Origin of the sequence: Vibrio sp. 10N.261.51.A4 (assembly GCF_041471945.1) — a bacterium.
Classification (GTDB): domain Bacteria; phylum Pseudomonadota; class Gammaproteobacteria; order Enterobacterales; family Vibrionaceae; genus Vibrio; species Vibrio crassostreae_C.
On record NZ_JBFRPJ010000082.1, the window covers coordinates 1 to 57,671 of the forward strand.

The window sequence follows — 57,671 nt, forward strand, 5'->3', positions numbered from 1 at the left end:
AATTACGCAACAAAGCCTAGCGAAGTAAGTGGGCGTACATTCGGTTAGCCATCCCTAACGTCCCCTATATTGAAATTGACTATAAAGAAGCAAGCATGTTTTGATGTACGCAAGAGTAGTTACAAATAATGAAACTCATAATTGGAAAATCGTTTCTATAACTCGAATCATGAACAACTTCAGGCCATGAAATGTGAGTTAAGTGTGTAATCGATTAATGAAAGTTAATTGATTAACTGTTTGATTTGTCTCAATTTAGTGTGATCGCGTTCAATTGCCGAAAATTGGTCAACGTCTACAATTTTACTCCCCTCAATCCACCTTTTATTTGCTCTAAGAAGCTATAAGAGAAAGTAATTCTGAAGGAGTCACAACTTTAACTGACATTTTATCTTTCCCTCTCTTATTTACGAGTTGAATTAGACTTAGATCCAGAGTCAGAAAGTAATCGCAATGTGAAGCGTCAGAACACCAAAGATGGAAAGCATCTAGAGCTTGGTTTTTACTTGGCAGTTTGTCTTTGCCTTGGTAAGCCCCTGCGATTTTTTGAAACTCAATAAATCTTGCGTTTTTGATTTGAGAGATAAAGTTAAACTGTAAATCTTTTACTGTGGAATTACCGCCTGCAATTTTACGAGAGTAATTAATAGGAGAGTCCACAGTACCGACATTAGCGCCATAAAACATTCCCCGCTTACTATTCAAATTGGGCATGTTCCAACTTTCAAATTGAACCTCATCATGAGTAACAAACCTAAGCGTGCCTGCCGCATCTTGTTTTGCAACATCCTCGAGAAGGTAAGTTTCACTTTTTAACAAATCATTATTTTTAATTGACTCATTTGGGTTAACCATCTGAGTTTCATGGACAGTCAATGTATGCTTTATTCCGCCCCAAGAAATCACCTTTTCGTGAGGAACAAGTTTTTCAAGTTCACTGGCCGAGAATTTGATTATGTTAGTGTCGAGAAATACTGTTGGAGTTTTCATTTTAATCCTTTGAGTCATTACTATTTCAACTAACAAGAACTAGTCTAGCGTTGGCCGAAAAGACGATGGGACAAATCATAGGTATTACGAACACGAAGAAATCTAGTTTTATAGAACATAGGATTCTGCCAAATCGGTTCGTAAGTTTCATATTCTGGTTCTGGCATCTCAACACTAAAAGAAGATGAAGAATGTTGATGTAAATAACCGACAAACTCTCCGAACAGGTTCTCAATACCTATTTTTGAAGCGTCTATATGCTCAAGTTTCGCCACAAAATTATAGTTTTTGTCTACGACAAGATTACCACTTAACCATCCAAGCTTTTGACCATTAGTATTTTCAAAATAAATAGTTTTTCTTGCTATGGCGTAAGCAATTTCTAATCTTTTAATAGTACCCAAAGGGAAGCTACGTGTTCTAGGGATGGAGCCAAATCCAAATGCTGCACCGCAGTTACTAACAGTCATGTTGCTCAAAGATATATTAGAATCGCCTGAGGTTAAGTGCATCGACTTATTTGGTAAGACCTGAAACCCAGTGCCAAAATAGTGCATATCTAATCTATCTATACTGATCGGCTCGTCTGCTTCAACATTTAATATCAAAGATATTTTGCCGGGCTTAGGTCTGAACTCAATAGAAGTACCTTCTGACTTAATATCGCAGTCACCAACAGCGGCTGTAAACTGGTTGCGATTTATGAAAGCTTGAGGGTTACCCTTAGAGTCGTAAAATATAGCGTTAACTAATATTGGTTCGTCAGGCTCGCTTGGTTTTTCAAACCAGAGAATCGGTTTGCCATGAATCTCTAGAACAATTTGTGTCGAGTCTACAAAGCTGTTTCCCAACCTTATTTGTTGTTCAATAGTAGGTTCAATAGATTCTCTAACATATCCGCGTTCGATAGCAAAAGGACTGCTCTTTGCCTTCCAAACATTTCGCTTAGATTTTCGTCTGCCCGTAACATGATGATGGCAACCACCGCAAAGTAAAGTCATGCATTCTGGGTCGTGTTCAGTCGCGTTGTGAAATTCTGGTTCGATATGTTCGTAATCACAGAACATTGAACCACAGATGACGCAACCATATCCGGAGTTCTTCCTAATAACCTGTCTAATGTCTTGAGGGATATAACGTTTTAAACCGTGACGATTTGGTTCGGTACTCGCCATTTATACTTCTCCATAAGCAACTATAGATATAGTTTACCATATAGCCTATTAGTGTTGATAAGCACTATTAATCGTTAAGGTTAAACATAACGGTCAGCTTCTCGGGACTAAAAACCATGATATTTGGCCGAATTAACCCTCGTGATACGTTACGAGGGTTTTCAGCTGACAGGATTAGAGGATGGATAACTCTATAGGGTAAAACTGTAATGAACAGAATACGAGTGGGTAGAAAGGCTGACGTATAAAGGAGCATAAACGTGTTAGCGAAGAACGCCTCACATTTGCGTACGTACGTCGCTTATCTAGAAGCTACATCCATAGTCATCGTCGATTTCAAACGCTTCATGGTCTGGTTTTCAGTTAACACCGAGTGAATCTCACCCGCAACATTCCACTGCAAACATCTTCGAGACTAAAAGAAGTAAACTACTTGAGGGCGGCCGAGTTCCCCCCGAACTCGACCTGTTCCAGACGCGCAAGCAAAGGCGTTTGGTTTCTGGCGTACTCATAAATTAACCAATTTCAGTTTGTTGTGTAAATAATCAATAGCTTGGCAATTGATAGGTAGGTCGTATTTCGTTGTGCAAAAGCATAGAAATGAATGATGGCGAGAGTGAGGGCTGAACTCATGCAAGGAGGCTGGCGTATTGAAGCGAAAGGGCTGACACAATATGAAACATGGCTTGCCAGTTAATAATATCGTTAAATTTAAATTTGTAGGGATTTATAACTAGCTAGTGGAGTGTGCTAGTTTTAAGAGTTGGTCATCTTTTATTCTGGTGTTATACACTGCTTTTGAATTTCAGGTTAGATTTAGTGTCTGAATTATTAAATCTGACGGGATAAATGATTGTTTAATGTTGATTTGACAAGATCTTCAAGTATCCTTTATGTAAACAAAACGTTAAATATCGAAAGTAAATTAACAATCATTAAGGAGTCGATGATGTTACATGCTCACGAAAATACCCTACATATTACCCACCTCAGTAACCACGCAGTTGAGGAGTTGTCACCGTCATTCTCTAAGCTTCCAAGCACAGAGCATGCGGATGGTCAGTTTCGATTGAGAAGGTACTCGGTGGTTCAATTCAGTAATGGACAAGTCGTAGAGCTAGACAAACATAACTTTGTTCAGTCTGAAGACATTAATCACTTTCAAGGTGACGTAGTTCGTCAGTTCGAGCCGATTGAAGCGAAGATTCTAAGCAGCGAAGGCATGCAAGAGATGTGTGAGTTGTTCATTGAAACCAATGGGCTTGAAGACGGGCAAGAAATCGAAATCCACCAAATCCGCATCGCTGCCATTTTTGAAGAGACACAGGTTGCGCCAGAAGGTGTTCACCAAGATGGCTTCGACCACATCGCTTTAATTGGTGTTAACCGTCATAACATTGTGGGTGGCGAGATCATGCTGTACCAAGATTCTCATGAAGCACCGTTCTTTAGAAAAGTGCTTGAAGACGGCGAAGTTGCAATGCTTGCAGACAGTAAGCTATGGCACAACGCACAGCCAATTCGCACCATAGACCACGACGAGATGGGTTACATGGATGTGTTTGTTCTAACGGCTAAGGATGCGCGCAATGTCCTTCACTCTTAATGATGTGCGCCAGCAGTTTAGCGCGCTAGGCCAATACCATAACGGTAAGCCGGTGACCTTTTTTGATGGGCCGGGTGGCTCTCAGGTTCCTGAGAATGTTTTAGCTTCAATGACCGAATACCTAGGGCATTTCAATTCAAACCTAGGTGGCCACTATTTTTCTAGCCAAAAGACCACAAGCTTAATGCAGCAAGCGCGAGAAGCGGCGCAAGCACTGCTTAATGCGGAGTCTTCTGGTAACGTTGTGTTCGGTGCGAACATGACATCTCTGACCTTCCAACTTAGCCGAGCGATCAGCCGCGATTGGAAAGAGGGCGATGAAGTTATCGTCACGGCGTTAGACCATTACTCAAATGTATCGAGCTGGCAGCAAGCGGCAGACGACAAAGGCGCGATAGTTCGCCAGGTTCGTGTCGACGAGTCAGATTGCAGTTTGGATATGGCGCATTTTGAGTCACTGTTGAACGAGAAAACCAAGCTTGTCGCGGTGACGTTTGCTTCGAACACGACTGGCTCTATTGTCGACATGGCAAAAGTTATTGAGCTTGCACATCAGCATGGTGCGCAGGTTTATGTCGATGCCGTTCATTACGCGCCACATCACTTGATCGATGTTCAGCAGCTGAATTGTGATTTCTTAGCGTGTTCAGCGTATAAATTCTTCGGCCCGCATGTGGGCATTGCGTATGTTGCACCTCAATGGCTACACACGTTAAAGCCTTACAAGGTTGAGCCTGCAACCAATATTGGCCCAGGCCGTTTTGAAACAGGTACGCAAAGCTTTGAAGGCCTTGCAGGTGTGATTTCGGCGGTAGATTACTTGGCGCAATTCGGTGAGCCAACCGACTCATTGCGTTCTCGTTTAGAGCAAAGCTACGCGCTTTATAATAAGCATGAAAGCCAGCTCAGTGAGTACTTCCTTAAACGCTTGTCTGATCTTGAAGGGGCAAAGCTTTACGGGAAAACAGAGTTTGATTCGAACCTAAGAACGCCAACCTTTGCGGTTACCTTTGAAAACCATTCTCCAGAGTTCATCGCCAAGAAGCTGGGTGAACATAATATCTGTGTTTGGAACGGACACTTCTACGCATTAGGGTTGGTGAAGCAGTTGGGTATTGAAGAGCAGGGCGTGGTGCGTATTGGTTGTATGCATTACAACTCGATTGAAGAGATCGACTTGCTGTTCAATGTGCTTGAAGGGATCTTGCGAAGTCACTAGCAAGAAGTAACTAACACCTAGATGGTTACAGAATTAGAAAAGAGCATGCTTCTCTCAATAATATTGACGTGGAAGTATGCTCTTTTTGTTTGACTGAGCTTGTTTGTTCAACGGCAGTTATTCTATTAAGCCATTGATTTAACTAAGCGATTAATTTAACTAAGAAAGTTGTTTAACCAGAGCAGCACCTACAGCGTGTGCGCTGGTTGGGTTCTGGCCTGTAATCACTCGCTCATCAACAATCACAAGTTCTTGCCAAGGTTGAACCTTGTTGAAACGCGCAGCGCTACGAGCAAGAGACTCTTCCAGTAGGAATGGAATGTCGTTGATGGTGCCAAAGTCGATCTCTTCTTCGCGAGTAAAGCCAGTCACTGATTTAGAGCTTAGTAATTTTTCACCGTTGCTCAGAACAATCGGAAGCAGCGCCGCAGGGCCGTGACATACTGATGCGATCACACCGCCATCTTCATAATGTTTAGCCGCAATAGCAGCAAACTGCTCGTTAGTTGATAGGTCTGAAAGCAAGCCGAACCCGCCTGGGTAGAAGATAGCATCGTAGCTTTCTGCATTAATTTGGTTTACAGGAATCGTATTGTTGATGCGGTTTTGGAAGTCATCATCAGCCAAGATCTCAGCGTTTACTGAATCCCCTTCAATATCGGTTCCGTACAATGGGCCTTTACCACCCTTGATAGAAGCGATGTCGTACTCAAAACCCGCAGCAATGATCTCTTTGAGAGCATGAGTCAGTTCAGGCGCATAAGTACCATTCGCTTGATCTGTATCGCCTAGTGTTGCGTGGTTAGTCACTGGAATTAGTATTTTTTTCATGGTTCGTCCCTTTGAGCTGCTGTTTTTTTATTTAGGTGCTGACGCTTTTCGTTAAGCACTGATGCTGTTCGTTAGGCGCTAGCGCTTAGAGCTTGGTATCGCGTTGTTACTTAGCTATCGCCGTCTTGTTGTTTCTAATACTAGTTCTAAACCAATTAGGTGATAATATGCTAAACAGGCAAAAAATTGTTGCTATATAGCAAAGATAAAATACGAGTAGATTAAGTATGGATAGCTTTGAAGGGATTAACGAATTTGTTGCAGTTGCTGAGTGCCACGGCTTTTCAGCGGCCGCCAAACAGTTAGGTTGCAGTACCAGCCATGTGAGTCGGCAGGTTTCAAGGTTGGAAGAGAGAGTGGGAGTGGCTCTGCTTGCGCGTTCAACACGGATGGTTAGCCTGACTGAATCTGGCCACACCTATTACCAACAGTGCAAAGACTTGGTGATTGGGCTGCAACAGGCCAATGAACAAGTCACGTCTCAACAAACTCAGTTGAGTGGTACTTTACGTGTTAGTGCGGCGGGCGCATTTGCAGAGAACCATGTTGCCGCGGCGCTGATGGAATTTGCTAAAGAGCATCCTGAGCTCACCATAGAAATGAATTTCAATACCAAGATGGTTAACTTCATCGAAGATGGCATCGATTTCGCGATTCGTTATGGCCGATTGGACGATTCAGGATTGGTGGCAAGAAAGCTCGTCGATCGCCCGATGGCGGCGGCAGCCAGTAAAGACTACATAGAGCAATTTGGTACGCCGACTCATCCAGAGCAGTTAAAAATGCACAGCTGTATTATCGCCAACAGTGATCAGTGGCTATTTGAGAAAGAGGGCAAACCGTTAAATGCAGTGCGAGTACATGGACGCTGGCGCAGTAACAATTCGAGCGCAGTACTGAAAGCATGTGAAGAGGGGCTTGGCATCGTTTATCTTCCTAAAAGCAGTTTCAATGGCAGTCTTAGCAATGGAAAACTCGTCCCTGTGTTAGAAGAGTATTGGGGAGCGGGCACAAGCAGTTGGATTGTTTATCAGAACCGTCGTTTTCTTCCACAGAGAGCACGGTTAGCTATCGACTTCTTAGTCTCATATTTCTCTGATTGGAATGAATAGTTCGTAGGTTTAAAGAATAGTGCGCAGGTTTAAAAGAATAGCGAACAGGATTTGAAGTGGTTGGGAGCTGATTCTTTCATCAGTTCAAGGCCAAAAGTAGAAAAAGATAATGGTTACATTGGTATAGGTTATCTATTTCTGTTTTTTGACGCGAATAATGGGATTGAGATGCTTGTCTACTTTTACTAACTCGTGTTGGCAATTGAGTTGTAGAGAAGGCCGCAACAGTACGATATACTAGATGGCATATTAATGTCCCTAGCGCGTGATAGATTGTGTGGAAGCGTTGGCAGGATGTGTTGTTATGCTCCAGTTTATGAAGTGTAGCTAGAGTGCGGAGTTGGCAATGTCTTCAATAAATTTCGAATCCACGTACGGTGTAATAACTATTCAAGATATGAATGTAGTGAGTGTTGACGCTAACTATGCTCGCATCTATGGATACCAATCGCCCGAAGAACTACTTTCTAATATCGATAGCTTTCTAGATTTAATCTCAGAAGATTACCATGTTTTAGCTTATCAAAATTACCTTGAAACGGTCAGTGGTCAACGCGACCCTCAGGTTCACACCTATACCAATATTGATCGTAATGGCAGAGAGTTCACTGTGTTTTCTATCGACCATGTGACGGAGTGGCAGGGAAGACCTGCACTGCAAGTCACGGTGATCGATCTTTCCCCAGCGATTCAGCTGCAAAATGCGGTGCTTGAGCAAGATAAGATGTATCACGACATGATCATGCAATCTGGGCAGGGCATCTTGGTTCACCGAGATTTCAAGCCGCTGATGGTTAATCAATCTTGGGTCAACATGCAAGGCGCGGCTTCCATCGAGCAAGTATTAGAGCTGGACTCTATCCTTGAACTGGTACCAAAACAGAATGCCGATGGCATCAGCAAGCACTATCACGCGATCGTATCAGGGGAGTTGTCAGGTACTAGTACCGTGGTTGAAAACATTGGCTTTGACGGCGTTCATCGGTTCTTCAATATTTACGACAATGCGATTACTTGGAAAGGTCAGCCAGCCGTTCAGGTTGTGCTCGAAGATGTGACTCAAAAGGTGATGCTGGAAAAGCAGTTGGTACACCAAGCGAATTACGATGAAATGACGGATTTGCTTAACCGTAGGGCGATTTATGAGTGGCTGAGAGAGCACCTTGTCTCTGAGACTCACTTAGTGTGTATGCTGCTTGATATCGATGACTTCAAATCGATCAATGATACCTACGGGCACATGGTGGGTGACGAGGTAATTTGCGCATTGGCTGATATTACTAAGCGTAATGTTGAGGCTGTGGGCGGTGTCGCAGGTCGATGGGGCGGTGAAGAGTTCATTGTATTTATCCCTAATGCGTCGCCTCAGATTTCGCGTCAAGTGTCTGATCAGATCCGAGAGCAGTTTAATCAAACCGAATTTAAGATTGATGAACAGTTACGATTTAATTCGAGTGTCAGTATCGGAATCAGTGATAGCCAAACCTGTGAAGACGGTGTCACGATTGATGCACTCGTGAATTTAACCGATCAATCTCTCTATCGCGCGAAAGCCAACGGCAAGAATTGTGTAGACGGAGATGTGGTTGCGCTCTAACGCCTAAAATCGTCATCGAAAGCGAATAGGATCGACAACGAAAAATGCCCTCAAGTCATCACTTGAGGGCATTTTATTTTTTGGCTATTCACTAAGCGCTTCTAACTATAAGAAACGTTTAAGTTCTACAAGTTATGCAGACACTTCCACTTCGTAAGAACCAAATTTACGGATGTTAATCACACCTGTATCTAGGATAAGGTATTGGCCTTTAATGCCTTGAAGTACGCCTGTCACTTCAGGATTCTTATCAAAGTTGTGCGATACAATCTTCACTGGGTGCTGCTCAACCGGGTAGCTCAGTGAAGTGATGTTTTCGCTCAGAATCTCGATTGCATCGTCACCAAACTTCGCTCTGATCTCTTGGATCTTATCTTCAACCAATGGCAATAGTTCTTTGGCTTTTTCTACCAACTCCATATCGTCGCCATCGCCTTTTAGCAGCGTGCGCCAGTTGGTTTTGTCAGCAATGTGCTTCGCTAACTCAACTTCGATCAGGCCAGAGATCTGACGTGTTTTTACCTTCAAGATAGGCAAACCTTGAGTCGCGCCTTGGTCAATCCAACGGGTAGGGATTTGAGTATGACGAGTGATACCCACCTTTAGGCTTGATGTGTTTGATAGGTAAACGAAGTGATCAACCATGCAGTTCTCTTCACCCCATTGAGGCTCACGACATGTGCCTTCATCGTAGTGACAAGTCTCTGGTTTCATGATGCACATGTCGCAGCTTGCTAGCTTTTTCATGCACACAAAGCAGTGGCCTTGAGAGTAGCTTTTCTTGGTTTTCTTACCACACGAACAACAAAAAATATTGCCGGTATGGGTAAGGTTGATGGTTTTACCAATCAGAGGGTTTAGCTCTACAAACTCTTCACCTACAGGTAAACGGTAAGTAACCGCACCATCAAGGGAAGCACTCATCTTCTTGAGTGTTCCTTTTGCTAATAAAGACATGACATTACTCGTTGTATTTTGATTATTATTTCGTCCACTCGCTCGCCTTGTGAACAGGCGATACGGTCAACGATGATTTGCGATGAGTATAACAAATAGAGTCTGCTTTTATACGCAATATTGCTCGATTATTGCGATGGGTAATTGATGGTAAACACTCAGTTTAAATTATGGTATGACATTTTGTTCAGGCGTGATATAACGCTTTTTAGTGGATTATTGGCATCAATATCATTAATCCACTCAGGTTATTTTTTATCATGAAATCCCATTTATAGGGACCTTAAGCCGGAAGCTTAGACGTGAAGTGGATCCATAAGATTGTTATCTTTTTAGTTATCGCAACACTTGCCATTGTGCAGTATTACCGTGTGAGCGGAAATCGTGTGATAACGGCAATTACCCCTGATAAATATGAATTTATCGCGACCAGTGATCAAGTTGATAGGGGAGTCAGTACGTCCCAGTTATCCTACGAAAATGGGCAGTATATTCTCGACTGTGAACTTAAAGAGTCGGAGTATCCGTGGCCTTACTGTGGGCTGTCGATTCGTATCAACCCTGACATCACCTCGGGCCTTGACCTTTCTCAGTACCACACCTTTAGAGTGAACATTGATTACCATGCGGAGGCTGACTCTAGTGGCCGTTTGAGAACCTATCTACGTAACTACAACCCTGCTTATTCAGTTCCTGATGACGAGTACACGCACAAGTACAACGGCATGGAGTTTTCTCCAGGAATCGATGGCGGTGTGATTGAAATCCCAATCGCCAATCTACAGGTGATGACATGGTGGTTAGCCGACAATGATGTGGCATTAGAGCACTCTGCACCTGAATATTCGAATGTGAATATGGTCGAGTTTGCTACCGCATCGGGTGCGAAGCTAGGCCATCATCGAATTGTTATTCGCAGCATCGAGTTTGAAGGCTCGTATATCTCTGCGGAAAGCTTGTTCTTGATCTTGCTGTTTATCTGGGTCGGAACAGGTACTGTGTTCTTACTTTCAGAATTGCATCGTTCAAGAAAACGCATGGTGATCGCAGAGAAAAGACATCACCACTTAAAGAACGTCAATCGCGCACTGAGAGAACAGAATTTTGAATTTTCAGAGATGGCCCATCGTGATGAGTTAACCGGAATACTAAACCGCCACGCGATTCGTGATTGGTTGAAAATGCAGTCACAACATGTGAAGCAAGGACATGGCAAGCTGGGTATGTTGTATCTCGATATCGACTACTTCAAGAGTGTAAATGACAAGTACGGACACCAAATGGGTGACCATATTCTACGTGAGTTCAGCATGGTGGTGGGCAGTTCGATCAGCGCTACCGACAAGTTGGTGAGATGGGGTGGTGAAGAGTTCATTGTTTTTTGCCCTGAGACTGATCTTGGCGAAGCACAAAGAAAGGCCGAGAAAATCCGATTTTTAGTCAGCCAGCACCTTTGGGTTCATGGCGATCCGCTGACATGCAGTATCGGTGTTGCCGAGATGAAACAAGAGCGAGTGACAGAGACTATTGCTCGCGCTGATGAAGCTTTATATCAAGCAAAGCATTCAGGTCGAAATCAGGTGATCTTGAGTCACTAATCTGAAAATTGTTTTGATGAGTTTATAAGCCACACGTGCATATGTGACGTGTGGCGTTTTTATGGTTCTTCTCCCAAAAGCCAAAACAAAAAAGGTGGCGCGGGGCCACCAAAAGGGAAAGCGTTTCTTGTTTTTATATGCCCGTTCAGTGCTTGCTTACGCTGAACGGGCATTTTTGTCTTGGTTGAACCGGGGGAAGTTCAACCAGTTTAGGGGAGCATTCCTGTAAGCATGCGCTTATAGAACGTTAGTGTTTACCAGAAGATCCAAGCGAACAGAGTCAGAACTAGGATACAAACTAGGTTCAACACCATACCGATTCGCATCATCTCTTTCTGCTTGATGTGACCCGAGCCAAACACGATTGCGTTTGGTGGTGTTGCAACAGGAAGCATGAAGGCACAAGACGCAGCAACAGCGATCAGTGCAGACAAAATAACTGGCGACATACCAAGTGCTTCAGCGATGGTTGCGAATACTGGCACCAGAAGTGCTGCACTCGCTGTGTTACTCGCAAATTCCGTTAGGAATACCACGAACGCTACCACGGCTAGAATCGTAAGCAGTACGCCAGCTGTTTCTAAAAATCCGCTTAGTGAGTGTGCTAAGAATACGCTGGTTCCTGTCGCTTTTAGAATGTTACTTAAGCAGATACCACCACCGAATAGGATAAGAACACCCCAGTCCGTTGTCTTCTCAACGTCTTTCCATTCCACCGCTCTAGAAGCGCCAAGCAGTACAATGGCACCAATCGCTACCAAGCTATCAAACTTAGAGAATCCGCCAATCATTGCGTTGATTGGTTTTCCGAATATCCAAAGCGTTACGGTTAAAAGGAAGATAGACAGTGTGATTTTTTTGCTGTTTGTCCACTCTACAGGAGCGTGGTCTAGCTCAAATTTATGGTCGAGCTTTGGCTTAGTCATCACGTACAGGACAACCATTGTGATTGGCAATAAGATCATTGAGATAGGTAGACCTAGCGCCATCCATTCTGTGAAACTTAAACCAACTTCTGCGGCAGCAATTGCGTTTGGTGGGCTACCCACTAAGGTTGCGATACCACCGATTGAAGCACAGTAAGCGATACCCAATAGTACGAACACGTAGGTGTTGCGGTCTTCACTTTGGTCAACCTTGTTCATGATGCCAAGAACAAGAGGAAGCATCATTGCTGTGGTGGCTGTGTTTGAGATCCACATGGATAAGCCAGCACTCACACCGAACAGCATGAACACAGCGACCGACATTCTGCCTTTTGCAATCAACAGTACTTTGTCAGCAATCGCTTTATCTAGCTCTTGCTTGTTCAGTGCGGCTGCCAATGCGAAGCCACCCATGAATAAGAAGATGATTGGGTTTGAAAAGTTAGCCAGCGCTGCGGGCGTGTTGAATACACCAAACAAGACAGCCAATAGGGGAACGAGCAAAGCGGTGATGCTGACGTGAATAGCTTCTGTTAACCATAGAATGGCAACGAACACGAGAATACTTAAACCTGTATTCACTTGCGCTTCGAATGGCAGGGTATTGAGCAAAACTGCAAATAGCGTGAAATTACCAATTAATATCATGCTGTTGCGGGTAAACAACCAGTGTTTCAGTGTAGTAACAAGTGCCGTCATAAGACGCTCCTTTTGTTTATCCTCGTTGTATTGGCGCGTGACTTCATTGAGTCATGCTTATTATTGTCGAGGTATATAGCTTGATGTAGGGTCAGACTTTGTTGGAAGAATGTTACTCAAGTTAATAAAGGAGTGTTGGTGTGTTTTTGCTTAACAATGGGGAAGTGTGAGGCAACAAATTCAAAATGTGTAGTTTTCTACACATCGGTCTCTGCTGGGTCTGCAATCGGGCTTTTTGTAGGGTCTACAACAGGGTTTACAGAGGGGTCAGTCATAGGGTTTGGAATCGGAAATGATTCCGGTTTTGGACTCGATTGAATGGGCTCTTTAGGTCCAAGGAACTTTGGCGTTGTCCCCATAATATACAAATCTAAGAAGGCTTTGGTACGCGCAAAAACTTCACGCAAACGGATAGAGGTGCCTGAATGATGAGTAGGGCCTGAAACCGCTAAACATTGTGCATGAATATCGTAAGAATTAGCGATAAATAGTGCTCTTTCACAGTGGAATTTCTGAGTAATGATCAGGAAGTTGTCGGTGTCGAAGATCTTTTTAGCGCGAACAATCGAGTCTAAGGTTCTAAAGCCTGCGTAATCGAGGTTAATGCGTTCATCGGGTACACCCGCTTTCAGCAAGTCGCGTTTCATCGTCCACGGCTCATTGTAAGAGCGATGAGCGTTATCACCACTTAACAGAAACTGGTCGACTTTTTCACGGTCGAACAGCTCAATCGCGGCTTCGATTCGGTGCTTATAATAGTCGTTGAGTGTTCGACCCAAATATTTGCTCGTGCCAAGCACAACGGCGACCTCAAGCTCGGGCACTTCATCTATATCGTAGATGATACGATCTTCCGCTTGCCATGAAACCCAATAATCGATCGCAATAACCGCAGCGCTGCCTACTAAGAACACGAGGAAAGCGCCAAACAGAAAACCTTGCAGTTTTTTGTAAGCTTTTTTTATGTAGCTACGGATAATGTGAGAATCAAATTTCACTCTCGGTATGGTCCTTTCACTGAGCATTAATTTTTGAGTGCTCGATAATACCAAATAAAAATGAGAAAAATCAGTTAAAAAGACAAGACAGTTTAAAGAAAAAAGCCCCTGCAATTGCAGAGGCTCATATAAGAGTCGTTAACGCTCTTTATTCCAAGCGCAGTACGCTTTATTAGAATGCCGTGCGCTTGTAGCGACGGTAAACTGGCTGCCAGAAGTGCTGGTCAATCGCTTGTTGCAGTGCTTCTTCAGTGATCTCTAGAGCAACGCCCTGTTCAATCGCCTTTTTACCTACCGCAAGAGCAATTTTCTTAGATACCGTGTGGATCTCTTCCAATGGTGGAAGTAGAGCACCTGTGCCATTGATTGCTAGTGGAGAACACGTAGCAAGTGCACGGCTTGATTCCATTAGCATTTCGTCAGTGATGCGTGAAGCATTCACAGCCAATACACCAAGGCCAATACCTGGGAAGATGTAGCTGTTGTTACACTGAGCGATTGGGTAAGTTGTGCCGTTGTGAACGACTGGCTCAAATGGGCTACCTGTCGCAACAAGTGCTTGGCCATCAGTCCAACGAATAATGTCGTTTGGCGTCGCTTCAACACGGCTTGTTGGGTTCGACAGTGGGAACACGATAGGGCGTTCACTGTGTAGGTTCATCTCTTTGATGACTTCTTTGCTGAATAGACCTGGAGCACCAGACACACCAACCAATACGGTTGGTTTCGCGTGGCGAACTACGTCTAGTAGAGAGAAACCAGTGCCATCGCTTTCCCAGTCTTTGGTGTTTTCGTTGGTTTGAACCAGACGCTGTTGGAAATCAAGCAGGTTTTGCATGCCTTCTTGTAGCAGACCCCAACGGTCAACCATGTAAACTTGAGAGCGAGCTTGTGCATCGCTGATACCTTCAGACACCATTTGAGCAATGATAGCTTCAGCAATACCACAACCCGCAGAACCCGCACCTAAGAAGGTGATACGCTGATCTGACAGTTTGCTGTTCGCTGCTTTACATGCTGCAAGTAGAGAACCTACGGTTACTGCTGCTGTACCTTGGATGTCATCGTTGAAACAACAGATGCGATCTTTATAGCGCTCAAGCAGTGGCATTGCGTTCTTTTGTGCGAAATCTTCGAACTGAACTAATGCATCAGGCCAACGGCGTTGAACCGCTTGGATGAACTCTTCAACGAATGCATCGTAGTCAGCACCCGTAATACGAGGATGACGCCAGCCCATGTACATTGGGTCAGCAAGACGTTGAGGGTTGTTAGTACCCACATCGAGTACGATTGGTAGCATGTAAGCTGGGCTGATACCGCCACACGCTGTGTAAAGTGCTAGCTTACCAATTGGAATACCCATACCACCGATGCCTTGGTCTCCCAAACCAAGAATACGCTCACCATCTGTAACCACGATAACTTTAACGTTGTGGTTTGTCGCATTATTCAGTAGGTCATCGATACGATCGCGGTTCGGGTATGAGATAAACAGACCACGGCCACGACGGTAAATATTTGAGAAGTTCTCACATGCTGCGCCAACCGTTGGCGTGTAAATGATAGGCATCATTTCAGAGATGTGGTTTTGAACTAAACGATAAAAAAGCGTTTCATTAGTGTCTTGGATGTTACGAAGGTAGATATGCTTATCCATATCACTTTCGAAGTTACAATATTGTTTGTATGCACGTCCTACTTGCTCTTGGATTGTTTCGGTTGTTTCCGGTAACAAACCTTCAAGGTTGAAAGAACTGCGCTCTTCAGCAGAGAATGCGCTGCCTTTGTTTAGAAGAGGTGTACTTAGTAGAGCAGGACCAGCATAAGGGATATATAGAGGGCGTTTATCGTTGTTCATTAGATGCCTAATATGGGAGAAAGGGTAACTGAAAAATGATAACGGTTTAGTTATTCAATTGTAAATAGTTTCTCCGCGATCTGAGCAAACAAAATGATATTCTTACCTCTGTCCCACACTTATCGAATTTCAACACGATAATTCGTTATACTTTGCTCACACTTTTTCGCTACTCGCCATTTTATGTCATTACTTCCCATCGATGCTTATCAAAACGTATTCCACGAACAAATCGCTAATTCTCACCTTGTCGTAGAGGCGGAAACCGGATCAGGTAAATCAACGCGCCTGCCACTTTGGGCCTCTCAACATGGACGAGTGTTAGTGGTGGAGCCAAGACGCATCGCGTGTACATCACTGGCTAAATATCTCACGCAGCGATCAGGCGAGAAGTTGGGTAGCAAAGTGGGCTATGCGATTAAGCTTGAGTCGGAATACAACGAGCAAACTAACGTTGTTTTTGTGACGCCCGGTATCGCGCTGCGTTGGTTATCAGAAGATGGATTAGCTAGTTTTGATGTGATCGTGGTGGATGAGTTTCACGAGAGGCGCTGGGACATTGATCTGCTGGTGGCGATTCTCAAACAAAAAGCGAGTCATCGTTTGGTGATCACTTCAGCAACCATTGAGGGTGAACGCCTTGCTCATTATTTGGATGCGAATCGCATAAGCTGTGAAGGGCGAACCTATCAAGTTGAGATTGAGCACAGAGCGAATGAATCCAGAACACTGCCTGATATCCGACATCTAGAGCAGCGTATCGCGGAAGAAGTGAATCATCAGCTGATCGCTTCTTCTGGCGATATGTTGGTTTTTCTGCCGGGTAAAAAAGAGATCGTGCAATGCGAACAAGCCTTGGCGAAAAATCCAGATATCCAAGTCGTTAAATTGCATGCGTCGGTCAGTGATAAAGAGCGAGATTCAGCGTTATCGGGTCGCAATATCCATACTGAAGGTAATGGTTTGAGAAAGGTCATCCTTGCGACCAACGTTGCAGAAACCTCATTAACCATTCCTGACATTGGCGTGGTGATAGATTCAGGATTAGAGAGACGCACCGTTCAGCGTAATGGCAGAACCACACTGATGCTTAAATCCATATCACGAGCGAGTGCCAAACAGCGAGCTGGCCGCGCGGGTAGGGTAATGGATGGCGTTTGCGTGCGTCTATATGGTGAACATGCGGCGTTAGAGTTAGTCACACCGCCTGAATTGCAGCGTGAAGAGCTGACTGAACCTATGTTGGCCGCAGTATGTTGTGGATCTCCGCTTGAGAGCTTGTCCTTCCTTGACCCTATTCCAGAGAAATCACTCAACAGTGCAACTCAAACCTTGCTGACGATGGAAGCGATTAACGCCGACCATCAAGTTACCGAGCATGGTAAAAAGCTGTATCCGTTGCCGATTGATGCTTTGTATGCCGATATCGTTACTCGAATCAAAACCAAAGCATTAAAAGAGGCGATGGTTGATCTCACTGCGGCGCTGTCCGTTCCTGCTCGCTTGTATCAGTTACCAAACAATGCAGAACATCTTGAAGCGCTCGCGCAACAAGAGAAGGAAGGGTGTGATTTAAGCCTGTTGATTCAGATTGTGCGCGGTCGAGAATATCCGCATTTAGACATCGACCAACAGGCTCTGAATGAAGCTCAAGGATTGGCGAAGCAAATGCGGGAGGTATTTGAACTTCCTCAGCTAGAAGTCGCGTCACGTTTCCAACGCATTGAATTGCTCAAGACCATTGTGAATCTGCATCCTGAACTGGTGTTTGTGCGCCGACTGAAAAGGAAAGAAGCCTTTGCCAATGGTGTTTTAGAAGTGGTGCTCGGTCGTCAGAACCGTTTCCCTGATAATGCACAAGCGATGTTGGTGTTGGATACTCACAGCTTGCCGGGAAGAGGCGTTAAGCAAACACTGACCTTAGCGACGGTCACGACACCCATTCCTCTTGAGCTTCTCATTGATGCTGAACTAGGAGAGTGGGAGCAAGGCGAAACCGTTGTGAATGATGATGGTGTTTTTACCGAGATGGCATTGGTGTACGCAGGCCGCACGATTACAACCAAACTCGTCGCCGCTGAAGGGCAACTATCGTTAAAACCTATCGTCGACCTTGTGTTAAATGGAGAGCAGCTTCCCGGTTTTGCAAAGGCTCGCACTCAAGAAATCAAACACTGGCAGTTGTATGTGAAACTTGGTCTCGATGAACAAACTAAATACACACCAGAAATTGAGAACATTAACTTTGAGCTATGGTTTATAGAGCAGCTTGAAGTACTAGGTGTTACTGATGTCAGCGAATTGGAAATGTTCGATCATGCAGACATACCGTTCGATGGCATTCCAACTTGGCTCTACTCAGAATTTTCGGAAAAATACCCGTTTGCATTGAGCCTTGCCGACTTGCAACTCGATGTTGAATACTTGCCCGCAAGAAAGCTGATTTACGTCCATTATCAGTCGGGTAGCCGAAAGTTATCGCCAAAACGTTGGGAGCTACCGACATGGTCTGGTTGGCGTATTCAGTTCAAAAAAGCGAGTCGAATAATTGATATCAAATAGATGGATAAGTTTTATCTCTAAAATATTAATCAAATAGATGCATATATGATTTTTCAGTGCTTATTTTGTTACAAGTTTGATTTTTATATTCCTTTTTAACCAATCAAAAGGTCATAAAAGACTATTCTTCTATATCCTATTGCTATAAAGAAAGAGTTGATAGATATTGAGTATATTGTGTTGCCAAAGTGTCGGGGGACATCATGGATAAACAGGAAGAGACGCGTGTAGAGTTCGATTACACAACATTTCTTGGCGCCTCATGCAGTAAAAAATGGACTTTTCTGGAAGCACTCACCACAATTGCGCCAGTGTTCAGTACCGTCTGGCGAGATAGCATTAAAGAGTTGGGCACCCCAGAGGATCGTTTATGGCAGATGGCATTGAAATCAATGTCGACGCGTAAAAGTGATGAGTCGAACATTGTTACCTTACTCAAGCTCGCTAAGCTGGAAGGGATCAATGAGCTCAAAGTGGTGATGCCATATTCACTTGAAGAAGAGCAGATCGAGTATATTGAATCGCGCAGTCATTTAGTGATTGCGGGTAATTCTGGAGAAGAGTTCACGATTAAGCTGTAACTTCAGCTCGCCTATAATCTCTCTCGAGGAATAGTAAAAACGTACACGTAAAAAGGGCCTCAAATATTGAGGCCCTTTTAGTATCTAAAACTTGAGTCTACGAGCTTATTAGCTTTCGAGCTTTTTATTTTGAGATTAAGCGATTAAGCGATTAAGCAATTAGCAATTAAGCGACTAGTCGATTAGACCATAGTCAGCGCGCAGTACATCGATGATCTCTTGCTTAGGATTTTCGCTCAGTACGATCTCCGCACCTGTGATTTTCGCTGCGATATCAAGGTAAGTGCGAGACAGAGACATTAGAGAATCCAGTGGAAGTTCATTGTCACGAGCCAATGCTTCACGTTCTGGCATACGCTCTTTATTCAAAAGAATGTCGGCATCAGGGAAGTAGTTAAGCAAGAACTGACGGAAGCCTTCTTTTGAATTCTCAACGATGTTGCCGTTGTTATATTCCTGAGTATCCCAAATGCGAGATGAATCTGGAGTACCGACTTCGTCCATGTAGATAAGCTTTTCTTTGCCTTGAGCATCGTTGACGTAGCCAAACTCAAATTTGGTATCAACAAAGGTTTGGTCTACTTTTGCTAGCGCTTGGCTGATTACGTTGAAGCCTTCTTTAAGAAGTTTTTCGTAATGCGCGATGTCGCTTGCTTGAGTAAAGTTGAATGCTGCGAAGTTATCTTCGATGTTGTTGCGTGTGATGTTCACATCGTCAGCTTCTGGAACGCCAGGAATACCTTTCAGAATCCCTTTTGTTGAAGGCGTGATCAGTAGCTCAGGCAACTTCTTGTCTTTCTCAAGGCCTTCAGGCATCTCGATACCACAGAATTCACGTTCGCCGTTTGCGTATGCACGCCACATTGAACCAGTGATGTATTGACGACAAATCGCTTCGATCATGACTGGGCGAGCTTTTTGTACAATCCATACGAACGGGTGAGGGATATCAAGAATATGACTGTCAGCAAGTCCGTTGTCTTTAAACAATTTGAACCAGTGGTTAGAGATAGCATTCAGAGCCGCTCCCTTACCTGGAACACCTTTAAGATTCCCTTCACCACGCCAGATACAATCAAATGCAGAGATACGGTCACTGATCACCATGATTGCTAAAGGCGCATCTGGTGCTACATCGTAGCCTTTCTCTTTAATTAGTCGTTGGCTATCTTCTTCAGTTAACCAGTAGACCGAACGAACCTTGCCACTGTGGACAGGTTTATCAGTACGGATTGGTAGGTCATCATTTACGGCAAGAACTTGATCAGCAAGGCTCATTTAGACATTCCTATCTTTTATCAAACGTCATACAGAGAAGTGCGGTGTGCACATGATTAGACGGGCATTATACCCAATCTACTATTTGCTTCCAGAGAAAAAGCAAACGATTGCTAAATCTGTTGTTTAAATAAAAACCCCCGCCTAACAATCCGCTAAAAAATGGGCGAATTGTAGGGCAGGGGAAGGCAGTATGTTTGGACTGTGTTTTGGCGAATTGTTTCTTAAGTTAAATTAAGTTTGTTAGCTAAAAGATTAAGCTATGTTTGTGGACCATGTTTTTGAGCCAAAATGTTATTAAGCAAGGTGGCTTAGTGAATACGCTCTGAATTTGCATCCATAAAGAAGACTTCACATTGAAAGCGTAACCCTAATGTTCTTAGGTACTGTTGGCTGAACTGATCAATCGATGCACTTGCAACAATCGCGCTCGCATTCTTAGAGCGGATTGCTTTCTCGACAGTCTCTACCTCAGTCATTTGATGAGAGGCTTTCATATGAATAACGCGGTCGCAGCAAACATTATGTTGCTTAAGCTGCTTAGCCGATGGTCTTGGTGTTTGAGCCGTAAACAGTAACCACTGATGTTGATTGGACAGCAACGCCATTCTTGCAAACAACGCTTCCTCGTTTGAATTTTTGCTTTTACGAGAAACTGATGTAAATGCGCAGTGAACTAGCGGGCTAGAGTGTTGTGCTTTAACGTGTGCTTGAATCATTTTGCTGTCCTTATATACATGCTGTATGTGCATACAGTAGTTTTAGTTACTTATAAGATCAAGCTTTTTTTGCGGGATTATTGGACGATTTCGTCTGAGGTTATGGATGGTAAATGATTAAATCATTGAAAGTATTCGATAAATTAAATTTGAATGAATCTGCTGTTTTGTATCATAAGTTGAATAAATGTGAGCTTTATACAGGTGTATACACTGGTTTTTGCAGAAAAGTACTGTATATACCTGTATAGAAGAGAGAAGAGAGAAGAGAGAAGAGAGAAGAGAGAAGAGAGAAGAAAGAAGAGAGAAGAAAGAAGAAAGAAGATCTAAAACCACAGGCACAAAAAAAGCGCCTTAGGCGCTTTCTTATATTTCACGGTGTTGCTTATCTCAATGTCGCTTGGGAGAGTTTTGCTCTCATTTCAATTTCACCAATATTGAACTGGCGAACATCAATGGTTGCAATATCATTGCACTCGTTACATGCATGATGACACTTACCATCTAGGTAGTCGTGCTTTTTAACTAGGCTTGGCTTTTTGCACCAATCACAAACGCCTTCTATTGTGAACATATTCTCTCCTCACCTGTTTAAGTCAGGTGTATTTTCGGCGCAAATTATGACACAAGTAAGACCCATTAGTTAATAGTTTGTTACCCGTTTTTGAGAGGGGGATCGATTGCAACACCAATAAAATCGATATCTTTGAGATCTAGGAAAATGAAGATGTGTGTTTGTTTACGGTTTTGTAACATTTTGTAAGATGGTTTTTAGCGCATTGTTCAAACGTTTCATTTCTTCGTCACATCCGTGACCATCTGGATGGTAGATCTTTGATAGCTGTTTGTATCGGATCTTGATGCTTTTCTGGTCGGGGATTGAGCTAGGTGTGTAGCCAAATAGCGCGCAGGCCACCTGCAAATTACTCAGACCTTTGCTGTTTTTCTGCTTCTTCAATTCGTGGAACATAGTGTTCAGCTGGCGTTTTTGCTGCTTAATCGTAAGGTCCTTCGAGCTAAGCTGCGCTTCAAGTGATTGTTGTTGCTGTCGCGAATCACCCGACTTTAGAGCTTGTCTTTTTCTTGAGATAACGAGCGTCGCAATAATGCTGATGATTGAAATCAACACGGCCAACGCAGCACCAATCATATAGTCAGAGCTAGTTAGGTTAGAACTGGAGAGGTTAGAGCGTGATGCTTGGTTAGGTTGAACGTGCTTAGATACCCCCTGACTGGTGTCTATTTCAGAGTCGATGCTGTCATCGAGCTGTTCTATTGAAGAGATCTGTTTTGCACGTTGCTGGTTGAATTGTGCTTCCAAAATGCGGTTGTAGCCCTCTTCTGCTTGTGGATTATCTTTTAAGGCTGCTTCATACCATAGCTGCGCTTTATCTAATGGTTGAAGGAGGTCTTGTTCTAGCGAGGATTCGTAGAGTTTTGCTACCTCGATAGGTGCGCGCTGGTTACCTTGCAACGCCGCTTTAATAAACCATTCCAAAGCAAGCTTGTTACTTTGTTCAACACCTGTACCTGCCAAGTACCATTCACCCAGTCTAAATTGCGCGTTTGGGTTGCCGTTTTCTGCTGACTGCGTGTACCAATACAATGCATCACTGGTGCTAACAGGAACGTCGACACCCGATTCATAAGCTTGAGCCAATTGGTATTGAGAAACTGGATCTTGAGGTTGTGATTCTAGTGAAAATTCATCACTGCTTGCTGCGTGCACGAAATGTGTGGTGGACAGTTGAATCGTGGAAAAGATGAGGGTTAGAAATAGTGTTCTAAGAAATGATGAGGGGGGAAAATTGGACACGATAAACAATGGGACCTCATAGTTAAGTCTAATACGATATGTGGTTGTCAATTAAGTCGTATCTTCTTCGGCGAGTGATACGACTAAAGTAATCACTATCAATACCCTAAGCCAATGTGCATCGGCTCTATGATTTAGTTATCTTTTTAGCTGCCTGGGTACCGCCAACTGGTCGATTAACAGACAATTTACGACCTTTCTTCAAGCCAACTTCATAGTCAGCGGTGAGGTTTTTCATCGCTTCTCTCAGTTGCTGCTTGAACGTTTCACGGTCGATATTTTTGAATTCTTTATCGATGTAGTTGTTGATCTTGTTGTTTGATTCGTCGTCTGGAGTAATGGTTGGGAGCTTTTCAAGTGCACCTTCAACCCAGCCTGAAACAAACGAGTTCACGCGGCGTGTCACTTCTAAGGACCCTGTGCCAGAGCCAGCAAAGCTATTTCTGAATTGGCCGGTGTGTTCATTCAGTTCACGATAAATGATATCGAAAGCGAACGCTGCGAAGATCGCGCGGTCGGCTTCACCAATGAACTCAACACGCTTGAGGCCTTTATGATTCAGCAATACGGCTTCTACGCCAAATTTGGTGTTGATACCGCGAATAACACGCAGCAGTGTAGAACTGATATTTGCAGGTAACAGGTGACTGGACTGAGTTTTCCCCATCTTGATAAATTCAATATCGTCTTTTTCGAGACCATATTTCAGCATCAAGTTATGCGCCATTTTTATCGCATTGGCAGCTTCATTGACGTTCGCAGAATTTCCAAGCTCAAGACACTTGGCAATTTTCTTTAGGGCTTTTTTCTTATCCATCGACAATTTAATCAGTACCGCAAATTTTTAAAAGTCCAACATTTTACATGTTTTCGCGGGTAACAGAAAGGCAAAACTGGTTTGATGAACAAGGAAGGCGGTGAACATTGAACTGCATGAGCCCAGTTGGCGGTAAAAACAAAAACGCCATCAAGCGTATTGATGGCGTTAGTGACACGTTTTTTCAATATGTCTAGAGCATTCGTAAACTAGATACCCAGTTCATCGAGTAGATCTGCCGCAGAATCATTGCCAGAGCTTTGAGCTGGCTTGTTCGCTTCTTGCATTTTTTTCTGAGTCGCCTCAAGAATGCTATCTGGACATTCGTCTTCTGCGATTTCAAATTCTTCTAATTGAATGAACTCAGTCTTATCCATCGCAAGCTCAAGGTAGAAGATGTTGTTATTAGCGGTAGAGAAGGTCACACGACGAGCTTGTGGACGGTCGAGATTGGTATCAACAGAAAGGTTAACTTGCTTGTTCAGAGCCAGCATTTTCGGTTGGTTTTGTGTGATGTTGGTTTGCAGCTCTTTGCGGATTTTATTGGTGAAATCGCCAACTAATTGGTTCATCAACTCACCCAATACATCACCCACTTCGTCTGAAGTATGAAGCACAGCAAGCTCGTTTTCAGGCATGCCCATATTGCGCATGTAATTGGTGTAGATCTCTAGCGCTGCTTTGGACGTAAAATTAATAACAACGAGACCAGAAAAGCCGCCGTCAAACAGAACGAAGCAACCAAAATCTGGCTTTAGGCTTGTCTTGTTGATCTTTTGAACCATGGCTGAATAGGACACCTGAGAAGCCGTCGCTGAAGTCAGTACGCTTGAGACTGATTGGCATAGTTTAAGAAGGATATCTTCAGTTGTGACTGTTTTGTTTTTTTTCATTGTGATGTGCTCGTGGAGATGTCTTAAACAAAATGTTATTCAGTATATTGTTACTGAATTAAGACGAAAGTGACTATTTCTCCATTCTTGCACTGAGATTCTGATTTGATCACCTTTTTATATGATCTTAATAGTAGTAAAGTGACGAAATTCAAAGAAAATTATTATAAATCTCAGATAACCCAATGCTGATAGGATCAGCGAAGTAGGGGCAGGAAGCAAATGTTACCAAGACTTCAACTCAATGCTGATGTCGATCCAGTTGTCGTACGCTTTTTAGATGAACTAAAAACAGCGGGCTTTACTGGCGACATTGAATCTCAATATTCTAGCCGTTTGGCTGTGGCGACTGATAATAGTGTCTATCAGCAATTGCCGCAGGCGGTCATCCTTCCTAAAACAACGCAAGACGTTGTGCTTATCGGTAAAGTGGTTTCTAAATCCGCTTACGAACGCGTGACTTTTTCCCCTCGTGGCGGCGGTACCGGAACCAACGGACAATCTTTAACAAAAGGTGTCGTGGTTGACCTGTCGCGATACATGAATAAGGTTCTTGAGATTAACGAGAAAGAGGGCTGGGTAAGAGTTCAGTCTGGTGTCGTTAAAGATCAATTGAACGACGCTGTTCGCCCTTATGGTTACTTTTTCTCTCCAGACCTTTCTACCAGTAACCGAGCAACCTTGGGTGGCATGATCAATACCGATGCTTCGGGCCAAGGGTCATTGAAGTACGGCAAAACGTCTGACCATGTATTGTCGCTGCAAGCGGTGTTCGCAGATGGTTCATGTCTAGAATCTGATTTATCACACGGCTTACCTGTAGAGGGTGAATTCGCTCACCATGCACTTGCGGTGACAGAGGCGGTTTGTCGAGACAAACGCGCTCAAATCTTAGATAAATTCCCTCCGCTGAATCGCTTCTTAACAGGCTATGACCTAAAGAATGCAATCAACGAACAAGATGACAGCTTTGACCTAACTCGCGTTCTATGTGGCGCTGAAGGTTCTTTAGCATTCATCACGGAAGCAAAGTTAAACCTAACCAAGATTCCAAAAGCGCGCACACTGGTTAACGTGAAATACAACACGTTTGATTCTGCGCTGCGTAATGCGCCGTTCATGGTGGAAGCGAAAGCACTGTCTGTTGAAACGGTAGATTCAAGAGTATTGAACCTAGCGAAGCAAGACATCGTTTGGCACACCGTGAGCGATTTGCTGACTGATGTTCCGAACAAAGAGATGCTTGGCATCAACATGGTTGAGTTTGCAGGCCAAGATGAAGCGGAAGTTGAACAGCAAGTTCAAGCGCTGACTGCACGCCTTGAAACCATGGTTGAAAGCGAAGAAGCCGGCGTGATTGGTTTTCAAGTTTGTAGCGATTTGGCGAGCATTGGCCGAATCTACAACATGCGTAAGAAAGCAGTGGGTCTGTTAGGTGCGGCGAAAGGCCGAGCTAAGCCAGTCGCTTTTGCTGAAGATACTTGTGTACCACCAGAAAACCTCGCGGATTTCATCTCTGAATTTAGAGTGTTACTCGATTCAAAAGAGTTGAATTACGGCATGTTTGGTCACGTTGACGCGGGCGTATTACACGTTCGTCCAGCATTGGATCTGTGTGACCCGATGCAAGAAGCATTGATGCATGAAGTCTCTGATGAAGTGGTTAAGCTGGTGGCGAAATACGGCGGTTTAATGTGGGGCGAGCACGGTAAAGGTTTCCGTTCTGAGTATGGCCCAGACTTCTTTGGTGAAGAGCTGTTTACCGAATTAAGACGTATTAAAGCAGCATTCGACCCGCACAACAAGATGAACCCAGGCAAGATCTGTACGCCTTTAGAAAGTGACGCTGAATTGGTGAAAGTCACCGATACCAAGCGTGGTTTCTACGACCGTCAGATCGACGTACAAGTTCGTGACAGCTTCAAGCAAGCAATGGAATGTAACGGTAACGGCTTGTGTTTCAACTACGATACTAGCTCGCCAATGTGTCCTTCAATGAAAGTTACGGCTGACCGACGTCACTCACCCAAAGGCCGCGCAGGCTTGGTAAGAGAGTGGTTGCGTCAACTGACTGAACAAGGCGTTGATATTCTCGACCTTGAGCAAGAAGCGTTGAAAGACAACACACCCGTTAAGACTATGATTGAGCGTGTTCGCAATACGATGAACAAACGCCATGAGTACGATTTCTCGCATGAAGTTCATGAGGCGATGAACGGTTGTTTGGCGTGTAAAGCGTGTGCGAGTCAATGTCCGATCAAAGTCGATGTACCAAGTTTCCGTTCTCGATTCTTGAACATCTACTACTCGCGTTACCAGCGCCCTGCAAAAGATTATCTAGTTGCCAACATTGAAACCATGCTGCCGCTGATGGCGAAAGCGCCAAAAGTAGTCAACGCTGCATTGGGTCAAAAGTGGATCCAAACGGCAACAGCTAAAACGGTCGGTTATGTTGATGCACCATTGATGTCGGTGCCTACGCTCAAAAATCGTCTAGCGAGTAAAGAGCTGCAACTCTTCGATTTACAGTATTTAGAAGGCTTGTCTTCTGAACAGAAGAAACAGCATGTGCTGATCGTTCAAGACCCGTTTACCAGCTTCTATGATGCCGAGGTGATTGAAGACTTCGTCACTCTGGCTCAAAAACTTGGCAAAACTCCGGTACTGCTGCCGTTCAAACCGAATGGTAAAGCGTTGCACATCAAGGGCTTCTTAAATCGTTTTGCACGTGAGGCGAAATCGACTTCGGATTTCTTGTCGATGGTGGCGGATATCGGAATTCCTTTGGTCGGTGTTGATCCTGCTCTTGTGCTTTGTTACCGCGATGAATACGTCGAGATCTTAGGTGACAAGCGCGGCGACTTTGATGTACTTACTGTGCATGAATGGTTAATGCCATCGCTAGGTGAGTTCGAAGCACGCTCAGCAAGTGAAGATATGTGGTACTTGTTTGCTCACTGTGCTGAGAAAACCAAAATGCCGAACGCTGAAAAAGAGTGGGGTACTATCTTCAAACACTTTGGGGCGGCGTTAACCAGCGTTCCTGTCGGCTGTTGTGGTATGGCGGGAACTTTCGGCCACGAAGTCGATAAGCTACAAATGTCGAAAGACATATATGGTTTAAGCTGGAAGCCTCAAATGCAGGACTTACCAAAAGATCGTTGCTTGGTGACGGGCTATTCTTGCCGCAGCCAAGTGAAGCGTTTTGAAGGTGAGAAGCTTGCTCACCCATTACAGGCGCTAGCAAAAATTCTCTAATACATTTAGCCCAGCAATTGCTGGGCTTTTTTCTAAACTAACAAAGGAATGTTAATAAGGAAAAGTATGAAATTTCTAGAATTAAAAGTACCACCAGTTGCACTGTTCATTATTGTATTCGTAGCATCATACTTCTGCGCTCAACAGTTGAGCCAAGGGACACTGGCATTGCCTTATGGAATGATTGTGTTAGGAATCGGAGTCACATTGAGTGGTGTGATCGGAATATCCGGCATATTGGAATTTCGAAAACAGAAAACCACCGTTAACCCGATCAAAGTAGAAACCGCTTCAGCCGTCGTGGACAGTGGAATTTTTGGCTACACGCGAAACCCAATGTACTTAGGGTTGTTCATCCTGCTATTTTGCTTTGGCTACTTCTTCCAGAATATCTTCAGTTTACTACTTAGCTTTGGCTTCGTAATCTACATGAATTACTTCCAAATCAAACCCGAAGAGCGAGCACTAGAACAATTATTCGGCGCAGAATATGTTGATTACAAACAAAAGGTTAGACGCTGGATTTAGTGATGATTTGAGTGCTGGCTTAGTAATCGAAATAAAAAAGCCCAGCTTGAGATTATCAAGCTGGGCTTTATTGATCTTGTTCTAGAGCTGATTAAGCAGCGGCTGTGAACTGAGCTAGAAACATCTCTTTGCGTTCGTTGAAGCGGTTTACTAGGTCGTCTACAGAAGCTTGGTCGTATGGCTTAAGGCCACTTGCTACCATACGCTTCACGCCTTTACCTACTACTTCGCCGTCTTCTTTGAAATCGAAGTTCAGGGTCACGATGCCACGTTTTCCTTCAACATCAAAAGTCGCGCCAGAGAATTCAACTTCTGGGTGAGACAGGTCTAGGCGAGTAAATTCAACTTCCATGCTCTCGTAAATCACTAGAGGACGTTGGCAGTTGATCATCATTTGTTGTTCTTCCATAAGAGGAACCATGATGTGTGGGAAGTTCATGCCAGAGAACTTAACGTAGTTTGTTACCACGTGCTCGATGAATGCTTGGTCGTGGCTCTTTTCACCTTCACAAGACATGTGTAGGTACTCTTTGCCTTTCTCGTCAACCAGTGAGCTTTCTTTCTCACATTTGTTGTCAACGCTAAGCGCAATACCGTTACCCACCATACCTGAAAAATCAAAACGCATTTTTTGGCTGATGCCTTCTTTCTGCAGAAGAACTGCAAACAAAAGATCGCCAGGCACGCAGAAGCGCTTGTTGTCTTCATCGTGAATTGGGTTGAAGTCAGCAGCTACTTTTTTAGCAAAGTGGCTAGCTTGTTCACGAGTGAATTGAAATTGATTGTCTTCAGTAGAAAAGTAAGGTGTCAGAAACATAGTATCGCTATTAGTCATCAAATCTGGGGTGGATTATAGCTAACTAACTTCGATCTAATGGTCTATCCAGTTAACTTTGCTTATATATCAGTCAATTAGATAAATACGTTGGATGGTATGTGGCAGTTTTACAGGGGATATGGTGACTGGCTCAATGCAACAAGGGCTAATCGATAGCCCTTGCTTATATGACGTGTTATTTCACGACTCAGAAGCTACACAAAATACCTTCAGGCATTAAGTGGTTGTGTACAGACAATTTGAGCAATAAGTTAGCTTGCTCGATATCTGGTGAGAAGTAGCGATCTTTGTCGTAGAAGCTGACTTTCTCGCGCAGTATCTGTTTTGCTTCTTCTACTCGAGGAGAAGAGAGATTTGGTGCTCTAAAATCCAAGCCTTGTGCTGCTGCTAAGTATTCAACAGCCAAGATGCCACGGGTGTTTTCTGCCATGTCACGCAGTCGACGACCCGCAAAGGTTGCCATAGATACATGATCTTCTTGGTTTGCCGATGTTGGAAGGCTGTCTACTGAAGCTGGGTGTGCCAGTGTTTTATTCTCGCTTGCCAGAGCAGCAGACGTTACTTGAGCAATCATAAAGCCTGAGTTAACGCCGCCGTTATCGACTAAGAAAGGTGGAAGTTTGCTTAGTGCGCTATCAATCAGCAGTGCCATTCTTCGTTCAGAAAGGCTACCAATTTCTGCAATCGCAAGTGCTAGGTTATCCGCTGCCATTGCCACAGGTTCTGCGTGGAAGTTACCACCTGAAATAATGTCGCCGTCTTCAGCAAATACCAGTGGGTTATCCGATACCGAGTTCGCTTCAACGTTTAACGTTTCTGCTGAATTACGAATTTGCTGTAAACAGGCACCCATCACTTGAGGCTGACAGCGCAACGAGTAAGGGTCTTGAACCTTTTCACAGCAAGTGTGTGATTCACCAATCTCACTCTTTTGATCAAGCATATGGCGATAAGCAAGCGCGGCATCCATTTGACCACGATGACCACGAACGCGATGAATTCGAGGGTCAAACGGACGACGACTACCCAGTGCAGCTTCAACAGACATTGCACCACATACGGTTGCAGACGCAAACAAGTCTTCCGCTGCGAACAGACCTTCTAATGCAAAGGCAGTCGATGCTTGTGTGCCGTTTAACAGCGCTAAGCCTTCTTTCGGCGCAAGTGTGATTGGTTCAAGACCTGCGATCTGCATTGCTTCTAAGCCAGTGATGATCTTGCCGTTGTGGCGTGCTTGGCCTTCACCTAGCAGAACGGTACTCATGTGGGCGAGGGGAGCAAGATCTCCAGATGCGCCTACTGATCCTTTTTGTGGAACACACGGGTAAACCTGCGCGTTCACAAGATCGATAAGAGCGTTAATCACTTTGAGGCGGATACCAGAGTAACCGCGAGACAAGCTGTTAATCTTCAATACCATCATCAAGCGTACGGTTTCATCAGACATGAACTTGCCAATGCCCGCAGCGTGAGAAAGTACGATACTTTTCTGTAGAACTTCGAGATCTTCAGGCGCAATCTTGGTGTTTGCTAATAAGCCAAAACCCGTGTTGATGCCATACACAGTGCGGTCTTCAGCAATCACTTGTTCGACAACTTGCATGCTCGCTTCGATATCCGGGATTGCTGCAGGATCGAGTGATAAGTTCACAGGGCTACGGCTGATTTTTCGAAGTTCAGATAGGCCAAGAAGTCCTGGCTTAAGTAATAAGTTCAACATGTTCTCTCCAGACATTAAAGGCGACGAAGTTCTTCGTTTAGCATAGGTAAATCAAGCTTCTGCTCTTTGGCACATTGCTTGGCAATATCGTAACCTGCATCAGCATGACGCATAACGCCGGTTGCTGGGTCATTGTGAAGTACGCGAGCAATACGCTGTGATGCATCTTCACTGCCGTCACAACAAATCACCATGCCTGAGTGTTGCGAGAAGCCCATACCAACGCCACCACCATGGTGCAAAGAAACCCAAGTTGCGCCGCCCGCTGTGTTCAGAAGGGCATTCAATAGAGGCCAATCTGATACGGCATCTGATCCATCCATCATGCCTTCTGTTTCGCGGTTCGGGCTTGCTACTGAACCTGAATCTAGGTGGTCACGACCGATAACAACTGGTGCTTTCAGTTCGCCATTTTTCACCATTTCATTGAATGCTTGGCCTAAGCGTTCACGATCTTTCAAGCCAACCCAACAAATACGCGCTGGCAGGCCTTGGAACTGAATGCGTTCACGCGCCATATCTAGCCAGTTATGTAGATGTGGGTTGTCTGGAATCAGTTCTTTTACTTTTTGGTCTGTTTTGTAGATGTCTTCTGGGTCACCAGATAGTGCCGCCCAACGGAAAGGACCAATACCTTCGCAGAATAAAGGTCGAATATAAGCCGGAACGAAACCTGGGAAATCAAACGCGTTTTCTACGCCTTCTTCCAGTGCCATTTGGCGAATGTTATTACCGTAATCCACGGTCGCTGCGCCGCGGTATTGCAGGTCTAACATCGCTTGTACTTGAATCGCCATAGATTGCTTAGCGGCTTTCACCACTTTTGCTTCATCAATGGAGCGCTCTTGTGCGGCTTTCTCCATCGTCCAACCTTGCGGCAAGTAGCCGTTAAGAGGATCGTGGGCAGAGGTTTGGTCAGTCACCACATCAGGTGTGATATTGCGTTCAACTAACTCTGGGAAGACGTCTGCGGCGTTACCTAATAAGCCAACAGAGATTGGCGTGTCTGACTCTTTAATCATTGCCATCGCTTCATCTAAGCTGGTGGCTTTTTTGTCTACATAGCCAGTACGCAAGCGGTAGTCGATTCGTGATTCATCACACTCCACTGCGATCATTGAGAAGCCAGCCATCGTTGCAGCAAGAGGTTGAGCGCCGCCCATTCCACCAAGACCGCCCGTTAGAACCCACTTGCCGTTTGCTTCACCTTGGAAGTGCTTCTTCGCGATAGCGACAAAGGTTTCGTAAGTACCTTGAACGATGCCTTGTGAACCAATGTAGATCCAGCTGCCCGCGGTCATTTGGCCGTACATCATCAAGCCTTCTTTATCGAGCTCGTTGAAGTGTTCCCAGTTCGCCCAGTGTGGAACAAGGTTCGAGTTAGCGATCAGTACGCGAGGTGCGTTTTTATGAGTCGGGAACACGCCCACAGGTTTACCTGATTGAACAAGTAAGGTTTGGTCGTCCTCTAAACGCTCTAATACTTCAACAATTTTGTCATAACATTTCCAATCACGTGCCGCGCGACCAATACCGCCATACACAACCAGTGCATGTGGGTGTTCTGCCACATCAGGGTCTAGGTTGTTCATCAGCATACGCAGTGGTGCTTCTGTTAACCAAGATTTAGCGCGCAAAGTGGTGCCGTGAGGTGCGCGAATTTCGCGAGTCGTGTCGAGACGAGGGTCACTGTTGTGGTGTTCCGTCATTTTGGAATTCCTTCTGTTTCACGTTATATCGTTGTAGTTGTAGTTGTAGTTGTAGTTGTAGTTGTAGTTGTAGTTATCGGTATAGCTGGATTAGTCGCTGGCCATTGCACTGGCAATATCCCAACATAAACGAGCCGCTAATCGAGCCGTTTGGCCATCGACGTCGTAGTCTGGGTTGTATTCCGCTATGTCCGCGATAATGAGTTTTTCACTGTGTTGGAAAATCTGTTCTAGAAAAGGAGCAAGCGCTTCATAGCTCACGCCTCTTGCCGCTGGTGCACTTACGCCCGGCGCAGTAGCTGCTGGGAAAACATCGAGATCAATGGTGAGATAGAGATAATCACACTCAACGATGAATTTTTGTAACTTGATCAGTTGAGCGACTTGATTCACTTGGGTCATGTTGCGGTCGTGTTCATACCACACGCCCAGTTGGTCAGCTTTGTTAAACAGCGCTTTGGTATTGCTGGCGGCACTCACACCAAGACAAGCGTAATGAAACGGCCATTGATGTGCGTGGCAGTAATCACTGATCTGGTTAAAAGGCGTGCCGGAGCTCGGTTTAACATCGGTGATGTCGCTTTCAAATTCACGAAGATCAAAGTGAGCATCAAAATTAACGATGCCGATCTTAGGATTGTGTTCTGATTGAATTTTATTTAGGTGCTCAGCGAGACCTTGGAACGTTGCCCAAGCCACCTCGTGACCACCGCCAAGGGTAATCACTTTGTTGGTTGCTAAGGCATTGGCAATCACAGAAGCACACTGTTTTTGGCTGACTTCTAATTGACCATCATTGCACTCGATATCACCAAGATCGGCGATGTGTGCGTCACTGTGCCAAGCCATATTCGCCAACGCTTGGCGTATCAAGTTAGGTGCTTGTTTCGCGCCCACGCGTCCTTTATTTCTTGCAACACCGGCATCGCTGGCAAAGCCTACCAAGGCGATATCACCGTCAGTCAGCTTGTCACTTAACTCACTACTTTGCACTTGCTTGGTAATGTGATGAACGCGAGTACCGAGTGCGCCATCTTCAAGATCATTACGTCCGGTCCACACAAAGTTATGCACGGTTGTTGCGTTCTCTTGGATACCGTTGGATTTAGATTGAGTCATGACACACCTCGCCATTAACAATGCGTTTATGCAGGTGAGGAACACCGACTTGATAGCTTAGATCTGCAGGGTGGTCGATGTTCCAGATAGCCAAATCTGCGGCATAACCGATTTCGACTTTGCCTTTGGTTTGTGACTCACCAATGGCAGCCGCCGCGTTACAAGTTACACCGCGTAGCGCTTCTTCAGGCGTCGTACCAAACAGGGTGCAGCTCATGTTCATCATCAGCGTTAAGTCTGCAAAGGGAGATGTGCCGGGGTTTAGGTCGGTCGCGATCGCCATTGGGATTTTGTGTTCACGAAGTAAAGCAATAGGTGGCTGTTGAGTCTCTTTCAAGAAGTAGAAAGCCCCGGGTAATAAGGTGGCGACTGTGCCTGATTCTGCCAGTGCTTTTACTCCGGTTTCATCAAGGTATTCAACATGGTCGACAGAGAGTGCACCGTATTTAGCTGCGAGCGCACTGCCGCCCATATTTGAAAGTTGTTCAGTGTGACCTTTAATCGCTAGCCCATGTGCTTTGGCAGCTGCAAATACACGTTCGGTTTGTTCTAAGTTGAAGCCGATAGATTCGCAGAACACGTCAACGGCATCGGCGAGCCCTTGCCCCGCAGCTTTAGGAATGATCTCTTGGCAAACCAGATCTATGTAACGATCTGGTTGTTCTTTGTATTCTGGCGGTACTGCGTGTGCTGCAAGGAGAGTGGTAGTGATCTTAATTCGGCGATGATTTTCTAACGCTTTAGCTGCACGTAACATCTTGAGTTCGTCTTCAAGTGTTAAACCATAGCCCGATTTTACTTCGATGCTGGTTACGCCACTTCTTAGCAGGCCATCGAGTCTAGGTAGTGCCATTTCAACCAGTTCAGACTCTTGCGCTGCGCGTGTTGCAGTGACTGTCGCAAGAATCCCGCCGCCTTGTTTGGCGATGTCGGTGTAAGAGATACCATTCAAACGCTGTTCAAATTCGTTGGCGCGATTGCCTGCAAATACGAGGTGAGTGTGGCAATCAATCAGACCTGGGGTAACGAGCTTGTTTTTGCAATCATAGGTGATGTAATCCGCAGAGTTATCAGTGCTCGGTTGTTCTACCTCATAAGCATGAGCCTCATGGTTTGAACAAGAGATAGACACGATCTTACCGTCTTCGATAACGATATCTTGAGGGGAAGAGGGCTGATAACCGTCGGCTCCCGAACTCATGGAGACCACTCGTGCGTTTTTGAGGATCAAATTCATAATCACCTAGATCTTTGCTAAATATTAAATGTATATACAAATAAATAGGCTAAACGCTGACCTGAATCAAGTTGATGTTGCAAAAATGTGATCGGCGATCAGGATGATGTTCTTTAATCTAGAAGTATCTTGGAGCTTAATTTGTACTTAGAGCCAGGATGGTAGAGCAATGCAAAGCTGATGAGGCGTTCTTTGCTCCATGTTCTTCTATTCAAAAGAAGGCAAGGTTCTGATTCAGATAGCTTTAGTGACGTTCTGATTTGAGAATCTGGAATAATGGCTTCAACCGTGTGCTCGATAGCACTTAACGGGCAGCTTTTTGAAAGGTATTCGTTGGGCGTAGAGGTTGAAAAGTCTTGCTCTAGGTATTTTGGTGCGGCTTGAGAGTTCACCCAGCGCGCTTCCAATTGAATCGGCGCGTTGTCCGCAAAGTGGATGATTTCACTATAGAATACTTCGGCATTGATCATTACACCTAACCGTGTGGCGGTGCTTTCATCAGCCTTGATACTATCGTGCTTGATAACTTGACTAGCATACGTTTGGCCTCGGTCTTTGATCTCTTGCGCGATATTGTTGATATCAAGCAGGGGAGATTGTGCTTTTTCGTCTGGTTCACAAACAAAAGTACCCAGCCTTGGTTTCCTGATTAGCTTACCTTCAGACACCAGATCTCGAATGGCTTTATTGACCGTCATTCGACTCACATTGAACTGCTCGGTGAGTTCAAGCTCTGTGGTTATCTGGTAACCCACTGGCCAGTGACCACTACTTATATTGTCGTCTATGAACTGTTTTATCTGAAGGTAGAGCGGTGCTTTCGACATAATGAAACCTTATTTGACTATACAAATAGAGTAACGGAATTTTTCACGATTTCAACATTTCCTCGGGCAATGTGACCTTATTCAACATAGATGGGGCAAATTGCTTGATTCTGTGAGGTAAGTGTCGCAAATTGTCACGCAAGAACTATTCGTAAATCAGATAATTAGAAAGGGAAATAATATGTTTAAGAAATTAAAGGCCTCGTTGGGCATCGGTGCAGCAAAGGTTGATACTGTCTTAGATAATATTGAAGTTTTCCAAGGTGGAGAGTTGTCTGGCAATGTTCACATTGTTGGTGGTGACGTTGAGCAACAAATCGACCTGATCAACTTGGTTCTCAACACAGAAGTAAAAGTAGAAACGGAAGATAGCACCAGCTACGAAACCTTTTCACTGGGTCGTATTCAAGCCGTAGAGCCTTTCGTTATCCAACCGGACGAAACCAAACTGGTTCCATTCCGTCTTAAGTTAAATGATGAAACGCCAGTCACCGCGTTGAACGCACAAATGAACCAATGCCATGTGTGGGTTGAAACCAACCTAGATATAGGCTTCGCGATTGACCCTAAAGACCGTGACTTTATCTCCGTACACCCATTGCCAACAGTGGCTAAAATCATCCGAGGCGTGGAAGCATCAGGTATGGCAATGGTGAAAGCAGACGTAGAGAAGGGCTTCTTAAAAGGCAACAGCTTTGCTTCTCGTTCGGGCTGTTACCAAGAGATTGAGTTTCGCAGCGGCGGCTTCATGAATAATAAAGAGATCGAGCTGTCATTCATCGTTGAAGGTTCAATGGTTCACTGCCTAGCAGAAATCGACCGCTCAATGAGCTTCCGCGGCGACCAATACATCTCATTCAGCTTACCTGCTAATGCGGCCGACTCAGACATTCGCAACGCTGTATCAAGAATCATGAGTGCGTAGTTCCCTCTCTGTTAGCAGTCGCTCTGTCTATTAATAGTGACAGTACAACTTCAAAGCCGAACTTAACTGTTCGGCTTTTTTGATTCTATTGTCTCTAATTAAATAAGATCTACCACTGATGCCGATAAGCCAATTGAAAGGCCACATCGGTGGAGTTGTCCATATTGAAAATGTTCTCGATTATGGATATCTCAATTGCCGAGCGTTGCATGAGATAGCGATAGCCAAACATCATTTCATTCGCGGCTTCTGAAAACTCAGTTTCACCGTCTTCTGCGCCTTCATACCAACGATACTCTAGGTGTAACTCATGATTTTCAAATAGCGTGAGTTGATATCCTCCCATCCATGACCATGTCGTTTTTTTATGTGAAAAGCTATTCTCCACTTCTCTACTGGACTGATTCGCTAATCCTAATCTTGTATAGAAGGTATTGATGTCGAGTTGGTATGCATAATTGAGTTGAGCGCTTTGTTCGGTGCTGTTTCCCTTAAATGCACCGTGGCTGACTTTGTTATGATAAAGGGAGACGCCAAAAGATAAGCCATGGTTTTCTATATCTATGATCTGATATTGGGTGTAGAGCGTGAAAGCGCTAGTCAATGTGTCGCCGGAGAAGTCTCGATTATTGACGCCATGGTCTGGTGCATAGATGTCGAATTGGTGTCTCTCTTTCTGATCTCGACCTGCTTGGTCGATGCTAAATAGGTCGTGAAAGTTAATGGTGATTTTGTCGAGATGATTATTGGCGGCGTATAACCAGCGGTAATTGAGCTCTACTTGCCACGCTGTAGTCAATTGCCATCGCAGGCCTGTTTGAAGTTGGTTTTGATAATAGTCTAAGTGATAGTCGTGGGAGTTAGCCCAGATACTCGCAGCAGTTAAGGCTGTAAATACTTCAACCTTATTCTCTTCAAGAGGGAAGCCTGAACGGAGCGACGGGGTGAGGCGAACCGACTGCAGTGGTGCTTGGGTATAACTGATTAAGGGGCCGTAATCTTTGTTGGCCCATGCGTTTGGCGCAGAAAACATGGCGGCTATTACTAGCGGTAAAGGTCGTATGAGCGATATACAAGTAGCCCGTTTCTCCATATGTACCTCATCTGCATTCCGTTGCTTCTATATAGCTTAGTTCGAAAGGTGAGTTTTAAAAGTAGAGAGATGAAGACCACGGTGCTCAAAGGCACTGTAGATTAATGAAGAGTCATTGAAGTAATACTACCTGTTACTTTGTTATTTTAACTTGTGCTCGTTTGTGAACTCGGTATTTAGGCCTATTGGGATACATCTATTCGTGTCACGTTACTCTACCGCCTCATCGGTAATCTGGGATTGAAATGTCATTAGGCTTTCTAGTTTTTTTGCTGCAAGCTTCAACCTACCGGCTTTAGTGAGTAAGTCACTAACACTCAACCTCAATGTAGGTGCGTGTATTGCCATGCCTGCAATCATATTTCCGTCTTGATCACAAACTGGGACTGCAATGGCAACCATACCTTCAATGAGCTCTTCATTGTCGATGCTAATACCACGAATCCCAATCTCGTCGAGCTCTCTGTTTAGGTCGTCGACGTTGGTAATCGAATGTTTTGTTTGTGGTTCTAGTGTTAGGGTCGAAAGTATCTGCTTTCGTTTATTTCTTGGCATTAAGGCCAAAAATAGCTTGCCACTAGCAGTACAGTGCAGAGGTAACCTCGAGCCTAATTTTAAGTTGACCATCATAGGCCAATTAGCCTCAACACGCTCAAAATACAACAATTCATATCCATCTAATACGGATAAGTTACAGGTTTCCTGTATTTCGTCTGTTAATTCTTTTAAAACCATCTGGCGAGGTGCGCGCCCATCAAAATGTGACAGGACGTCTAGAGACATTTTTTTAAATCGAGAACCGATAGACAAGAAGCGACCTTGGAGATCTCTCGCAATAATATCCTCCTCTTCAAGTTGACTGAGTATCCGGTGTACGCTGGCCTTAGGAAGGTTTAGGAACAAAGCAATATCAACCGCTGTAACGGGGCGTGTCTCACTAGCGATGAACTCAGTAATCTTAAATGCACGTGACAGTGCTGAATTACTTGACGATTCGTTATTGCTCATGCTGCTTCTCCTTTGTTTTTTCTGATAAATTTGCAAGCAATGGGTCATTGCTTGCAAATTCGGTTAATCTACTTTAGCCGCCAAATTGAACCAAGAATAATGAAATGCTCGGTAATAAAGCAATCAAAACCCACGAGATAAATAGCGCTGTGAAGTAAGGAATGACAAACCGAACTAACTTACCATAAGGGATCCCGGTTACGCTACTTGCGACATATAAATTTAAGCCGAACGGTGGTGTGACAAAACCAATTGCAGCTCCGACTAAGAAGATAACTGAAAAATGAATCGGATCGACGCCAATGCCTGTGGCAATAGGTGCGAGAATTGGAGCTAAAATAATGGTAACCGGTAAGCTTTCTAAGAGCATCCCGGCTAAAAGTATAATCCCCATACACATAAATAAGACTGCGTAATAGCTTCCGAATCCATTAAGTGCGTTACCAATTATTTCACCGACTCCCATCATGGAAAGTAATTGTTGCATGACGACAGAAATCGCGATTAATGGTGCTAGCATTCCTGTAATCTGCCCTGATTTGAGCATCACAGAAGGAATGTTTTTGAAATGTAACTCTTTGGTCAGAATACAGCCTGCGATAATTGTGAACCCAACGGTGAATGCAGCGGCCTCTGTTGGTGAGAATGCTCCAGAGTAAATGCCGTAGACGACTACACCAATAGTAATGAAGCCGAGGTAAGCGCGTCTTGCATATTTGAAACTGGTCTTTGCGACAAAAGGAATAACTGTTCCCCATCCTTGTTTTCGAGCAACTAGATGGCATGCGAACATCATCGCTAATACCATGAGGCTACCTGGCAGCATTCCTGCAATAAACAGATCCGTTATGGAAAGGTTCATCATGAAGCCATACACAATGAATATCACGCTCGGCGGAATAATAATTCCAACAGTTCCTCCTGATGCTGCTGTGGCTGCAGAAAATCTTTCGTCGTAACCATTCTTTTTCATTTCTGGAGCCATTATTGAGCCAATTGTGGCTGTTGTCCCAGCATTAGACCCGGAAATGGCTGCGAACATCCCACAAGCTCCAATCGCAGCCATACCCATACCACCACGAATGGAACCCAAAATAGAGTACGCAAAATCAGAGAGTCGTTTTGCAATGCCTGCAGCATTAATTAGATCGCCGGTTAGAATGAAAAGAGGTAATGCTAGTAAGCCGAAAAAGTTTAACCCCTCAAATAGCGTTACACCGATGTTAGCGAGGGTAAAGTCAATGACGATACTAACCCCAACAACCCATAGCCCAATGATTAAAAATATAGGGATGCCTGCTAGAAATAGAACCAAAACGATGACACTAATAATGCTAATCAAATCACCTTCACTCATGCTTCTTTCTCCGCTAATGATGTCTGGATTATCAATGGCTCATTATTTATGTACCGTTTACAATCTTGGAAGAAGTTCTGTATCACTCGATAGATTATTAATGTCCAGCCTACTGGTGTTGCCATATAAAACCACCACTGCATGACATCGTCAGTTCCTTGAACAATTGCAAAATTGTCGTAAGCGATCCTTACCTGATCCGTTGCAAAATAAAGAACGACGCCCGCAAAAACTAGCCAGAGAACGGCATCTAATATGAGGCATACAAATTGCGCTTGATAAGGGAGGCGTAATCTAATTTCGGTGAGCGATAAGTGAGTACGGTTTTTGACATTGACAGCTGCGCCGACCCAGGTAAGCCATAAAAATAGTAGTACAGGGATACTAGTGCTCCACGGAGCCTGAATACTAAAGAAAAAACGTCTGATTATTTCAACGAAGATAATGACAGTCATTATAGAGTAGCTGCTCACAATGAGATATTTTTCTATGTTGTTATCTAGCCAATACAAACACTTTTTGACTGAGGTTGCCGGGTGGACGGCAGTGCTGATGATTTCATTCATGATGTCATGCCTTAGTTTTATTTAATGGGTTGTCAGAGTATTAACCTAACCACCAACGTTGTGGTTTGACGTTGACTACCGCTGCGTCTTTAGGGAGTTCTCTAGCAATCCCGTGAATTTCTTTATAGATATCAATATCGCCTGCCCAAGCATTTAAACGATTACGCCATTTTTGCCATGGTTCTGGGTTATATTCCGGTGAGCATATTTGTTCAGCCTTAAATCTCTCTTCATCTGAAAGTGCAGCAAAGCGGATATTATTTTGTCGGAATTGCGTATTCTCGTTAGGGTGAGTTTGTGCACCAATAATTTCGTACAACCCACCTTCATTCATTCCGTGAGTAAAAATTTGTGCACAATATGCAGATTCCATGACCGCTTCTTTATGTTTATCGCTTAACTTTTCAAAAACGTCGTAATTCATAGCTGTACTCTCGTTGCCAGAGAACATGCGTAAATCGATCGCTTGAGATATTACTGATGTCATTCCTGAATATGCCGCTGCGCTCATCCAAGTTTCCGCACCATCAAGTAGTCCTTGTCGGAGCCCATCAATTGTTTCAGCCCAGGCAACTGGTACAGGGTTGAGATTGAGTTGCTCCATGGCGATACGCCCTAACTGGGTTCCTGTTACTCGGTTTTTGGTGCCTTGAATATCGGCTAGCGACGTAACCAAGGGTTTGTCTTTCCATTTGTTGCCTAACATGAGTCCACGTAAGTCACAGTGCGTGAATAGGAATTGAATGTTGTGGCGTTTACGTAATGGTTCACGAAACAATGATTCGCTTCGTTTGTCATAAAAAAAATGAAATTGCGAAGCTCGCGTAGGGAACATGTATGCAAAATCAAGAACATTCATGTATGGCGCACCAGCAGCGGAGTTTTGTGTAGATGCGGAATATATGTCAACGATTCCTTGCTGAGTTTTTCTTATACAATCCAATTGCCCACATAGTTGATTGGAGCCAAAGAATTCAACTTGTATTTCACCATTTGTTCTTTCTTCAAGATCTCTAGCGAAAAATAATTGTCCCGACTTTTGGATATCTAAGTTTTGTTCATTAAAGCCAGAGGCTCCAAACTTTAAGACTACGATTGGTTTTTTCTTTTCTCGAGTTCGAGATACGCTTTCCGACGCATTTGCCAGGCTACTTAAGGTAGCCCCTGTCCCTAATGTCCCTGCAGCGAATAAAGCTGATGTAAGCCCGGCACGCTTTGCAACATTAAAAAAGTCGCGTCGGCTATATGGTTTGTCTTTTGAAGTTCTCATGTACCCATCCTGATTCATGTAAATAGCCCAATTACACTTGTTTAAAAAATGTTAAATGTCCAAGTTGGGTTGTTATTAGTGTGCGATAAGTCAACAAAAAACAATTCATATTCTCTCGATATTTACTAATTATTGTTATTGGTTTATGTTTTTTGGGACGATGTGTCTCGATTTATGAAAATACAAAGGAGATTTTGTTATGGGAAGGTTACATAAGGATGTGGGTGTCTTTGATTATGTTGTTGTAGGGGCGGGGTCGGCTGGGTGCGCAATTGCTAGTCGTTTAAGTGAGGATCCAGATGTTTCAGTGTTATTACTTGAGGCTGGTGGTCGAGATTGGAATCCTTGGATTCATATCCCGGTTGGTTATTTTAAAACCATGCACAACCCGTCAACTGATTGGTGTTATCTAACCGATCGTGATGAAGGTATTGATAATCGACAATTACAATGGCCTAGAGGCAAAGTACTTGGTGGGAGCAGCTCCTTGAACGGGTTGCTATATATACGTGGGCAAAAAGAAGATTATAACGACTGGGCGTCACTTGGTAATGAGGGGTGGAGTTATGACGACGTGCTTCCCTATTTTAAAATGTCTGAATGTCAAAGCCGAGGAAAAGATAAGTACCATGGCGTGGATGGGCCGTTGAAAGTGTCAGATCTTAGACTGAAACGGGATATTGCCGAACGATTTGTGGAGGCAGCTCAAGAGGTAGGTATTCCTTGGAATGATGATTTTAATGGTGAGAACCAAGAAGGAGTAGGCTATTTTCAGCAGACAGCATTTAATGGGTTGAGGTGCAGCAGTGCAAAAGCTTTTTTAACGTCGGCTCGAAAGCGCCATAATTTAACAATATTGACTCATGCACATACCTCCAAGCTTGATATTGTCGATAAGACAGCAAAAGGTGTTGAATTTTTTTGCAATGGAAAAGCAATGTATGTTTCGGCAGCTAAAGAGATTATTGTCAGTGCTGGTGCAATTGGCTCACCGCAAATATTACAGTTGTCTGGAGTTGGCAACAGAGCGGAGTTAGAAGCAGTAGGTGTTGATTGCGTTCATCATTTACCTGGAGTTGGAGAAAACCTTCAAGACCATTTACAAATTCGTCTGGTCTACAAAACTAGTTGTACAACACTGAACGATGAGTTGAGAACACCTTTGCATAAACTGACAGTGGGAGTTAAATATGCTCTGTTTCGCAAAGGTCCTTTAACGTTGGCTGCTAGTCAGGTATGTATTTTCACTCAGTCTTCCTCTGACTTAACAAGGCCTGACATACAGTTTCATATGCAGCCACTCAGTGCGGACAAACCTGGAGAAGGAGTGCACCCATTTTCGGCCTTTACTACTTCGGTTTGTCAATTGCGTCCTGAAAGTCGAGGTCGTGTGAAGATCACCAGCAAAGACTACTCCGTGCACCCTAGTATCCAACCTAACTATCTCTCGCACCCTAAAGATAAAGCTGTTGCAATAAACGCGATAAAGGTAGCGAGAGAAATCACCGATGCGAGTCCTTTATCTTCGGTTATTTCTGAAGAGTTTGTACCAGGTTCAAAGTATCAAACGGATGAACAATTGTTGGAAGCTGCGACAAAATACAGTCAATCCATCTATCACCCCGTTGGTACTTGTAAGATGGGCAATGATGCAATGGCAGTCGTTGATAATGAGCTAAAAGTTCATGGGCTAAAAAGCTTAAGAGTAGCGGATGCATCTATCATGCCTATTATTGTGTCGGGAAATACTAATGCACCGTCTATTATGATCGGTGAAAAATGTGCAGCTATGATAAAAAAAGAAACTAGTCTGTCTAAATCAAAGTCAGCAAAATTGTGCGAAGAAGCGATTTAATGCATCGGGGCTAAATTTAATCTCTAGGTTAGATGTATTACAGCCCCAAATAGTGTTCCCTGCCAATAAGTCATTTGCCAAACCACTGACGAAAATACTCCCAAAAATTACTCTTATGAGTCTATATTTTTGTTCAGAGTAAAAAGAATGGTTGAGGCTCAGAATATCAATACCCTACATTTACCTCTTTTGTTTCGCTTCATCAATCCTATGCAAGAAGACTTATTGCGTCTATAACACGATAGGCGTGCGAATTGCCTGAATTTGACTGCAGGGGAGAGGGGCGGCTTCGGCGCCATACCCACAGCGCATCATTGTCATTTTATATTATTTCGTTACAATGCTCGGATACCTACAAATAGGGCATCTGTATTTGCTTCTATGTGGGTATATTTATTATGCATATATCCCCAATCAGCGTACTCGTTGATTGAAAGACATATATTAAACATTTTCATGTGTTGCTTGGTGTGCAACACCACTGTAAAGGACAAATAATGCCAATTATTACTCTTCCTGACGGTAGTCAGCGTCAATTTGACAACCCTGTATCAACTCTAGATGTTGCCCTATCAATCGGTCCTGGTCTTGCGAAAGCTACCATTGCTGGTCGTGTAGACGGCGAGCGTGTTGATGCTTGTGATCTTATCGAAAACGATGCAAGCCTAGAAATCATCACAGCTAAAGATGAAGTTGATGGCCTTGAAATCGTTCGTCACTCTTGTGCTCACCTTTTAGGCCACGCGGTTAAGCAGCTTTTTCCAGAAGCGAAAATGGCGATCGGTCCTACTATCGATAACGGTTTCTACTACGATATCGATCTTGAGCACTCTCTAACGCAAGACGATCTAGAAAAGATCGAAAAGCGCATGAAAGAGCTAGCGAAGACCAAATACCAGGTTGTTAAGAAGAAAGTTAGCTGGCAGGAAGCGCGCGACGCATTCGAAGCTCGCGGCGAGACTTACAAGATTGAAATCTTGGACGAGAACGTTTCTAAAGACGATCGTCCAGGCCTGTACCATCACGAAGAATACATCGATATGTGTCGTGGTCCACACGTGCCTAACATGAGCTTCTGCCAGCACTTCACTCTACTTAACGTAGCGGGTGCATACTGGCGTGGTAACAGTGACAACAAGATGCTTCAACGTATCTACGGCACTGCATTCCACGACAAGAAGGCACTTAAAGCTCACCTTGTGCGCCTAGAAGAAGCGGCTAAACGTGACCACCGTAAAATCGGTAAAGCGCTTGACCTATTCCACATGCAGCAAGAAGCACCAGGCATGGTGTTCTGGCACCACAACGGTTGGACTATCTTCCGTGAGCTAGAAGTATTTATTCGTCAAAAACTGACTGAGTACGATTACCAAGAAGTTAAAGGCCCATTAATGATGGACCGTGTTCTTTGGGAACGCTCTGGTCACTGGGATAAGTACGCTGAAGCGATGTTCACTACTTCTTCAGAGAACCGTGAATACGCTATCAAGCCAATGAACTGTCCTGGTCACGTTCAAATCTTCAACCAAGGTTTGAAATCTTACCGTGATCTACCGCTACGTATGGCTGAGTTCGGCTCATGTCACCGTAACGAGCCGTCTGGCGCACTTCACGGCATTATGCGTGTTCGTGGCTTCACTCAAGATGATGCTCACGTATTCTGTACTGAAGACCAAGTTCAACAAGAAGTTAAAGCTTGTATTGAAATGGTTTACGATACTTACACAACTTTCGGCTTCGAAAGCATCGTTGTTAAGCTATCTACTCGTCCAGAACAGCGTGTAGGTTCAGACGAAATGTGGGACCGTGCAGAGGCTGACCTTAAGCAAGCGCTAGAGGGAATGGACATTGCATACGAGATTCAAGAAGGCGAGGGTGCGTTCTACGGACCTAAGATTGAATTTACTTTGCATGATTGTTTGGACCGCGCTTGGCAATGTGGTACAGTGCAGCTCGATTTTGCATTACCAGAACGTTTAGGTGCTACTTACGTAGGTGAAGATAACGAGCGTCACACGCCAGTTATGATCCACCGCGCGATTTTAGGTTCACTAGAACGCTTCATTGGTATTCTTATTGAAGAATACGCTGGCTTCTTCCCAACGTGGTTGGCGCCAGAACAAGCAGTTGTAATGGGCATTACAGACAAACAGTCTGAATATGTACAAGAAATTACGAAAAAACTGCAAAAAAGTGGATTTAGAGTCAAAGCAGACTTGAGAAATGAGAAGATTGGCTTTAAAATCCGCGAACATACTTTGAAACGTGTACCGTTCATGCTTGTGTGTGGTGACCAAGAAATGGAAGCCGGCGAAATTGCAGTACGTACACGTAAAGGTAAGGACCTTGGCAAATTTAAAGTGGATGACTTTATTTCATACATCCAAGCCGAGGTTTCAAGCCGTAAGCTCAATCTGGAGGAATAGCTATTAAAGGCGGAAGACGTGGCCAACAACCGGCCAAACAAAACCAGCACCGTTTAAACGGTGACATTCGTGGCGTTCGTGAAGTGCGTCTAACTGGCGCAGACGGCGAAGCTGTTGGTGTAGTATCAATCGCTGAAGCGATGGAAGCTGCAAATGAAGCTGGTATGGATCTTGTAGAGATCAGCCCTAACGCCGAGCCGCCAGTTTGTCGTGTGATGGACTACGGTAAGTTCCTCTTCGAGAAGAGCAAAGCTGCGAAAGAGCAGAAGAAGAAGCAAAAGCAGGTTCAGATCAAGGAAATTAAATTCCGACCTGGAACTGATATTGGAGACTATCAGGTAAAACTACGCAACCTGACTGGTTTCCTAGAAGACGGCAACAAAGTGAAGGTAACAATTCGCTTCCGTGGCCGCGAAATGGCTCACCAAGAAATCGGTGTTGACGTTCTTAATCGTTTGAAAGCGGATACTGAAGAATTTGCAGTAGTCGAATCTTTCCCAACGAGAATTGAAGGTCGCCAGATGATCATGGTGTTGGCCCCTAAAAAGAAGTAATTAACGGCTTTGCAAGTAATTGAACCCTGCAGCCTCAGGTTGCGGGGTTTTATTCGCCCTAATTACTATGTTATTAACAACTCAACAATGCGGAGTTATTCATCATGCCTAAGATGAAAACCAACAAAGGTGCTGCTAAGCGTTTCCAGAAAACTGCTGGTGGTATTAAGTTTAAGCACGCTGGTAAACGTCACATCCTGACTAAGCGTACTACTAAGAACAAGCGTCAGCTACGTCCGAACTCGATCCTTCCTAAATGTGAAGTTGCTCAAGTTCTACGTATGATGCCATACGCTTAATTCTTTTTAGTTTATAAATTCGTTTAGTTTAGGAGAAGCATAATGCCTCGCGTAAAACGTGGTGTACAAGCTCGTGCACGTCATAAGAAAGTTCTAAAACAAGCTAAAGGTTACTACGGAGCACGTTCACGTGTTTACCGCGTAGCTTTCCAAGCAGTTACCAAAGCTGGTCAATACGCTTACCGTGACCGTCGCAACAAGAAACGTCAATTCCGTCAACTTTGGATTGCACGTATCAACGCGGCATCTCGTCAAAATGGTCTATCTTACAGCCGTTTCATCAATGGCCTAAAGAAAGCATCTATCGAGATCGACCGTAAGATTCTTGCTGACATCGCAGTATTCGACAAAGCAGCATTTGCTGTTCTAGTTGAAAAAGCGAAAGCATCTCTATAATTTAGAGTTAGCTTAAAGGTTTAAGAAAAGGAGAACTTCGGTTCTCCTTTTTTATTGCCTGTAATTTGGCTTTGCCATACTCTCTCGCATCTCGCATCTCGCATCTCGCATCTCGCATCTCGCATCTCGCATCCCGCACCTAATTTTTATTCGCTTGAACACGCATTCTGGTATATAAACATCTACCTAACCTTTAAATGTTAAGCGACCGAAATAAATGACCGCACCGACTACTATGACGTTCTTCGAACGTTTTGAAACTGACATCCTTTCTGGCAAGAAGACGATTACTATTCGCGATGAATCTGAGCGCGACTACCAGCCAGGTAGTGTTGTGGAGGTATCGACGCTAGAGCAAGACCGTGTGTTCTGTAATCTTAAGATCATCAGCGTTGAACCAATCCTATTTGATGACTTAGGTGAGTTCCATGCTCAGCAAGAGAACATGACGCTGCAAGTACTGAAAGACGTGATTCAAGATATCTATCCAGGTATCTCTCAGCTGTATGTGGTTTCTTACGAGCTTGTGTAGCCCGCTTTAAATAGAATTGGTTGATCAATACCGCGTCTAACGCAGAGCAATGAGAAAGAGAAGTCACAATGAATGAATTACAGAATGAAACAGTTCAGAAAATTTTGCTCCAACTTTATTGTCGTGAGCAAACTGAGCAGCCGTTAATTTCTAGAACTGATCTCAACATTGCTCTTTATGATAGCGAAGGCTTTCTAGCGTGGCGTGATACCAAGCGTGACTTCATTGTCAGTGATATCGAGAATCGAGTTTGGGTGAAGAGCTGTCCCGGCGGTTACATCACTGAAGTGCACTTCAATGCTGACGGTTCTTTGATTGAATATCGTTTGTTCGACCGATTTGAAACAACAGGGCAGTGGCAACTAAAAGATGGTTTGTTACACGTCGAGATTCTGAAGGGTGAGAACCGCTACCAGTTTGCTGTTGTGGCTCGTGCTGATCTTAATATTCACTCTGCAGTGGAATATAAAAATGGTGAGCTGCACTCGTATCTGAAATTGGTGCAGGCTGAGCGTTAATCCCTTTTAGCCAACCTTGCTTGTCCATTAAAATTAGTGATATTCCAAGAACAACAAAGCCAACAGTGATGTTGGCTTTGTTGTTTTCAATTCGACCGAGTACTTCTAATCAACGCGCTATTAAGCTATTCAGTTAAGCCATTAAGCTTTGAAGTTCGCTAGTTGACTATAAAGCTCGCTGTCTTGATCTTGCTTTGCACAAATCGTCAGTAGGTCTTCAATAAAGTACTTTAATGCGCGAGCTTCGATACGACGAATGCCTTGTTGCTGTGCTTCAGTTAGGTAGCCGTAGATAGTTGCCGCTCCAAAGTCGCCAAAGATCATCTGATCTTGTTCGTTCACTAAAGTGTTGTGAGCGTATAGATCACCATGACAGACTTTATTGGCATGAAGGTGTTCAAACACATCAATCATCTGTTCGGCAATGCTATTAATCTGAGCAATTGAAAGCTCAAAGCCTTCATTGAAGGTATCGCGAGTACAGCTTTCAAGAGTAGGAGGTAAGCCTAGGTTGTAATAGCTGCTTGGGATAAGTTCCATCACCAATGCGAGATAGTCTTGTTCATCCACTTGAGCGATAGACTTCACTAGGTTGCTATGATGACCAGCCTGCAGACACGCTTCGAGTTCATCGTGTGGGTAACCGTCGCTTGTTACCTCACCTTTAAATACTTTTACAGCGACTTCCTGTGGGAAATCAAAATCGCTGTTCAACCAGTTAGCATGTGAAATTACGCCAGACGCACCTTGACCAAGTACTTGATTCAGTGAGTAGCATTGCGAGCTTACCGCAGGCACGCTATCTAAGCTGCTAGGGTGTTTGCAAAACGGGTTACCCGCAAATGCTAGCCAAGCCAGTTTTGGTAGCTTAATAAGGAACTCAGGGAATTCAGTCAACTGGTTTGCAGACAGGCGAACTAGCTCAAGGCTTGATAGGTTTTGCATGCTTTCTGGTAACACGCGAATCTTGTTACCCGCCAAGGCCAGTTTCTGTAGTCGTGGTCTTTCACCTAGTGAGCTAGGCAGAATCTCAATCTCATTGTCGGTCAGGATTAACCAACGTAGTTGAGTCGGCAGAGATTGCTCGCTAACGGTTTTGATTTGGTTGGTCTTAAACCCAACCATTTCAAGCTTAGGAAGCGAACCAAGAACATCAGGAAGGTGCGTGAACAGGTTATTCGACGCAAAGATGATACGCAGGTTAGTCAGCTGTGATAACTCGGCTGGTAGGTCTGACAGCTGATTACCTGAAAGGTCTAGGATCTCAAGAGAATCTGCAAGCTCTATGATTTCTAGAGGAAACTCGGTGAGACTTTCTGACAGTTTTAAGCGCTTAATACCTTTAAGTTGCCCTGATTTTAATTGTTCTAGAGTATGCAAACCTTAGCCTTATGAATAGATGTTCGAGGCGCGTAGTTTACTTGTCTCAATCAAGAAAGGCGAGTATCCGGAAGAATACTCGCTTAACTAAACTAAGTGAACGAATTTACGAAGGTTAAAGCTGGATATGGTTTTGGCTAACGCCGACTTCCTCAACAAAGTCGCTATCATGACTGACCAAGATGAATGCACCCTGGTATTCACGCAGAGCCGAAGCCAATATTTGCTTCGAGTCTATGTCCAAGTGATTGAATTGTGTTCAAATAATTAAAGCACCTGTGTGGCGCTTTAGTGATCATTATTGGAAATAAATTGAATCTAGAATTTATATTTTTTGGTTTAGGGTTTAGGGTTTAGAGCTTAGAGCCTTGGGCTTAAAGCTAAAGCTACTTGGTTTGCCCACCAACGGCGCGCCAACACATATCAAAGCTATCGTTGATGTACTTCGATGTTTGCTCTGGTGGAGACTCGCTTTGTTCAATCAGCCAGTTTGCACAAATCAGAAAGTGGCTATGAATGAAGTGTCTAACAAGGTTAATGTCCAACACCATCAATTCACCATCTTGTTGCCCTTTCAAAATGATCTCGTCTAGCGATGCGAACATCTGTGAAACAATCACTTCTCGAGTTTGAGTCGTTGGGTCGAAATGAACATTGGTGAAGAACTTCATCGCAACCGGATTCTCTAATGCCCACTCAATTCCTGTGATCCACATGAACTTAAAGGTTTGGTAGCGATCTTCTACAGCCACATCAGTGTGCGGTTGAATGGTCGAGAATAGCTCTAGCTTCAGCTCGCGAAACAGTTCATCAATCAATAGAGATTTATTCTCGAAGTGGTGGAACAACGTCGCTTTTGCCACGCCGGCTGTTTTCGCTATTTGTCCGGTAGATGTGCCCTCTAGCCCCTGTTGAGAGAAGAGCAGGAGTGCAGCATCTAGGATTTTTTGTCTTTTGGTGATCATCTATTGAGTACTTTGAACATCAGTTTCTTGATTGGGTTGTTGTAAGGAGGATGCATTAACTTGGTGAAGTTGATTTTTCCTCTACTTAGAACGGTTTTGGCATGGCTAAGGGTCTTGAAGCCCTCAATGCCGTGATAGTGTCCCATGCCTGAAGGGCCGATGCCACCGAATGGTGCGTCTTCTGCAGCCACATGCACCAAAGAATCATTAATACACACGCCGCCAGAGTGCGTGTCTGATAAAAGCTTGTCTTGGGTTTCTTTATTATGGCTCATTAGGTACAGAGCCAGTGGGCGTTCTCTCTCTGTGATGTAATTGATTGCTTCTTCGATGGAATCATAAGGCACGATAGGCAAAACAGGACCAAACAGCTCTTCTTGCATCGCGAGCATCTCATCGTTCACTTCGGTGAGAAGGTGCGGCGTCATTCTGTGGTTTACATCGTCTTGTGCTTGTTCGGTTACCGTGTGAATAACCGCGCCTTTGGCTTGTGCGTCTTCAATGACACCTTTCAAGCGATTGTATTGGCGCATGTTGATCACTGAGGTTAAGTCTTTGCTCTCAATACCGGCTTTATAAAGCTTCTTGAAATAACGCTTATAGGCTGTGATGAACTCGTCTGATTTTTCTCGCGGCAATAAGATGTAATCAGGCGCTACACATATCTGGCCAGCGTTTAGACTCTTGGCAAACAAGATACGTTCAACAGCGTCAGCTACATCAAAGTCAGGGGCAATGATGGTTGGAGATTTGCCGCCTAATTCCAAGGTAACTGGTGTTAAGTTGTTAGCCGCTGCTCTCATAACGTGTTTACCCACAGCGGTTGAGCCTGTGAAAAGGATATGGTCAAACGGCAGTTGGCTAAATTTAGCGGAAACGTCAGCTTCGCCTTCGATAATCGCAACCTGATCTTCACTAAAGCCTTCGGCCAACATCGCTTTTAAAATTCGGTTGGTCGCTGGAGTAAACTCCGACATCTTGAGCATCGCCGTGTTGCCCGCTGCTAACGCTGTGATCAGAGGGCCTAAAGAGAGCATGACTGGGAAGTTCCAAGGCACGATGATACCAACCACACCTACTGGCTGATAATGCACAGTAATCTTGGCTGGTGTTAGCATCAAGCCGGCTTTTCGACGTGAAGGCTTCAACCACTTCTTCAGGTTTTTATCACTGTAATTGATCTGGTGTAGGGAAGGGGTGATGTCAGCAATTAAGCTGTCGTGCTCTGCTCGATGGCCATAATCTTCTGATACCGCTTCAATTAACTGCTCTTGGTAGCGCATTAATAGTTTTTTCAAGACTGAGAGATCATTTCGTCTCTGATCAAGTGTTGGATTAACGTTGTTACGGTAGTGATCTTGTTGTCGGTTGAATATTTGATCCATGTCGTTGGTGCTCGACGTGTTTGGTTCAAGGTCTAGATTATGGCTCATAGTATCCCCTAAATTCGAAGGCTGACCGATTGGTTGGTCAGTTAAAATTACAAGAAGATTGAACCGAATACAAGATATGCGCGAGAAAAGTTCAAAAATTGAGCGGTTACAACATTGAAGTGAGCGAGTTCTAGTAGGAAGAATGAAGTGTTTATCGGCATCGAATCGCGGGACACAAGCTGTGTTGGTGATAGCGAGAGTTCAGATTGTGAAGTGCTTATATTTGTCACAACTCTGACTTAGCCTCACTCAATTTACTAAAAATCTTTTGGTTTCTGCACATTTTTTCTCCCTAATTTAATGTGAGAAATTGCTTTATATTTAATGCGCTTCAGCCTGTTTTTTACCCTAAAACCTTGTAATTCCTTACCTGTCATTTTAAGTCGATCTGTCGATAAAAAAACGTAATCGTCACCACAAATATCAATGGTTGGACTCGCTCTTAATAATATCGGTTAATGCAGCCAACAAATCGTTTTTGAACGCTTTTTGTTGGGTTATACCTCGCTATTCCAAAGAGGTATCTTCTGTCGATGGCCCTATAGTGTGAGGTCTCTAGAATTGGAAAATTCGGTTAATTTGGAACGCATCCGTGCTGAGTATAATGTAAAGCACTGGAGCCAAGGTTTTTATGGAATTGATGATAACGGTGAGGTGTATGTTTCACCGAGCGAGACGGATCATCAAGTCCCACTAAGTAAGATCGTAAAACAGTTAGAGCAAAGAAATATTGGTTTACCTGCTCTTGTGCGTTTTCCTCAAATAGTGCATCAACGTGTGCACAATATCTGTAACGCATTTAACCAAGCGATCGACGAATATCAGTACGACAATCGTTACCTACTTGTTTATCCGATTAAAGTTAACCAACAAAAAGAAGTGGTTGATGAGATCTTAGCGAGCCAAGCTCAATTAGAGCAAAAGCAGCTAGGACTAGAGGCGGGCAGCAAACCTGAACTATTAGCGGTACTGGCGTTGGCTCAAAAAGCGAGCTCTGTGATCGTGTGTAACGGTTACAAAGACAGAGAATACATCCGCCTTGCACTGATTGGCGAAAAGCTAGGCCACAAAGTCTTTATCGTTCTAGAGAAGTTGTCAGAGCTTGATCTTGTTCTTTCTGAAGCGAAAGCACTTGGCGTAAAACCTCGTTTGGGTTTACGTATTCGTCTTGCTTCTCAAGGTGCAGGTAAATGGCAAGCAAGTGGTGGTGAGAAGTCGAAATTCGGTTTGTCTGCATCACAAGTGCTTACTGTTATCGAACGCTTGAAAGCCGAAGACCAGCTGGATGTACTTGAACTCGTGCACTTCCACCTAGGTTCACAAATGGCAAACATTCGTGACGTGCGAAATGGCGTGAGTGAAGCGGCTCGTTTCTACTGTGAACTGCGTGATATTGGCGCTCAACTGAAGTTCTTAGATGTTGGTGGTGGCTTGGCAGTCGATTACGACGGCACGCGTAGCCAATCTTCAAACTCAATGAATTACGGCTTGCTTGAGTACGCTCGTAACATCGTGATGACAGTAGGGGATATTTGTAAACTCTACAATCAGCCACAACCTGTGATTATTTCGGAGTCTGGTCGCTCACTGACTGCGCACCATGCTGTGTTGATCACCAACGTGATTGGTACTGAAAGCTACTCACCGGAAGATATGGCTGCGCCAGAAGCAGACGCACCACTGTTGCTAAACAACATGTGGAAGAACTTCTTGGAGTTAGATGCAGGTAATGATGACCGCGCGCTGATTGAGATCTACAACGACACGCAAAGTGATATCGCAGAAGCACACAACCAATTTGCGACAGGCATGCTGAACCTTCAGCACCGTGCTTGGGCAGAACAGATGTCTTTGCGTATTAACTATGAACTTAGCTCTCGTATGAGTACTAAGAACCGCTACCACCGTCCAATCTTGGATGAGTTGAGTGAGCGTTTGGCTGATAAGTTTTTCGTGAACTTCTCTTTGTTCCAATCGTTGCCAGATGCTTGGGGTATCGATCAGGTGTTCCCTGTATTGCCTCTAAGTGGTTTGGACAATGCGGACGAGCGACGCGCGGTAGTACTGGATATCACATGTGATTCTGACGGTACGATCGATCAGTATGTTGACGGCCAGGGCATTGAAACAACGTTGCCAGTTCCAGCATGGAACCCAGACGAACCTTACCTGATGGGCTTTTTCCTAGTAGGCGCATACCAAGAGATCTTGGGTGATATGCATAACCTATTTGGTGATACGCACAGTGTTGTGGTGAATGTTGATGAAAGTGGTCAAGCGAATATCGACTACATCAACGAAGGCGACACGGTTGAAGACATGATGCGTTATGTTCATATCGATATGGACCTAATTCGTCAGAACTACAAAGAATTGGTAACGGCGAAAGTACCAGCTCAAGAACAGCAAAGCGTACTTGAAGAGTTAGAGCAAGGCTTGATGGGTTACACCTATCTTGAGGATTTTTAATGAACGATCTATTTACGAAACCAGATTACTCGCTGTATTCCAATGCGATGACGTTTATGCGTCGTCCTTTGGCACAGAACCCAATCGACAACGATGCTGATGTGGTTGTATTAGGCGCGCCATTAGATATGGCGACGTCTGGTCGACCGGGTGCACGTATGGGACCGGATGCGATTCGTCGTGCGTCGGTAAACTTGGCGTGGGAAGGTAAAAAGTTTCCTTGGGGCTTCAATGTATTTGAACATACCTCGGTGATTGATGCTGGCGATCTTGTGTTTGATTGCGGTGATGCTGAAGACTTAACTCAGCGTTTAGAAGCAGCCGCTGATGCGATTCTAAACAGTGGTAAAACACTGTTAGGTTTAGGTGGTGACCACTTCATTACATTGCCTTTGCTAAGAGCATACGGCAAGAAGTACGGTGAAATGGCTCTGATTCACTTCGATGCACATACTGACACGTACAGTCAGGGCAGTCGTTACGATCACGGTACCATGTTCTACCATGCGCCTAATGAAGGTTTAATCTCGCCTGAGCATTCTGTGCAAATTGGTATTCGTACCGAGTACAAGCAGGAAGGACACGGCTTTAACGTTATTAACGCGATGCAAGCGAACGACATGAGCGTGGACGAGATCATTGCTCAAGTGAAAGGCATTGTCAGTGATAAGCCAGTTTACCTAACGTTTGATATCGACTGTCTGGATCCTGCTTTTGCTCCGGGTACAGGTACTCCGGTTTGCGGCGGTTTGAATTCAGATAAAGTTCTGAAAATTATCCGTGGCTTGCAAGGTATCAACATGGTTGGTATGGACGTTGTAGAGGTTTCTCCAGCGTATGACCAAAGCGAGATTACAGCATTGGCTGGTGCGACGATTGCTCTCGAGCTGCTTTACGTCTGGACTGCAAATCGCCTTGCTAAATAATAGTGTGTCATTGTTAACAGCGTAACGCTATATACTGATTTTAAAGCCCACTAAGGTTTAACTTAGTGGGCTTTTTTTGTCACTTCCAGAAAACAACCTGTGACCAAATTGAAGAGGGGAGCTGTTGTTTATCAGTTGGTTAAAATTCCGATATATACATTTTATGCAACTTGTTTTATTGTTTTTGATACAAACTCCACCACCTATCCTCTGGTTATTGTCTCACAAATGGGAATTACTTCTGCTTTACTGTGGACGTATAGAAAGCCTCAATCAATACCCCATGTTTGCTAATGATTTATCAACTTTATTGCTGTATATATTATAAATAATGAGGTGTAATTACATTGTGAATTTATTTGCATATAAATCAATACCATACTAACTTTTAACTAAGTTATTCAAACTCCAACAAGAATCCCTCGGTTTGTGAAAAGGCGCCTCTTAGCACAGACATGGCATTTTTTATGGGGAAGACTAGTCTTAAGAGTAAGTAAACTATAAAAAAACAGGTGAAATACTTTCTCATTTCAGGCCAGTTAGGCGTAACAATGGATTGTCATTGATGAGAGCTAAGTATGTATTCAAGTGAAACCTGAAATTGTTATTACCAATAATTTTCACAGCGCTCGAGAGCAGTGTTTTGTGACTACGGGGGATATATGGATATCGAAGTTTCACGCCAGGTTGCTGTAGTTGAGGCAGTTAGTGGACATGTTGTGGTCGTTAAGCCAGACGGCAGCGCAAGAAAAATTTCAATTGGCGATATCATCCGTGAAAATGAGATCGTGATTACGGCCAACAAGTCAGAACTTGTATTAGGTGTGCAGAATGATTCAATTCCAGTTGCAGAGAATTGTGTCGGTTGTATTGATGAAAATGCTGCATGGGTAGACGCCCCAATAGCCGGTGAGGTTAATTTTGACTTACAGCAAGCGGACGCAGAAACCTTCACCGAAGACGACCTTGCTGCAATTCAAGAAGCCATTTTAGGTGGTGCCGATCCGACTCAAATCCTAGAGGCAACGGCCGCTGGTGCTGGACAAGGTTCTGCAAACTCCGGCTTTGTCACTATTGATTACAACTACACACAGACTCAGCCATCGACATTCTTTGAAACCGCAGGTTTAGCAGATCAATCGGTTGATGAAGATAGAGAACAATTTAGAACAATAACTCGTTCATTGGGCGGTCAATCAATCAGTGAAGTGCTCACTGAAGGCTCCATTTCTGATAATACCTACCCCCAATCTATTACAACTACTGAAACGATTATTGCTGGTAGTTTAGCGCTCTCCCCTGATTCTTTCGCTCCAGATGCACTGTCCCTCGCTTCGCTACTCACAGAGCTAAACAGTGATATTACCTCAAGTGGTCAGCCCGTTACGTTTACTTATGATGCGGCGACGAACTCTATCATTGGTGTTCAAGGCACCGATGAAGTATTACGCATCGACATCGATGTTGTTAGTGTTGGAAACAACGCTGAGCTTTCATTGACCACAACGATTTCTCAACCAATTGATCACGTAACGTCTGTTGGTGGCGGTCAGGTTTCCTATACAGGCGATCAAATTAACATCACTTTTGATATTCAAGGTGAAGACACCGCCGGAAACCCATTAGCAACACCAATTAATGCGCAAGTTGCCGTGGTTGATGGGGGCGATCCGTCTGCTGAAAGTGTGAATATCAGTAACGTAGAAACTAGCAGTGCAGCAATTGAAGGAACGTTCTCCAATATTGGTAGTGATAATCTTCAATCAGCTGTATTTGATGCTGGTGCACTGGACCAGTTTGATGGGTTGCTCAGCGATAATCAAAATACGCTTGCAAGGCTATCTGATGATGGGACAACGATCACTTTGTCCATTCAAGGTCGAGGTGAGGTTGTTCTCACTATCTCACTAGATACCGATGGTACTTATAAATTCGAGCAGTTTAATCCAATAGAACAAGTGGGCACCGATTCACTGACGTTCGATTTACCGATCACGATTACCGATTTCGACCAAGATGTTGTAACCAATAACATCAACATTGTTATCACTGATGGCGATAGCCCAGTCATTACTAATGTCGACAGTATTAGTGTCGATGAAGCAGGCATCATTGGTGGCTCACAAGAGGGAACCGCGCCTGTAGCGGGGAGCGGAAGTATCACTGCCGATATTTTCGAAAGCGACATCATCGACCATTATGAACTGGAGCCGACGGAATTTAATACG

General features: G+C 44.2%; 46 protein-coding genes and 2 pseudogenes (1 of these 48 running past the window's edge). 20 read left to right on the forward strand and 28 right to left on the reverse strand.

The window, feature by feature from the left end; all coding sequences use genetic code 11:
- Nucleotides 1–333: 333 nt before the first annotated feature.
- Both AB4384_RS18185 and AB4384_RS18190 read right to left on the reverse strand, forming a co-directional pair.
- Nucleotides 334–990, reverse strand: coding sequence for a hypothetical protein (locus AB4384_RS18185; RefSeq protein ID WP_372129904.1), 657 nt, complete (start codon nucleotides 988–990; stop codon nucleotides 334–336).
- 44 nt (nucleotides 991–1,034) lie between these two features.
- Nucleotides 1,035–2,165, reverse strand: coding sequence for a hypothetical protein (locus AB4384_RS18190; RefSeq protein ID WP_372129905.1), 1,131 nt, complete (start codon nucleotides 2,163–2,165; stop codon nucleotides 1,035–1,037).
- Nucleotides 2,166–3,114: 949 nt separating this feature from the next.
- Between AB4384_RS18190 and AB4384_RS18195 the strand changes: the two genes are divergently transcribed.
- Both AB4384_RS18195 and AB4384_RS18200 read left to right on the forward strand, forming a co-directional pair.
- Nucleotides 3,115–3,771: a 2OG-Fe dioxygenase family protein gene (locus AB4384_RS18195; RefSeq protein ID WP_372129906.1), complete on the forward strand. Its 657-nt coding sequence runs from the start codon at nucleotides 3,115–3,117 to the stop codon at nucleotides 3,769–3,771.
- Entirely contained in the window at nucleotides 3,755–4,990 is a 1,236-nt protein-coding gene (locus tag AB4384_RS18200) for a cysteine desulfurase-like protein (protein ID WP_372129907.1), read from the forward strand. The genes AB4384_RS18195 and AB4384_RS18200 overlap by 17 nt, the downstream gene beginning before the upstream one ends.
- A gap of 159 nt (nucleotides 4,991–5,149) precedes the next feature.
- On the opposite strand, the gene AB4384_RS18205 is transcribed toward AB4384_RS18200, so the two are convergent.
- Nucleotides 5,150–5,821 carry a type 1 glutamine amidotransferase domain-containing protein gene (locus AB4384_RS18205; RefSeq protein WP_372129908.1) on the reverse strand — a complete coding sequence of 224 codons (672 nt, stop codon included), beginning with the start codon at nucleotides 5,819–5,821 and terminating at the stop codon, nucleotides 5,150–5,152.
- A gap of 227 nt (nucleotides 5,822–6,048) precedes the next feature.
- Between AB4384_RS18205 and AB4384_RS18210 the strand changes: the two genes are divergently transcribed.
- Both AB4384_RS18210 and AB4384_RS18215 read left to right on the forward strand, forming a co-directional pair.
- Nucleotides 6,049–6,933, forward strand: a complete 885-nt coding sequence (locus AB4384_RS18210) for a LysR family transcriptional regulator (protein ID WP_029235692.1) — start codon at nucleotides 6,049–6,051, stop codon at nucleotides 6,931–6,933.
- Between the two features lie 346 nt (nucleotides 6,934–7,279).
- Nucleotides 7,280–8,530 carry a diguanylate cyclase gene (locus tag AB4384_RS18215; RefSeq protein ID WP_372129909.1) on the forward strand — a complete coding sequence of 417 codons (1,251 nt, stop codon included), beginning with the start codon at nucleotides 7,280–7,282 and terminating at the stop codon, nucleotides 8,528–8,530.
- Between the two features lie 132 nt (nucleotides 8,531–8,662).
- Here AB4384_RS18215 and AB4384_RS18220 read toward each other — a convergent pair whose 3' ends face one another.
- Nucleotides 8,663–9,487 (reverse strand): DUF2797 domain-containing protein, encoded by an 825-nt coding sequence (locus tag AB4384_RS18220; RefSeq protein WP_017063586.1) that lies wholly within the window; start codon nucleotides 9,485–9,487, stop codon nucleotides 8,663–8,665.
- Between the two features lie 302 nt (nucleotides 9,488–9,789).
- Here AB4384_RS18220 and AB4384_RS18225 point away from each other — a divergent pair, with 302 nt between their 5' ends.
- On the forward strand, nucleotides 9,790–11,085 hold the full coding sequence (locus AB4384_RS18225) for a GGDEF domain-containing protein (protein WP_372129910.1): 1,296 nt from the start codon (nucleotides 9,790–9,792) through the stop codon (nucleotides 11,083–11,085).
- 254 nt (nucleotides 11,086–11,339) lie between these two features.
- Here the strand turns inward: AB4384_RS18225 and AB4384_RS18230 are convergent, their stop codons facing one another.
- The 3 genes from AB4384_RS18230 to AB4384_RS18240 form a co-directional block, all read right to left on the reverse strand.
- Nucleotides 11,340–12,710, reverse strand: coding sequence for a DASS family sodium-coupled anion symporter (locus AB4384_RS18230; protein WP_102393413.1), 1,371 nt, complete (start codon nucleotides 12,708–12,710; stop codon nucleotides 11,340–11,342).
- 197 nt (nucleotides 12,711–12,907) lie between these two features.
- Nucleotides 12,908–13,708 (reverse strand): vancomycin high temperature exclusion protein, encoded by an 801-nt coding sequence (locus AB4384_RS18235; RefSeq protein WP_102393414.1) that lies wholly within the window; start codon nucleotides 13,706–13,708, stop codon nucleotides 12,908–12,910.
- 172 nt (nucleotides 13,709–13,880) lie between these two features.
- A complete protein-coding gene (locus tag AB4384_RS18240) occupies nucleotides 13,881–15,569 on the reverse strand; it encodes an NAD-dependent malic enzyme (protein WP_017059764.1) in 1,689 nt (562 codons plus the stop codon).
- Between the two features lie 183 nt (nucleotides 15,570–15,752).
- Here AB4384_RS18240 and AB4384_RS18245 point away from each other — a divergent pair, with 183 nt between their 5' ends.
- Both AB4384_RS18245 and AB4384_RS18250 read left to right on the forward strand, forming a co-directional pair.
- Nucleotides 15,753–18,131, forward strand: a complete 2,379-nt coding sequence (locus tag AB4384_RS18245) for a helicase-related protein (RefSeq protein WP_372129911.1) — start codon at nucleotides 15,753–15,755, stop codon at nucleotides 18,129–18,131.
- 203 nt (nucleotides 18,132–18,334) lie between these two features.
- On the forward strand, nucleotides 18,335–18,712 hold the full coding sequence (locus tag AB4384_RS18250; RefSeq protein WP_017059766.1) for a hypothetical protein: 378 nt from the start codon (nucleotides 18,335–18,337) through the stop codon (nucleotides 18,710–18,712).
- A gap of 174 nt (nucleotides 18,713–18,886) precedes the next feature.
- Here AB4384_RS18250 and AB4384_RS18255 read toward each other — a convergent pair whose 3' ends face one another.
- From AB4384_RS18255 to AB4384_RS18285, 7 genes and pseudogenes are all read right to left on the reverse strand, one after another.
- Nucleotides 18,887–19,990 carry a phosphoribosylaminoimidazolesuccinocarboxamide synthase gene (locus tag AB4384_RS18255; protein WP_017055177.1) on the reverse strand — a complete coding sequence of 368 codons (1,104 nt, stop codon included), beginning with the start codon at nucleotides 19,988–19,990 and terminating at the stop codon, nucleotides 18,887–18,889.
- A gap of 311 nt (nucleotides 19,991–20,301) precedes the next feature.
- The gene (locus tag AB4384_RS18260) at nucleotides 20,302–20,709 is read right to left on the reverse strand and encodes a SulA-like leucine-rich domain-containing protein (protein ID WP_017055178.1); all 408 of its coding nucleotides are present in this window, start codon (nucleotides 20,707–20,709) and stop codon (nucleotides 20,302–20,304) included.
- Between the two features lie 385 nt (nucleotides 20,710–21,094).
- Complete coding sequence (locus AB4384_RS18265; protein ID WP_017070242.1) at nucleotides 21,095–21,283, reverse strand: hypothetical protein; 189 nt, start codon at nucleotides 21,281–21,283, stop codon at nucleotides 21,095–21,097.
- 165 nt (nucleotides 21,284–21,448) lie between these two features.
- A pseudogene (locus AB4384_RS18270) lies at nucleotides 21,449–21,886 on the reverse strand (hypothetical protein); the annotation flags it as partial.
- Between the two features lie 80 nt (nucleotides 21,887–21,966).
- A pseudogene (locus tag AB4384_RS18275) lies at nucleotides 21,967–22,534 on the reverse strand (tetratricopeptide repeat protein); the annotation flags it as partial.
- A 118-nt stretch (nucleotides 22,535–22,652) separates the two neighbouring features.
- Nucleotides 22,653–23,342: a DUF2786 domain-containing protein gene (locus tag AB4384_RS18280; protein ID WP_017059769.1), complete on the reverse strand. Its 690-nt coding sequence runs from the start codon at nucleotides 23,340–23,342 to the stop codon at nucleotides 22,653–22,655.
- A 209-nt stretch (nucleotides 23,343–23,551) separates the two neighbouring features.
- The gene (locus AB4384_RS18285) at nucleotides 23,552–24,235 is read right to left on the reverse strand and encodes a DUF3334 family protein (RefSeq protein ID WP_017059770.1); all 684 of its coding nucleotides are present in this window, start codon (nucleotides 24,233–24,235) and stop codon (nucleotides 23,552–23,554) included.
- A gap of 222 nt (nucleotides 24,236–24,457) precedes the next feature.
- On the opposite strand from AB4384_RS18285, the gene AB4384_RS18290 reads away from it, so the two are divergent.
- Both AB4384_RS18290 and AB4384_RS18295 read left to right on the forward strand, forming a co-directional pair.
- Entirely contained in the window at nucleotides 24,458–27,493 is a 3,036-nt protein-coding gene (locus AB4384_RS18290) for an FAD-binding and (Fe-S)-binding domain-containing protein (RefSeq protein ID WP_102320504.1), read from the forward strand.
- Between the two features lie 66 nt (nucleotides 27,494–27,559).
- The gene (locus AB4384_RS18295; protein WP_372129912.1) at nucleotides 27,560–28,021 is read left to right on the forward strand and encodes an isoprenylcysteine carboxylmethyltransferase family protein; all 462 of its coding nucleotides are present in this window, start codon (nucleotides 27,560–27,562) and stop codon (nucleotides 28,019–28,021) included.
- A gap of 91 nt (nucleotides 28,022–28,112) precedes the next feature.
- Here AB4384_RS18295 and AB4384_RS18300 read toward each other — a convergent pair whose 3' ends face one another.
- The 6 genes from AB4384_RS18300 to hutC all read right to left on the reverse strand — a co-directional run bounded on the left by AB4384_RS18300 (nucleotide 28,113) and on the right by hutC (nucleotide 35,471).
- The gene (locus AB4384_RS18300) at nucleotides 28,113–28,838 is read right to left on the reverse strand and encodes a DUF3581 domain-containing protein (RefSeq protein WP_016792117.1); all 726 of its coding nucleotides are present in this window, start codon (nucleotides 28,836–28,838) and stop codon (nucleotides 28,113–28,115) included.
- A 208-nt stretch (nucleotides 28,839–29,046) separates the two neighbouring features.
- On the reverse strand, nucleotides 29,047–30,579 hold the full coding sequence (hutH, locus tag AB4384_RS18305) for a histidine ammonia-lyase (RefSeq protein WP_048607477.1): 1,533 nt from the start codon (nucleotides 30,577–30,579) through the stop codon (nucleotides 29,047–29,049).
- A 14-nt stretch (nucleotides 30,580–30,593) separates the two neighbouring features.
- The gene (gene hutU / locus AB4384_RS18310; protein ID WP_017063597.1) at nucleotides 30,594–32,288 is read right to left on the reverse strand and encodes a urocanate hydratase; all 1,695 of its coding nucleotides are present in this window, start codon (nucleotides 32,286–32,288) and stop codon (nucleotides 30,594–30,596) included.
- Between the two features lie 90 nt (nucleotides 32,289–32,378).
- On the reverse strand, nucleotides 32,379–33,407 hold the full coding sequence (hutG, locus tag AB4384_RS18315; RefSeq protein ID WP_102393420.1) for a formimidoylglutamase: 1,029 nt from the start codon (nucleotides 33,405–33,407) through the stop codon (nucleotides 32,379–32,381).
- Nucleotides 33,394–34,644, reverse strand: a complete 1,251-nt coding sequence (gene hutI, locus AB4384_RS18320) for an imidazolonepropionase (protein ID WP_372129913.1) — start codon at nucleotides 34,642–34,644, stop codon at nucleotides 33,394–33,396. Before hutI ends, hutG begins: the two co-directional genes overlap by 14 nt.
- Before the next feature lie 113 nt (nucleotides 34,645–34,757).
- Entirely contained in the window at nucleotides 34,758–35,471 is a 714-nt protein-coding gene (gene hutC / locus AB4384_RS18325) for a histidine utilization repressor (protein WP_372129914.1), read from the reverse strand.
- A gap of 181 nt (nucleotides 35,472–35,652) precedes the next feature.
- On the opposite strand from hutC, the gene AB4384_RS18330 reads away from it, so the two are divergent.
- The gene (locus AB4384_RS18330) at nucleotides 35,653–36,396 is read left to right on the forward strand and encodes a sporulation protein (protein WP_017059779.1); all 744 of its coding nucleotides are present in this window, start codon (nucleotides 35,653–35,655) and stop codon (nucleotides 36,394–36,396) included.
- A gap of 109 nt (nucleotides 36,397–36,505) precedes the next feature.
- Here AB4384_RS18330 and AB4384_RS18335 read toward each other — a convergent pair whose 3' ends face one another.
- The 5 genes from AB4384_RS18335 to AB4384_RS18355 form a co-directional block, all read right to left on the reverse strand.
- A complete protein-coding gene (locus tag AB4384_RS18335) occupies nucleotides 36,506–37,429 on the reverse strand; it encodes a DUF3187 family protein (RefSeq protein WP_136973978.1) in 924 nt (307 codons plus the stop codon).
- A 270-nt stretch (nucleotides 37,430–37,699) separates the two neighbouring features.
- Entirely contained in the window at nucleotides 37,700–38,497 is a 798-nt protein-coding gene (locus AB4384_RS18340; RefSeq protein ID WP_017059781.1) for an IclR family transcriptional regulator, read from the reverse strand.
- A gap of 73 nt (nucleotides 38,498–38,570) precedes the next feature.
- A complete protein-coding gene (locus tag AB4384_RS18345) occupies nucleotides 38,571–39,854 on the reverse strand; it encodes a TRAP transporter large permease (protein WP_102320510.1) in 1,284 nt (427 codons plus the stop codon).
- Nucleotides 39,851–40,420 (reverse strand): TRAP transporter small permease, encoded by a 570-nt coding sequence (locus AB4384_RS18350; protein ID WP_017059783.1) that lies wholly within the window; start codon nucleotides 40,418–40,420, stop codon nucleotides 39,851–39,853. The genes AB4384_RS18345 and AB4384_RS18350 overlap by 4 nt, the downstream gene beginning before the upstream one ends.
- 40 nt (nucleotides 40,421–40,460) lie before the next feature.
- Complete coding sequence (locus tag AB4384_RS18355) at nucleotides 40,461–41,690, reverse strand: TRAP transporter substrate-binding protein (RefSeq protein ID WP_198594319.1); 1,230 nt, start codon at nucleotides 41,688–41,690, stop codon at nucleotides 40,461–40,463.
- Nucleotides 41,691–41,889: 199 nt separating this feature from the next.
- Between AB4384_RS18355 and AB4384_RS18360 the strand changes: the two genes are divergently transcribed.
- The 7 genes from AB4384_RS18360 to AB4384_RS18390 all read left to right on the forward strand — a co-directional run bounded on the left by AB4384_RS18360 (nucleotide 41,890) and on the right by AB4384_RS18390 (nucleotide 48,270).
- Complete coding sequence (locus AB4384_RS18360; RefSeq protein WP_102320511.1) at nucleotides 41,890–43,545, forward strand: GMC family oxidoreductase; 1,656 nt, start codon at nucleotides 41,890–41,892, stop codon at nucleotides 43,543–43,545.
- 497 nt (nucleotides 43,546–44,042) lie between these two features.
- The gene (gene thrS / locus AB4384_RS18365; RefSeq protein ID WP_372129915.1) at nucleotides 44,043–45,971 is read left to right on the forward strand and encodes a threonine--tRNA ligase; all 1,929 of its coding nucleotides are present in this window, start codon (nucleotides 44,043–44,045) and stop codon (nucleotides 45,969–45,971) included.
- A 2-nt stretch (nucleotides 45,972–45,973) separates the two neighbouring features.
- Complete coding sequence (gene infC / locus AB4384_RS18370) at nucleotides 45,974–46,525, forward strand: translation initiation factor IF-3 (RefSeq protein ID WP_076654893.1); 552 nt, start codon at nucleotides 45,974–45,976, stop codon at nucleotides 46,523–46,525.
- 104 nt (nucleotides 46,526–46,629) lie between these two features.
- Nucleotides 46,630–46,824 (forward strand): 50S ribosomal protein L35, encoded by a 195-nt coding sequence (gene rpmI / locus AB4384_RS18375; protein WP_004738430.1) that lies wholly within the window; start codon nucleotides 46,630–46,632, stop codon nucleotides 46,822–46,824.
- Between the two features lie 42 nt (nucleotides 46,825–46,866).
- Nucleotides 46,867–47,220 carry a 50S ribosomal protein L20 gene (gene rplT / locus AB4384_RS18380; protein ID WP_004733517.1) on the forward strand — a complete coding sequence of 118 codons (354 nt, stop codon included), beginning with the start codon at nucleotides 46,867–46,869 and terminating at the stop codon, nucleotides 47,218–47,220.
- A 217-nt stretch (nucleotides 47,221–47,437) separates the two neighbouring features.
- Nucleotides 47,438–47,752: a N(4)-acetylcytidine aminohydrolase gene (gene yqfB / locus AB4384_RS18385; protein WP_017063603.1), complete on the forward strand. Its 315-nt coding sequence runs from the start codon at nucleotides 47,438–47,440 to the stop codon at nucleotides 47,750–47,752.
- 68 nt (nucleotides 47,753–47,820) lie between these two features.
- Nucleotides 47,821–48,270: a hypothetical protein gene (locus tag AB4384_RS18390; protein ID WP_102320512.1), complete on the forward strand. Its 450-nt coding sequence runs from the start codon at nucleotides 47,821–47,823 to the stop codon at nucleotides 48,268–48,270.
- 141 nt (nucleotides 48,271–48,411) lie between these two features.
- Here the strand turns inward: AB4384_RS18390 and AB4384_RS18395 are convergent, their stop codons facing one another.
- The 3 genes from AB4384_RS18395 to AB4384_RS18405 form a co-directional block, all read right to left on the reverse strand.
- Nucleotides 48,412–49,650 carry a leucine-rich repeat-containing protein kinase family protein gene (locus AB4384_RS18395; protein WP_372129916.1) on the reverse strand — a complete coding sequence of 413 codons (1,239 nt, stop codon included), beginning with the start codon at nucleotides 49,648–49,650 and terminating at the stop codon, nucleotides 48,412–48,414.
- Between the two features lie 386 nt (nucleotides 49,651–50,036).
- Complete coding sequence (locus AB4384_RS18400) at nucleotides 50,037–50,615, reverse strand: TetR/AcrR family transcriptional regulator (protein WP_372129917.1); 579 nt, start codon at nucleotides 50,613–50,615, stop codon at nucleotides 50,037–50,039.
- The gene (locus tag AB4384_RS18405) at nucleotides 50,612–52,048 is read right to left on the reverse strand and encodes a coniferyl aldehyde dehydrogenase (protein WP_372083876.1); all 1,437 of its coding nucleotides are present in this window, start codon (nucleotides 52,046–52,048) and stop codon (nucleotides 50,612–50,614) included. The genes AB4384_RS18400 and AB4384_RS18405 overlap by 4 nt, the downstream gene beginning before the upstream one ends.
- Nucleotides 52,049–52,609: 561 nt before the next feature.
- Here AB4384_RS18405 and speA point away from each other — a divergent pair.
- From speA to AB4384_RS18420, 3 genes are all read left to right on the forward strand, one after another.
- Nucleotides 52,610–54,517, forward strand: a complete 1,908-nt coding sequence (gene speA / locus AB4384_RS18410; protein ID WP_372097727.1) for an arginine decarboxylase — start codon at nucleotides 52,610–52,612, stop codon at nucleotides 54,515–54,517.
- On the forward strand, nucleotides 54,517–55,443 hold the full coding sequence (gene speB, locus AB4384_RS18415; protein WP_372112242.1) for an agmatinase: 927 nt from the start codon (nucleotides 54,517–54,519) through the stop codon (nucleotides 55,441–55,443). The genes speA and speB overlap by 1 nt, the downstream gene beginning before the upstream one ends.
- 662 nt (nucleotides 55,444–56,105) lie before the next feature.
- Nucleotides 56,106–57,671 carry part of the coding region annotated (locus tag AB4384_RS18420) for a retention module-containing protein (protein WP_372129918.1) on the forward strand (this coding region is incomplete at its 3' end). Its footprint extends 4,457 nt past the window's final position, so 1,566 of the 6,023 annotated nt are shown.

What these genes read in the sequence shown, in the direction of transcription:
- AB4384_RS18295 (WP_372129912.1), top strand. Translation starts at nt 27,560, where the DNA reads ATGAAATTTCTAGAATTAAAAGTACCACCAGTTGCACTGTTCATTATT.
- AB4384_RS18360 (WP_102320511.1), top strand. Translation starts at nt 41,890, where the DNA reads ATGGGAAGGTTACATAAGGATGTGGGTGTCTTTGATTATGTTGTTGTA.
- AB4384_RS18390 (WP_102320512.1), top strand. Translation starts at nt 47,821, where the DNA reads ATGAATGAATTACAGAATGAAACAGTTCAGAAAATTTTGCTCCAACTT.
- AB4384_RS18245 (WP_372129911.1), top strand. Translation starts at nt 15,753, where the DNA reads ATGTCATTACTTCCCATCGATGCTTATCAAAACGTATTCCACGAACAA.
- AB4384_RS18330 (WP_017059779.1), top strand. Translation starts at nt 35,653, where the DNA reads ATGTTTAAGAAATTAAAGGCCTCGTTGGGCATCGGTGCAGCAAAGGTT.
- AB4384_RS18200 (WP_372129907.1), top strand. Translation starts at nt 3,755, where the DNA reads ATGTCCTTCACTCTTAATGATGTGCGCCAGCAGTTTAGCGCGCTAGGC.
- AB4384_RS18255 (WP_017055177.1), bottom strand. Translation starts at nt 19,990, where the DNA reads ATGAGCCTTGCTGATCAAGTTCTTGCCGTAAATGATGACCTACCAATC.
- AB4384_RS18185 (WP_372129904.1), bottom strand. Translation starts at nt 990, where the DNA reads ATGAAAACTCCAACAGTATTTCTCGACACTAACATAATCAAATTCTCG.
- AB4384_RS18260 (WP_017055178.1), bottom strand. Translation starts at nt 20,709, where the DNA reads ATGATTCAAGCACACGTTAAAGCACAACACTCTAGCCCGCTAGTTCAC.
- AB4384_RS18210 (WP_029235692.1), top strand. Translation starts at nt 6,049, where the DNA reads ATGGATAGCTTTGAAGGGATTAACGAATTTGTTGCAGTTGCTGAGTGC.
- rplT (WP_004733517.1), top strand. Translation starts at nt 46,867, where the DNA reads ATGCCTCGCGTAAAACGTGGTGTACAAGCTCGTGCACGTCATAAGAAA.
- AB4384_RS18285 (WP_017059770.1), bottom strand. Translation starts at nt 24,235, where the DNA reads ATGAAAAAAAACAAAACAGTCACAACTGAAGATATCCTTCTTAAACTA.
- speB (WP_372112242.1), top strand. Translation starts at nt 54,517, where the DNA reads ATGAACGATCTATTTACGAAACCAGATTACTCGCTGTATTCCAATGCG.
- AB4384_RS18350 (WP_017059783.1), bottom strand. Translation starts at nt 40,420, where the DNA reads ATGAATGAAATCATCAGCACTGCCGTCCACCCGGCAACCTCAGTCAAA.
- AB4384_RS18280 (WP_017059769.1), bottom strand. Translation starts at nt 23,342, where the DNA reads ATGGATAAGAAAAAAGCCCTAAAGAAAATTGCCAAGTGTCTTGAGCTT.
- thrS (WP_372129915.1), top strand. Translation starts at nt 44,043, where the DNA reads ATGCCAATTATTACTCTTCCTGACGGTAGTCAGCGTCAATTTGACAAC.
- AB4384_RS18215 (WP_372129909.1), top strand. Translation starts at nt 7,280, where the DNA reads ATGTCTTCAATAAATTTCGAATCCACGTACGGTGTAATAACTATTCAA.
- AB4384_RS18240 (WP_017059764.1), bottom strand. Translation starts at nt 15,569, where the DNA reads ATGAACAACGATAAACGCCCTCTATATATCCCTTATGCTGGTCCTGCT.
- rpmI (WP_004738430.1), top strand. Translation starts at nt 46,630, where the DNA reads ATGCCTAAGATGAAAACCAACAAAGGTGCTGCTAAGCGTTTCCAGAAA.
- AB4384_RS18265 (WP_017070242.1), bottom strand. Translation starts at nt 21,283, where the DNA reads ATGTTCACAATAGAAGGCGTTTGTGATTGGTGCAAAAAGCCAAGCCTA.
- hutC (WP_372129914.1), bottom strand. Translation starts at nt 35,471, where the DNA reads ATGTCGAAAGCACCGCTCTACCTTCAGATAAAACAGTTCATAGACGAC.
- AB4384_RS18335 (WP_136973978.1), bottom strand. Translation starts at nt 37,429, where the DNA reads ATGTTTTCTGCGCCAAACGCATGGGCCAACAAAGATTACGGCCCCTTA.
- AB4384_RS18205 (WP_372129908.1), bottom strand. Translation starts at nt 5,821, where the DNA reads ATGAAAAAAATACTAATTCCAGTGACTAACCACGCAACACTAGGCGAT.
- AB4384_RS18190 (WP_372129905.1), bottom strand. Translation starts at nt 2,165, where the DNA reads ATGGCGAGTACCGAACCAAATCGTCACGGTTTAAAACGTTATATCCCT.
- AB4384_RS18405 (WP_372083876.1), bottom strand. Translation starts at nt 52,048, where the DNA reads ATGAGCCATAATCTAGACCTTGAACCAAACACGTCGAGCACCAACGAC.
- AB4384_RS18195 (WP_372129906.1), top strand. Translation starts at nt 3,115, where the DNA reads ATGTTACATGCTCACGAAAATACCCTACATATTACCCACCTCAGTAAC.
- hutU (WP_017063597.1), bottom strand. Translation starts at nt 32,288, where the DNA reads ATGACGGAACACCACAACAGTGACCCTCGTCTCGACACGACTCGCGAA.
- AB4384_RS18345 (WP_102320510.1), bottom strand. Translation starts at nt 39,854, where the DNA reads ATGAGTGAAGGTGATTTGATTAGCATTATTAGTGTCATCGTTTTGGTT.
- AB4384_RS18250 (WP_017059766.1), top strand. Translation starts at nt 18,335, where the DNA reads ATGGATAAACAGGAAGAGACGCGTGTAGAGTTCGATTACACAACATTT.
- yqfB (WP_017063603.1), top strand. Translation starts at nt 47,438, where the DNA reads ATGACCGCACCGACTACTATGACGTTCTTCGAACGTTTTGAAACTGAC.
- hutI (WP_372129913.1), bottom strand. Translation starts at nt 34,644, where the DNA reads ATGAATTTGATCCTCAAAAACGCACGAGTGGTCTCCATGAGTTCGGGA.
- AB4384_RS18400 (WP_372129917.1), bottom strand. Translation starts at nt 50,615, where the DNA reads ATGATCACCAAAAGACAAAAAATCCTAGATGCTGCACTCCTGCTCTTC.
- AB4384_RS18220 (WP_017063586.1), bottom strand. Translation starts at nt 9,487, where the DNA reads ATGTCTTTATTAGCAAAAGGAACACTCAAGAAGATGAGTGCTTCCCTT.
- AB4384_RS18230 (WP_102393413.1), bottom strand. Translation starts at nt 12,710, where the DNA reads ATGACGGCACTTGTTACTACACTGAAACACTGGTTGTTTACCCGCAAC.
- hutG (WP_102393420.1), bottom strand. Translation starts at nt 33,407, where the DNA reads ATGACTCAATCTAAATCCAACGGTATCCAAGAGAACGCAACAACCGTG.
- AB4384_RS18290 (WP_102320504.1), top strand. Translation starts at nt 24,458, where the DNA reads ATGTTACCAAGACTTCAACTCAATGCTGATGTCGATCCAGTTGTCGTA.
- AB4384_RS18300 (WP_016792117.1), bottom strand. Translation starts at nt 28,838, where the DNA reads ATGTTTCTGACACCTTACTTTTCTACTGAAGACAATCAATTTCAATTC.
- hutH (WP_048607477.1), bottom strand. Translation starts at nt 30,579, where the DNA reads ATGTTGAACTTATTACTTAAGCCAGGACTTCTTGGCCTATCTGAACTT.
- AB4384_RS18340 (WP_017059781.1), bottom strand. Translation starts at nt 38,497, where the DNA reads ATGAGCAATAACGAATCGTCAAGTAATTCAGCACTGTCACGTGCATTT.
- AB4384_RS18355 (WP_198594319.1), bottom strand. Translation starts at nt 41,690, where the DNA reads ATGAGAACTTCAAAAGACAAACCATATAGCCGACGCGACTTTTTTAAT.